The sequence below is a fragment of the Stenotrophomonas sp. STEN029 genome, assembly GCF_056760015.1.
This window is the reverse complement of sequence record NZ_JBRREC010000033.1, coordinates 1-43,554: the sequence shown is the minus strand read 5'-3', so window position 1 is coordinate 43,554 and position 43,554 is coordinate 1. Positions and strand designations below refer to the sequence as shown.

40 protein-coding genes and 1 pseudogene are annotated in these 43,554 nt (G+C 62.5%); 24 read left to right on the top strand and 17 right to left on the bottom strand.

Going from position 1 to position 43,554, the window contains the following annotated elements; all coding sequences use genetic code 11:
- Nucleotides 1–134 precede the first annotated feature (134 nt).
- The 5 genes from ACVOLI_RS09500 to ACVOLI_RS09480 form a co-directional block, all read right to left on the bottom strand.
- Nucleotides 135–1,226: an AI-2E family transporter gene (locus tag ACVOLI_RS09500; RefSeq protein WP_282271313.1), complete on the bottom strand. Its 1,092-nt coding sequence runs from the start codon at nucleotides 1,224–1,226 to the stop codon at nucleotides 135–137.
- A gap of 45 nt (nucleotides 1,227–1,271) precedes the next feature.
- Nucleotides 1,272–1,715 (bottom strand): protein sip-5, encoded by a 444-nt coding sequence (locus ACVOLI_RS09495; RefSeq protein WP_481534406.1) that lies wholly within the window; start codon nucleotides 1,713–1,715, stop codon nucleotides 1,272–1,274.
- Complete coding sequence (locus tag ACVOLI_RS09490; protein ID WP_481534405.1) at nucleotides 1,712–2,197, bottom strand: phage holin family protein; 486 nt, start codon at nucleotides 2,195–2,197, stop codon at nucleotides 1,712–1,714. The genes ACVOLI_RS09495 and ACVOLI_RS09490 overlap by 4 nt, the downstream gene beginning before the upstream one ends.
- Nucleotides 2,198–2,202: 5 nt before the next feature.
- The gene (locus ACVOLI_RS09485) at nucleotides 2,203–2,562 is read right to left on the bottom strand and encodes a hypothetical protein (protein WP_296246876.1); all 360 of its coding nucleotides are present in this window, start codon (nucleotides 2,560–2,562) and stop codon (nucleotides 2,203–2,205) included.
- Nucleotides 2,563–2,682: 120 nt separating this feature from the next.
- A complete protein-coding gene (locus tag ACVOLI_RS09480) occupies nucleotides 2,683–4,113 on the bottom strand; it encodes a Do family serine endopeptidase (RefSeq protein WP_296246877.1) in 1,431 nt (476 codons plus the stop codon).
- Nucleotides 4,114–4,574: 461 nt separating this feature from the next.
- On the opposite strand from ACVOLI_RS09480, the gene ACVOLI_RS09475 reads away from it, so the two are divergent.
- The 5 genes from ACVOLI_RS09475 to ACVOLI_RS09455 all read left to right on the top strand — a co-directional run bounded on the left by ACVOLI_RS09475 (nucleotide 4,575) and on the right by ACVOLI_RS09455 (nucleotide 10,981).
- The gene (locus tag ACVOLI_RS09475; protein ID WP_481534404.1) at nucleotides 4,575–6,728 is read left to right on the top strand and encodes an adenosylcobalamin-dependent ribonucleoside-diphosphate reductase; all 2,154 of its coding nucleotides are present in this window, start codon (nucleotides 4,575–4,577) and stop codon (nucleotides 6,726–6,728) included.
- 145 nt (nucleotides 6,729–6,873) lie between these two features.
- The gene (locus ACVOLI_RS09470; protein ID WP_481534403.1) at nucleotides 6,874–7,680 is read left to right on the top strand and encodes a histone; all 807 of its coding nucleotides are present in this window, start codon (nucleotides 6,874–6,876) and stop codon (nucleotides 7,678–7,680) included.
- 77 nt (nucleotides 7,681–7,757) lie between these two features.
- Complete coding sequence (locus tag ACVOLI_RS09465; RefSeq protein ID WP_296246884.1) at nucleotides 7,758–8,597, top strand: TSCPD domain-containing protein; 840 nt, start codon at nucleotides 7,758–7,760, stop codon at nucleotides 8,595–8,597.
- A gap of 13 nt (nucleotides 8,598–8,610) precedes the next feature.
- On the top strand, nucleotides 8,611–10,029 hold the full coding sequence (locus ACVOLI_RS09460) for a hypothetical protein (protein ID WP_481534402.1): 1,419 nt from the start codon (nucleotides 8,611–8,613) through the stop codon (nucleotides 10,027–10,029).
- Nucleotides 10,030–10,519: 490 nt separating this feature from the next.
- Nucleotides 10,520–10,981 carry a transposase gene (locus ACVOLI_RS09455; RefSeq protein ID WP_481534401.1) on the top strand — a complete coding sequence of 154 codons (462 nt, stop codon included), beginning with the start codon at nucleotides 10,520–10,522 and terminating at the stop codon, nucleotides 10,979–10,981.
- Nucleotides 10,982–11,250: 269 nt separating this feature from the next.
- Here ACVOLI_RS09455 and ACVOLI_RS09450 read toward each other — a convergent pair.
- A pseudogene (locus ACVOLI_RS09450) lies at nucleotides 11,251–11,451 on the bottom strand (transposase); the annotation flags it as partial.
- 830 nt (nucleotides 11,452–12,281) lie between these two features.
- On the opposite strand from ACVOLI_RS09450, the gene ACVOLI_RS09445 reads away from it, so the two are divergent.
- Complete coding sequence (locus ACVOLI_RS09445; protein WP_481534400.1) at nucleotides 12,282–13,121, top strand: hypothetical protein; 840 nt, start codon at nucleotides 12,282–12,284, stop codon at nucleotides 13,119–13,121.
- A 138-nt stretch (nucleotides 13,122–13,259) separates the two neighbouring features.
- Here ACVOLI_RS09445 and ACVOLI_RS09440 read toward each other — a convergent pair whose 3' ends face one another.
- A complete protein-coding gene (locus ACVOLI_RS09440) occupies nucleotides 13,260–14,000 on the bottom strand; it encodes a hypothetical protein (protein WP_481534399.1) in 741 nt (246 codons plus the stop codon).
- A 163-nt stretch (nucleotides 14,001–14,163) separates the two neighbouring features.
- Between ACVOLI_RS09440 and ACVOLI_RS09435 the strand changes: the two genes are divergently transcribed.
- The gene (locus ACVOLI_RS09435; protein ID WP_481534398.1) at nucleotides 14,164–14,382 is read left to right on the top strand and encodes a hypothetical protein; all 219 of its coding nucleotides are present in this window, start codon (nucleotides 14,164–14,166) and stop codon (nucleotides 14,380–14,382) included.
- A gap of 117 nt (nucleotides 14,383–14,499) precedes the next feature.
- Nucleotides 14,500–15,891: a type II toxin-antitoxin system HipA family toxin YjjJ gene (yjjJ, locus tag ACVOLI_RS09430; protein ID WP_481534397.1), complete on the top strand. Its 1,392-nt coding sequence runs from the start codon at nucleotides 14,500–14,502 to the stop codon at nucleotides 15,889–15,891.
- Between the two features lie 73 nt (nucleotides 15,892–15,964).
- On the opposite strand, the gene ACVOLI_RS09425 is transcribed toward yjjJ, so the two are convergent.
- Nucleotides 15,965–16,951 (bottom strand): hypothetical protein, encoded by a 987-nt coding sequence (locus tag ACVOLI_RS09425; protein WP_481534396.1) that lies wholly within the window; start codon nucleotides 16,949–16,951, stop codon nucleotides 15,965–15,967.
- A 195-nt stretch (nucleotides 16,952–17,146) separates the two neighbouring features.
- The gene (locus ACVOLI_RS09420) at nucleotides 17,147–17,593 is read right to left on the bottom strand and encodes a winged helix-turn-helix transcriptional regulator (RefSeq protein WP_481534395.1); all 447 of its coding nucleotides are present in this window, start codon (nucleotides 17,591–17,593) and stop codon (nucleotides 17,147–17,149) included.
- Between the two features lie 96 nt (nucleotides 17,594–17,689).
- On the opposite strand from ACVOLI_RS09420, the gene ACVOLI_RS09415 reads away from it, so the two are divergent.
- Nucleotides 17,690–18,928, top strand: a complete 1,239-nt coding sequence (locus ACVOLI_RS09415) for an MFS transporter (RefSeq protein ID WP_481534394.1) — start codon at nucleotides 17,690–17,692, stop codon at nucleotides 18,926–18,928.
- A 111-nt stretch (nucleotides 18,929–19,039) separates the two neighbouring features.
- Here the strand turns inward: ACVOLI_RS09415 and ACVOLI_RS09410 are convergent, their stop codons facing one another.
- Nucleotides 19,040–19,621, bottom strand: coding sequence for an ester cyclase (locus ACVOLI_RS09410; RefSeq protein ID WP_481534393.1), 582 nt, complete (start codon nucleotides 19,619–19,621; stop codon nucleotides 19,040–19,042).
- 287 nt (nucleotides 19,622–19,908) lie between these two features.
- Between ACVOLI_RS09410 and ACVOLI_RS09405 the strand changes: the two genes are divergently transcribed.
- From ACVOLI_RS09405 to ACVOLI_RS09395, 3 genes are all read left to right on the top strand, one after another.
- The gene (locus tag ACVOLI_RS09405; RefSeq protein WP_481534392.1) at nucleotides 19,909–20,583 is read left to right on the top strand and encodes a hypothetical protein; all 675 of its coding nucleotides are present in this window, start codon (nucleotides 19,909–19,911) and stop codon (nucleotides 20,581–20,583) included.
- Between the two features lie 112 nt (nucleotides 20,584–20,695).
- The gene (locus tag ACVOLI_RS09400; protein ID WP_481534391.1) at nucleotides 20,696–22,237 is read left to right on the top strand and encodes a hypothetical protein; all 1,542 of its coding nucleotides are present in this window, start codon (nucleotides 20,696–20,698) and stop codon (nucleotides 22,235–22,237) included.
- A gap of 223 nt (nucleotides 22,238–22,460) precedes the next feature.
- The gene (locus ACVOLI_RS09395; RefSeq protein ID WP_481534390.1) at nucleotides 22,461–23,675 is read left to right on the top strand and encodes a DUF2268 domain-containing putative Zn-dependent protease; all 1,215 of its coding nucleotides are present in this window, start codon (nucleotides 22,461–22,463) and stop codon (nucleotides 23,673–23,675) included.
- A 175-nt stretch (nucleotides 23,676–23,850) separates the two neighbouring features.
- Here the strand turns inward: ACVOLI_RS09395 and ACVOLI_RS09390 are convergent, their stop codons facing one another.
- Together ACVOLI_RS09390 and ACVOLI_RS09385 are read right to left on the bottom strand one after the other, a co-directional pair.
- Nucleotides 23,851–24,969, bottom strand: coding sequence for an alkene reductase (locus tag ACVOLI_RS09390; RefSeq protein ID WP_481534389.1), 1,119 nt, complete (start codon nucleotides 24,967–24,969; stop codon nucleotides 23,851–23,853).
- Between the two features lie 289 nt (nucleotides 24,970–25,258).
- Nucleotides 25,259–26,077 carry a carboxylesterase family protein gene (locus tag ACVOLI_RS09385; RefSeq protein WP_481534388.1) on the bottom strand — a complete coding sequence of 273 codons (819 nt, stop codon included), beginning with the start codon at nucleotides 26,075–26,077 and terminating at the stop codon, nucleotides 25,259–25,261.
- Between the two features lie 256 nt (nucleotides 26,078–26,333).
- Here ACVOLI_RS09385 and ACVOLI_RS09380 point away from each other — a divergent pair, with 256 nt between their 5' ends.
- The 3 genes from ACVOLI_RS09380 (at nucleotide 26,334) to ACVOLI_RS09370 (ending at nucleotide 28,603) form a co-directional block, all read left to right on the top strand.
- Nucleotides 26,334–27,476, top strand: a complete 1,143-nt coding sequence (locus ACVOLI_RS09380) for an alpha/beta fold hydrolase (RefSeq protein WP_481534387.1) — start codon at nucleotides 26,334–26,336, stop codon at nucleotides 27,474–27,476.
- A gap of 76 nt (nucleotides 27,477–27,552) precedes the next feature.
- Nucleotides 27,553–28,212: a glutathione S-transferase family protein gene (locus tag ACVOLI_RS09375; RefSeq protein ID WP_481534386.1), complete on the top strand. Its 660-nt coding sequence runs from the start codon at nucleotides 27,553–27,555 to the stop codon at nucleotides 28,210–28,212.
- Complete coding sequence (locus tag ACVOLI_RS09370) at nucleotides 28,205–28,603, top strand: hypothetical protein (protein WP_481534385.1); 399 nt, start codon at nucleotides 28,205–28,207, stop codon at nucleotides 28,601–28,603. Before ACVOLI_RS09375 ends, ACVOLI_RS09370 begins: the two co-directional genes overlap by 8 nt.
- 36 nt (nucleotides 28,604–28,639) lie before the next feature.
- Here ACVOLI_RS09370 and ACVOLI_RS09365 read toward each other — a convergent pair whose 3' ends face one another.
- Nucleotides 28,640–29,617 carry an HPP family protein gene (locus ACVOLI_RS09365; RefSeq protein ID WP_481534384.1) on the bottom strand — a complete coding sequence of 326 codons (978 nt, stop codon included), beginning with the start codon at nucleotides 29,615–29,617 and terminating at the stop codon, nucleotides 28,640–28,642.
- Nucleotides 29,618–29,764: 147 nt separating this feature from the next.
- Between ACVOLI_RS09365 and ACVOLI_RS09360 the strand changes: the two genes are divergently transcribed.
- Nucleotides 29,765–30,586 (top strand): hypothetical protein, encoded by an 822-nt coding sequence (locus tag ACVOLI_RS09360; protein ID WP_481534383.1) that lies wholly within the window; start codon nucleotides 29,765–29,767, stop codon nucleotides 30,584–30,586.
- A gap of 133 nt (nucleotides 30,587–30,719) precedes the next feature.
- On the top strand, nucleotides 30,720–31,415 hold the full coding sequence (locus ACVOLI_RS09355) for a TorF family putative porin (RefSeq protein WP_481534382.1): 696 nt from the start codon (nucleotides 30,720–30,722) through the stop codon (nucleotides 31,413–31,415).
- A 269-nt stretch (nucleotides 31,416–31,684) separates the two neighbouring features.
- Here the strand turns inward: ACVOLI_RS09355 and ACVOLI_RS09350 are convergent, their stop codons facing one another.
- Entirely contained in the window at nucleotides 31,685–31,960 is a 276-nt protein-coding gene (locus tag ACVOLI_RS09350; protein ID WP_481534381.1) for a hypothetical protein, read from the bottom strand.
- 186 nt (nucleotides 31,961–32,146) lie between these two features.
- Between ACVOLI_RS09350 and ACVOLI_RS09345 the strand changes: the two genes are divergently transcribed.
- Genes ACVOLI_RS09345 through bioD form a run of 3 tightly spaced genes read left to right on the top strand, consistent with a single transcriptional unit; the run spans nucleotide 32,147 to nucleotide 34,702 of the window.
- The gene (locus ACVOLI_RS09345) at nucleotides 32,147–32,713 is read left to right on the top strand and encodes a M23 family metallopeptidase (protein ID WP_481534380.1); all 567 of its coding nucleotides are present in this window, start codon (nucleotides 32,147–32,149) and stop codon (nucleotides 32,711–32,713) included.
- A 49-nt stretch (nucleotides 32,714–32,762) separates the two neighbouring features.
- Nucleotides 32,763–34,055, top strand: coding sequence for an adenosylmethionine--8-amino-7-oxononanoate transaminase (gene bioA, locus ACVOLI_RS09340; protein ID WP_481534379.1), 1,293 nt, complete (start codon nucleotides 32,763–32,765; stop codon nucleotides 34,053–34,055).
- Nucleotides 34,052–34,702, top strand: coding sequence for a dethiobiotin synthase (gene bioD / locus ACVOLI_RS09335; RefSeq protein WP_481534378.1), 651 nt, complete (start codon nucleotides 34,052–34,054; stop codon nucleotides 34,700–34,702). Before bioA ends, bioD begins: the two co-directional genes overlap by 4 nt.
- 235 nt (nucleotides 34,703–34,937) lie before the next feature.
- Here bioD and ACVOLI_RS09330 read toward each other — a convergent pair whose 3' ends face one another.
- A complete protein-coding gene (locus ACVOLI_RS09330) occupies nucleotides 34,938–37,289 on the bottom strand; it encodes a membrane-bound PQQ-dependent dehydrogenase, glucose/quinate/shikimate family (RefSeq protein ID WP_481534377.1) in 2,352 nt (783 codons plus the stop codon).
- A 119-nt stretch (nucleotides 37,290–37,408) separates the two neighbouring features.
- On the opposite strand from ACVOLI_RS09330, the gene ACVOLI_RS09325 reads away from it, so the two are divergent.
- The gene (locus tag ACVOLI_RS09325; protein ID WP_481534376.1) at nucleotides 37,409–38,485 is read left to right on the top strand and encodes an SPFH domain-containing protein; all 1,077 of its coding nucleotides are present in this window, start codon (nucleotides 37,409–37,411) and stop codon (nucleotides 38,483–38,485) included.
- Nucleotides 38,485–39,684 carry a TFIIB-type zinc ribbon-containing protein gene (locus ACVOLI_RS09320; RefSeq protein WP_481534375.1) on the top strand — a complete coding sequence of 400 codons (1,200 nt, stop codon included), beginning with the start codon at nucleotides 38,485–38,487 and terminating at the stop codon, nucleotides 39,682–39,684. Before ACVOLI_RS09325 ends, ACVOLI_RS09320 begins: the two co-directional genes overlap by 1 nt.
- A gap of 237 nt (nucleotides 39,685–39,921) precedes the next feature.
- Here ACVOLI_RS09320 and ACVOLI_RS09315 read toward each other — a convergent pair whose 3' ends face one another.
- Nucleotides 39,922–40,281, bottom strand: coding sequence for a DUF1428 domain-containing protein (locus ACVOLI_RS09315; protein ID WP_282268666.1), 360 nt, complete (start codon nucleotides 40,279–40,281; stop codon nucleotides 39,922–39,924).
- A gap of 608 nt (nucleotides 40,282–40,889) precedes the next feature.
- Between ACVOLI_RS09315 and ACVOLI_RS09310 the strand changes: the two genes are divergently transcribed.
- A complete protein-coding gene (locus tag ACVOLI_RS09310; protein WP_481534374.1) occupies nucleotides 40,890–41,906 on the top strand; it encodes a hypothetical protein in 1,017 nt (338 codons plus the stop codon).
- Nucleotides 41,907–42,540: 634 nt separating this feature from the next.
- On the opposite strand, the gene ACVOLI_RS09305 is transcribed toward ACVOLI_RS09310, so the two are convergent.
- The gene (locus ACVOLI_RS09305; protein ID WP_296246945.1) at nucleotides 42,541–42,930 is read right to left on the bottom strand and encodes a DUF6165 family protein; all 390 of its coding nucleotides are present in this window, start codon (nucleotides 42,928–42,930) and stop codon (nucleotides 42,541–42,543) included.
- Between the two features lie 130 nt (nucleotides 42,931–43,060).
- Here ACVOLI_RS09305 and ACVOLI_RS09300 point away from each other — a divergent pair.
- On the top strand, nucleotides 43,061–43,554 hold a 494-nt coding region (locus ACVOLI_RS09300; protein WP_481534373.1), incomplete at its 3' end, for a hypothetical protein.

Sequence of the window (43,554 nt, the reverse complement as noted above, 5' to 3'; positions counted from 1 at the left end):
GGGACCGTTTGCAGACAACGCCAGACATCAGCGCGCGCCCACTTCCCGGGTGCGCTGCGCTTACCCGGGCTACGTTGCTGATTGCGGCAGAATCATCAGCTTCGCGGCTGACGCCGCTCCGACAAAAGCGGCGCTTACTCCAGCAGCTTGGCCCAGCCGTGCATGCCATCCACGCGGCTCAGCACCAGCTTCACGCAGACCAGCAGCGGCACTGCCAGCAGCAGGCCGATCATGCCCCACAGCCAGCCGAACAGCATCAATGCCAGGATCAGCATCAGCGGCGAGATCGCCATGCGGCGGCCGAGCACGATGGGCGTGATCAGCTGCCCCTCCAGCGTATGCAGGGCCAGGTAAGCCAGCGCTGGCAGCAGGGCGGTCAGTGGATCGCGGAATTCGACGAAGCCCATCAGCAGCATCAGCACGATGCCGATCAGTGGCCCCACGTACGGGGCGAAATTCAGCAGCGCGGCCACCGTGCCCCACAGCAGGGCCTCGGGCAGGGCGATACCGAGCAGCATCAGCACGCCGGACAGGATCAGGCCAAGGCCGACGTTGATGAGGGTGATGGTCAACACGTAACGGGATATCTCGCGCTCGATCGAGCGCAGTATCTCGGCGGTGAAGCGTTTCTGCTGGCGGTTGGGCAGCAGTGCGATCACATGCCGCTGCAGGTTTTCGCCATAGATCATGAAGAACAGGGTCAGCAGCACCACCGCCAGCGCCGAGGCGGCCAGCTTGGGTGTGCGCACCAGTGCCTTGTAGGGATCGTCGAGCTGGGTGCGGATCACCTGCACCTTGCGGTTGCCTTCGCCACCGGCGGCGCGGGCGAAGCTCTCCGCCGCCAGGTTGGCCTGCTGCACCGGTTTGACGAAGTCCTGCACCTTGCGCGAGATCTGTCGCATCTGCTGCGGCGCTTCCTGCACCCATTCGGTGGCCGGGCCGGCCAACTGCACGGTCAGCGCGGCGCTGCCTGCCAAGCCTGCCGCCAGCACCAGCAGTGCGCCGAGGAAGCGTGGCAGGTGCAGTTTCTGCAGCAGGCGGATGATGGGGTTGCCGATCAGCGCGAAGAACATCGCCAGCAGCACCGGCAGGATCACTTCCTGCGCGGCCCACAGCGTGTAACCCACCGCCAGCGTCGCCAGTACCACCACGGCGACTGGCGCGCGCGGGCGTGGCGCAGGGGCTTCAGCGGGGCGGGGTGTGGCTTCGGGCAACGGGTCAGACATGCGGGCAGCGCTCCGTGAACGGAACGGCGCGCGGTGGCGCCGTGCTCAGGATTCTGACAGTTCTGTCGCCGCTTCGGCGGGGCCGGGTGGCGTGCTGTTGCTGCGCGCCGTGCTGGCTGCCGCGGCGGGCGGCGGGCTGTCCTCGTCGTCGCCTTGATCGGCATCGTCATCGGCCGCCGCCTGCCCGGCCATCACCCCGGCCGCTGCCGCAGCGGCGGCAAACGAGGCGACCGAAGCCTGCGCACTGCTGACCAGCCCGGACACCGAGCCGATCATCTGCAACCAACGGCTGCCGCTGAAGGCACCGCCGGGTTCCAGCTTGCCGGCCAGGAAGCCGCCAGCCAGGCCGACCACCACGATGCGACCGGGTGTCCATGCACTGCGCCAGCTCTGGTTGAGCTGGTCCCAGTGCTGGGTGGCTTCCTCGCCACGCACCTGCACCACGGCTTCGGCGCGGCGCACACGGCGTTGCAGGGCTTCGAAATTCACGGTGTGTTCTCCCCGGGGATCTTCACTTCGGCATCGGGGTCTTCGCCGGTTGGCTCGTCGAACAGACCCAGCCGCGACAACTGCCGGCGGGTGGCGTGCATGCCGGTGTGGTGGAAGAAGTACGACACCCGCCAGATCGCGTAGCCGGTGACGGCCAGGCTGGTGAGGGTGGGGATCAGCAGCGAGACGAACAGCGACAAGCCCATGTATTGCAGCATCGCCACCGCCGTGGCGGCCAATAGCAGCCGCGCCGAGGCGCCGAATACGATGGCCACGCCGCTCCATGCCAGGGAACGACCAAACGCGCTGCGCGCCAGGGCCAGGTCAGCAGACGCCAGCCGGCGCAGGGAGCGCAGCGTGTTGGAAGCCGAGTCCAGCGTCTGCCGGCCGGCGGCGCCAACCTGACGGATGCTTTCTTCCAGCCCGGGCGCCTGGCCCGGGGTGGAATCGTCGCCAGTGGGCGGTGTTGCGTTATCGCTCACGCCGATCAGTCGTTGCTGCGGGCGAGCTTGGCAATGATCCAGCCAGCGGCGAAGGCCACGCCGAACGAGGCCAGCGGACGCTCACGGATGAGGTCGGCGGCGCTGTCGATCAGGTCCTTGCCCTTGTCCATCAGTGCGTCGACCTGTTCCTTGGCGGCAGCACCGCCCAGCTCGGCGGCGGCCAGGCCGGACAGCGCGCTGTCGGACAGTTCGGCCTTCATGTTGGCCTTGCCCAGACGCAGTTCGTCGCCGGCGGCACCGGCAGCGCCCTTGACGGCCGAGCCAGCGGCGGAAGCGGCGGACTTCAGGTGTGCGCCAGCCTCGCCCAGGTGTTCCTTCATGTTCTCGGTATTGGTGGGGCTCATCGTGATCTCCTGGTTTCAGCGGGTGCGCCGGATGGCGCGCGGTTGCAACAGAACTCAACAAATAGCAGTTGCCGGGTGTAAACAACGTTACGCCGGCACCACAAGATGCTCACCTGGGCATCATCGCATCATCAATTGGCCGCGCTGGCTGCCACCGCGCAGGATGTTCAACACCAGCTGTGGCGGGCGTTGGCCGAAGCTGGCGCGCCAGCCGGCGAGGTCGGTGAACGCACCGCTGCTGGCCGCGAGAATCACATCGCCACCGGCCAGGCCCGATTGCGCGGCGCGGCTGCCACGCGCTACTTCGCTGACCAGCACGCCGTTGATGCCGGCCTGGCGCAGCGATTCGGGGAGGTCGGCGAAGGTGGCGCCGCTCAGGCGCGGGTCCAGCGTATCGCCGGCCACCGCACGCGGTTGTTCCTTCAAGGTGGCCTTGAGCTGCAGCGGCTTGCCGTCGCGGCGCACCTCCAGATCGACCGTGCGGCCGACCGTGGAGAGCCCTTCAAAGTTGTGCAGGGCCTGTGCGCTGTCCACGCGCTGGCCATTGATCGCGGTTACCACGTCGCCGGCCTTTACTCCGGCCGCCGCCGCGCCGGAACCGGCCAGCACGCGCGTTACCAAAGCGCCACGGGCCTCTTCCAGGCCCAGGCCCTGCGCGATCTGCGGTGTCAGGTTCTGGGTTTCCACGCCCAGCGTGCCGCGCACCACCACGCCCTTGGTGATCAGCTGCTCGACCACGTCACGGGCCAGGTTGGACGGAATCGCCAGGCCCAGGCCGATGTTGCCGGCCATGCTGCCCTGCGGGTTGTAGCTGGCGGTATTGATGCCGACCAGCTGGCCGTTGAGGTTGACCAGTGCGCCACCGGAGTTGCCGGGGTTGATCGAGGCATCGGTCTGGATGAAGTTCTGGTAGCCCAGCCCACGGATGCCGCTGCGGCCAACCGCCGAGACGATGCCGGAGGTGACGGTCTGGCTGAAGCCGAAGGGGTTGCCGATCGCCACGACGAAGTCACCCACGCGCAGCTGGTCGCTGTTGCCCAGCGGCAGCGCGGTGAGCTTTTCGGCGGGGATGCGGATCAGGGCGATGTCGGTGTCGCGGTCCGAACCGAGGAACTCGGCCTTGACCGTGCGGCCGTCGGCCAGGGTGACCTGTACGTCGTCGGCGTTCTCGACCACGTGGTGGTTGGTGAGCACGTAGCCGCGCGCTGCATCGATGATCACGCCCGAGCCCAGCGACTCGTTGATGCGCTCCTGTGGCACCTGCGGGAACAGGCGGCGGAAGAAGGGGTCGTCAAAGAAGGGATTGCGTACCCGCACGACCTGCTTGGTGTTGACGCTGACCACGGCTGGCATGGCCTGTTCCAGCATCGGCGCCAGTGACGGCACCGCTTGTCCGGCGACGGCGGCCGGCAGCGCGGCGGTGGTCGGCAACACCGTACTCAGCGAGGCGGCTTCGGCGCGGTTGTCCAGGTGGGCATTGATGGCGGTGGCAGTGAAACCACCAAAGGCGGCGGCCAGGGCCAGGGTCAGCAGGGTCGGGATGGGTCGCATTGCCGGGGGTTCCATGCGGGGGCGCCCGAGGGCGGCGCCGGGGTGGGGCGGGTTGCTGAACACGAGTGTGGCGGGGGGCAGTTAAATCGGCAATGAAACTTCTGCATTGCCGCAATCCCAAGGGCCTCAAGCTCTGCACGGAATGCAATAGAGAAGACGTACATTTTTCGTTTGACATCACCCCGTGGGTGGGTAAGCTTGGTCGGGTCATCACCCACTAGATGTTGGGTTGATGTGAAAAGCGTCCCCAAGCAGTAGGGTTTAGTGCTCGGGGTGCAAGCACCCCAACGGAAGGCGTGCAATGACCGCGACAGTGATGCAGAAAACCGGTTTTTCCCGGAATCCCCTCATCCCGCCGACAGGCGCGTAAGTACGCGCCTGCGCGTCGCTGTCTTTGCTGCCCGGCCTGTTTGGGAAAAGAAAATCGCACCGCAAGGTGCCCCAGGAGAGTTTCCACAATCATGAGTACGGTGCGTCTGGAAGTGGTCAGCAATCAAACCAAGTCGGACATGATCCCTCTGCAGCCTGCCTCGCAGGACATCTGGGAAAAGAAGTACCGCCTCACGACCAAGGCAGGCGAAGCGCTGGACGCCGATATCGACGGCACCTACCTGCGCGTGGCCCGCGCCCTGGCGGATGCCGAGGCCACCGACGACAAGCGCGCCTACTGGTATGAGCGTTTCGCCTGGGCCCTGCGCCGTGGCGCAATCCCGGCTGGCCGCATCACCTCCAATGCCGGCGCCCAGCAGCACAAGCCGGCCACCAGCACCATCAACTGCACCGTGTCGGGCACCATCACCGACTCGATGGACGGCATCCTGGAGAAGGTCCACGAAGCGGGCCTGACCCTGAAGGCCGGCTGCGGCATCGGCTACGAGTTCAGCACCCTGCGTCCGCGTGGTGCCTTCGTTGCCGGCGCTGGCGCCTACACCTCCGGGCCGATGTCCTTCATGGATATCTACGACAAGATGTGCTTCACCGTGTCCTCGGCCGGTGGCCGTCGTGGCGCGCAGATGGGCACCTTCGACGTGTCGCACCCGGACGTGAAGGACTTCATCCGCGCCAAGCGCGAGGACGGCCGCCTGCGCCAGTTCAACCTGTCGCTGCTGATCACCGACGGCTTCATGGATGCGGTGAACAACGACGCCGACTGGCAGCTGGTGTTCCCGATCAACACCAAGGAACAGGCCGAGCTGGACCCGTCCAGCGGTGAGGAAGTGGTGTGGCGCGAATGGCCGACCCACGAGAACTACATCGTCCGCGACGACGGCCTGGTGGCCTGCAAGGTGTACGGCCACATCCGTGCCCGTCACCTGTGGGACATGATCATGGTCTCCACCTATGACTACGCCGAGCCGGGTTTCATCCTGATCGACCGCGTCAACGAGATGAACAACAACTGGTGGTGCGAGAACATCCGCGCAACCAACCCCTGCGGCGAGCAGCCGCTGCCGCCGTACGGCGCCTGCCTGCTGGGCTCGGTGAACCTGACCAAGTTCGTGCGCGACCCGTTCACCGACAAGGCCTCGTTCGACTGGGACGAGTACAAGGAAGTGGTGCGCGTGTTCACCCGCATGCTCGACAACGTGGTCGAAGTGAACGGCCTGCCGCTGGAACAGCAGCGCAACGAGATCATGCGCAAGCGCCGCCACGGCATGGGCTTCCTTGGCCTGGGCAGCACCATGACCATGCTGAAGATGAAGTACGGCAGCACCGAGTCCTGCGAGTTCACCGAAGCCATCGCCCGCGACATGGCCGTGGCCGGCTGGGAAACCGGCCTGGAGCTGGCCCGTGAGAAGGGCGCCGCCCCGATCATGGAAGAGCAGTTCGACGTTACCGCCGCCATGCTGCGCCAGCGCCCGGAAATGAAGAAGGACGGCTGGAAGGTCGGCCAGAAGATTGCCGGCAAGGTGCTGCACGCCCGCTACAGCCGCTACATGCAGCGCGTGGCCACGGTGGCCCCGGAGCTGGTGGAAGAGCTGGCCACGGTCGGTTCGCGATTCACCCACCACAGCTCCATCGCCCCGACCGGCACCATCAGCCTGTCGCTGGCCAACAACGCCTCCAACGGCATCGAGCCCTCGTTCGCGCACCACTACAGCCGCAACGTGATCCGCGAAGGCAAGAAGTCCAAGGAGAAGGTGGACGTGTTCTCGTTCGAGCTGCTGGCCTACCGCCAGCTGGTCAACGACAAGGCCATGCCGTTCTCCGACGAGGCTGATGCCAAGCTGCCGGAGTACTTCATCAGCGCCGACGACATCTCGCCCAAGGAACACGTGGACGTGCAGGCCGCCGCGCAGAAGTGGGTGGACAGCTCGATCTCCAAGACCGCCAACGTACCGACCGATTACCCGTACGAGCAGTTCAAGGACATCTATCGCTACGCCCACGAGCAGGGCCTGAAGGGCTGCACCACCTTCCGTTTCAACCCGGCTGCCTTCCAGGGCGTGCTGGTCAAGGAAGCGGACCTGGAGAACACCACCTACCGCTTCGAGCTGGAAGACGGCCAGGTGGTGGAGGTCAAGGGCAACGAACAGATCGAGTACGACGGCGAGATGCACACCGCCGCCAACCTGTTCGACGCCCTGAAAGAAGGCTACTACGGCAAGTTCTGAGTGCCTTCATCGCCCTCCCGGCCGCGCGCTGGGAGGGCATGACGGTGGCTTCGCCGCCACCTTCCTGTTGCGCGCTTGTTTCACGTTGCATCGGCTTCGATATAGCATCGCCACATTACAGACCCGATGCCCTTAGGAGGGCTTTATGAGCAATGGTAATGGTGTGACCGCGACCGTAACCCAGGTTGCCGAGGACGTGAAAGAAACCGTCAAGGAAACCGTCGCCCACGCGGGTGAGAGCATCGCGGCAACCGCCAGCGACGCCGTGGTTGCAGTGAAGGCCAGTGCAAAGAAGGTCGAGGCCGGCGCCAAGAAGCAGGTGGCCAAGGTCAAGAAGGCTGTAAAGAAGGCCGAGAAGGCCGTCAAGAAGGCTGAGAAGGTTGTCGCCAAGAAGGCCAGCGCGGCCAAGAAGGAAGTGAAGAAGAAGGTTGCTTCCGTGCGCCAGAAGCTGGAAGCCGCCAAGGCCAACGCCAAGGCTGAAGCCACCGAGCTGAAGAAGAAGGGCGCCGGCAAGCGTGCGGCGACCAAGAAGGCCATCGCCAAGGTCGAGAAGAAGGCCGCCACCAAGGTCGCCTCGGCCAAGAAGACGGTGAAGGCTGCCGAGAAGAAGGTCGCCAAGGCCGTCGGCAAGAAGGCTGCTGCCGCCAAGAAGTCGGTGAAGGCTACCGAGAAGAAGATTGCCAAGGCTGTCGTCAAGAAGACCACCGCTGCCAAGAAGGCAGTGAAGAAGGTCGAAAAGAAGGCAGCCAAGAAGGTCGCCGCCGTCAAGAAGACGGTGAAGGCCACTGAAAAGAAGGTCGCCAAGAAAGTAGCCGTCAGCAAGAAGACCGCTGCCAAGAAGGTTGCCCTGACCAAGAAGACCGTGGCCAAGAAGGCCGCTACCGCAAAGAAGACGGTTGCCAAGAAGGCCACCGCAGTGAAGAAGGCCGCCAAGAAGGCGACCCGCAAGTAAGCCGCACCGCGCGCCCCGTCCTGCAAGGACGGGGTTGCTGCCAATCCGTTTAGCAACGCATAACCAGGACTCGCACCATGGCCGTCAAGATCGACAAGAAAATCAAGGGCTATTCCGTCATCACCCCGGACGACAAGGCCCGTGAAACCGCTGCGGCCAAGGCCCCGGTGGCTGCCGCCCTGGACGAGTCCCCGGCCGACAACATCGTGCACATGCACGAGCGCATCGAGCGCCCGGAAGTGCTGATCGGCAGTACCTACAAGATCAAATCGCCGCTGGTGGAACACGCCTTCTACGTGACCATCAACGACATCGTGCTCAACCAGGGCACCGAGCACGAACTGCGCCGTCCGTTCGAGATCTTCATCAACTCCAAGTCGATGGAGCATTTCCAGTGGATCGTGGCGCTGACCCGCATCATGTCCGCCGTGTTCCGCAAGGGCGGTGACGTCACCTTCATCGTTGACGAAATGAAGGCCGTGTTCGACCCGAAGGGCGGTTACTTCAAGGTCGGCGGCGTGTACATGCCGTCGCTGGTGGCCGAGCTGGGCTCCATCGTCGAAGACCACATGAAGTCGATCGGCCTGCTGCAGGACCCGGAAATGAGCGCTCACCAGCGCGCCCTGATCGCCGAAAAGCGCAAGCAGTTCGAAGAACGCTCAAAAAAAAACAGTGAAGTAAACGCAGCGCCGGCGAAAAGCGCCGCGCTCGCCCCCTCCCTTTCGCAAAGCGAAGGGGAGGGCCAGGGAGGGGTAGCCCTTGATGTTGCCGTCGCCCCCGAAGCGGCCCCCGAAAGCGCCGACAACGGCAGCTTCCCGGCCAGCGCTACCATGTGCCACAAGTGCAGCACCAAGGCGCTGGTGATCATGGACGGCTGCCAGACTTGCTTGAATTGTGGGTATAGCAAGTGCGGTTGAAATGATTTGAATATTGGTCGATAAAGGCAGGCTCAGTGATGAGTCTGCTTTTTTTTTTATCTTTTTGGGGGAAGGGATGAACGAATTCACTAGTGATAACTTTGATCGCCTTGGAGATTATGTGCGAGAGGAGCTGCCAGGGGCTCCGGCGCTTGTTAATAGGTTCTTTGAGGTGGATGGAAGCTATAGCAGGCTCCTAAGCTATGGGAATGTAAAGCCTGTCTCCATCTCGAAGGATGAAAGGAAAATTTCGCTTGATGAGCCGTTGTATGTGCGAAGGTTTGAGGTCTATTCGAAAGATGCTGCGTCGACTCTGAAATCCTTCGAGATACGGGTGGAGGCTGCATCTGGTGAAATTATTCCCTTAGTAGGTTCGGTGCTTAAACGGTCGAAGGCGGATGGGACTTCGGAAAGCTACGTGGCCTATATGGTCAAGATTTTCATAAAATCTGTGACTGTTCGAGGGAATGTTCCCTTGCGGCGACTCAAGTTGTTGCGAGTTTCGATATATGGCTACTCGCTGGAGCAGCTGGAGGATATTTCCGAAAAGGTAACGAAATCTGCTGATACTTTAAATGGTATTGAATCTTACGTTAAGTCCCATAGGAGCGAGGTTGAATCTGCAAGACAACGTGTTGCGGAGCTAGCAGAGGAGCAGCGAGTAGTAAAAGAGAGCATCGAAGAATTGGTTGTCGAGAAAGAAGAGCTTTCTGCCGCCGTTGAAGCATCGCGTATTGAGGACGCTTCGCAGACTGAGAGGCTGAATAAGGTCAAGGCGTCTCTCCAAGTGGCGGAAGAAGCGTTAAATGCAATTCGGAATAATGAAGCGCAGCTCAAAGAATCGGTTAATGGGCTTAATGTTGAAATTTCACAAAAGTCGAAAGAGCTTCAGACGCTGGTGAATGATCGAAATCTGATATCCGATGAATATAGGGACTATGTTTCGGAAGGCGCAGGCCAATCTTGGAAGTACATTGGTCTCATGGTAATTCCAATTATTGTTATTGGATTTTGTTCTTGGCAGTTGTATTCGGGAGCGAAAAACATACTTTCGTCAGATGTGAGCGATTTAAATCAGCTGATTGCGCTGTCCTTGCAGCGGATTCCGTTTGCAGCTGCTTTGGGTTTAATCGTGACAGTTTGCTGGAAGCTCACTTCTGCATTGATGGGGAGGATTATGAGGATTCATGGTGATCGTTTGGCTCTGGCTAAGTTGCTCGTTATCGCAAAAGACGTTGTCTATTCTTCGGCGACTGATCTTGGCTTGAATGATGATGATAAACTTCGTCATCGGATGCAGCTCAAACTTGAGATGCTGAAAAGTCATTTGACAGCTGAGCTGGACTCGAATTTTACCTATACCCAACGTCAGTCAGTCGGCGGGTCGTCAGCAAAAGTTAAAGCTGACGCCGTCAGTGATGTGGCTGAGTAGAATAGGAAGCGGAAGATTAGTGGGCTAAGGGACAAACGAGGTCAGTAACGTAGCCCGGAAAGCGGGGGTCAGAGTCGGGTTCCCGCTCAGGAAAACCGAAAGCCGGAGCCAATCCAGCGTCGGGTTTCAACCTTGCGAACGAGAACAGGGAGAACAGGGGTCAGAGTCAGGTTTCCGCCCTGACCCTCGTTCGTTGTGTGGTCTTGATTCTCTAGGATCAATTAGGTCAGCCGCAATAGCAGTACACTCGGGGTTTGCAATGATCGAAGAAGCCGAGCCGACGTTCGGCTTTGTGCTTTTGGCTTCGGCTGTTTTCCTCCGATGCCGACGACGCACCCAATCCCTTGGCTACGATTCGATGCAATGCCGGGCATCGTGCGATCCCGGGTGCGCTGTGCTTACCCGGGCTACGGATTGCGCGGGCTCGTCGGGTGGTTTGCTTACTGATCGCGGGGCGGGCGTTGTGCGGTGATGTGGCTACGCTGGGGCGATGGTCAACTATCGACGTAATCGTGTTGCCGGCGGCACCTACTTCTTCACCGTTGCCTTGCAGGACCGGCGCAGTGATCTGCTGGTGCGCGAGATCGATGCGCTGAAGCAGGCCTGGCGCAACGCCGCGCAGCGTGTTCCGCACCTGGTGTTGGCGGCTGCTGTGCTGCCAGAGCACCTGCACGCGGTGATCCAGATGGATGCCAGTACGGATAACTATCCACGGCTGTGGCAGGAGATCAAGAAGGGCTTCACCCGCAGGGTCTTCGCTCCGGGCCATCAGTCCCCAGGCGCGTTACTGGGAGCGAACCATCCGCGACGCCAGCCAGCTTCAAGCCTGCGTGGACTACGTGCATATCAACCCCTTGAAGCATGGCTGGGTGACAGCCGTACGCGACTGGCCACACTCCACTTTTCATCGCTACGTCCGCGAGGGGCTGCTGTCGGAAGACTGGGCTTGTAGCGAATCAGTGGCTGGTACCAGCCTTGGGGAGCCGTTGCGGTAATCCGTAGCCCGGGTAAGCGCAGCGCACCCGGGATCTGCAGTGATCGAAGAAGCCGAGCCGACGTTCGGCTTTCTGCTTTTGGCGTCGGCTGTTTTCCTTAGGTGCCGACGACGCGCCTAATCCCTTGACTACGATTTGACGCAATGCCGGGCATCGTGCGATCCCGGGTGCGCTGCGCTTACCCGGGCTACGGATTGCCTAGGCCCGGCGGCTGATTTGCCTACGGATCGCGGCGCAGGTGACACAGGCGCTTGGTATTGGACACATTAGTAGCGCCGAATTTGCTCCGCCACAGGTAGTACTAGGCCTGGCTGAAGCCGCGCCGGCGGCAAAGATCCTTGATCGGCATGCCTGCTTCAGTGTCACGCAGGACGCAAATGATCTGTCCTTCGGTAAAGCGCCTTTTCACGTCCAATGTCCTTGTCATTGAGGATTGGACCCAAACTGCTGTGCTACCTAATCTCAAGGGAGCGCTGGATGGCAAAGGAAAACTCTCTCTGCTACAAAGAGATCCCAGCTCAGGACGATCTGGCGTTACTTGGAAGTAAGTGGTTGACCATTACAAGGATAAGGGAATGAGTGATTCAAGTGTCCTCAAGGGCGTAATCCGAAGTTTGCCAATTGCTGGTGGGTTGCTTGCAGTTGGAGCCAATTCGGTCAATGAGATTTGCTGTACTACAAATGGCTGCCATCCAACTCCGCCAATAGGTGTTGGTGATGGATGAGAGATGTGCGGAGGCGCATGGGGAGGTGGTAATGATCAGCGTGATCTGGATTCGATCGCTGAGTGTTACTGTCGAGGGTGCGCGCTTGCCCCAACCGAGTTCGCAGCGTATGGCTGTGGTATTCGCTCGCTACCTCCGCTGATATTGAATGGCTGTGGTACTTCGGGAGGTCAGCTGGTGCCAGGGTTTCTGGTTGAAGCAGTACAGTTCGGGGCAATATTCACTGCTCCCTGCAATACGCGCGACCAATGCCATGAAGCTGCGGGAGAAGCCAAAGTGCGGCGCGAAACTGTGCTCAGGGATAATGAGATTTCATGCATAAACACAGGTTCCTTCTGTTTTGCGCGCGATCTACATGCCTCTTGCAAGAGGCGCAGGTCGCAGCATATCCGCAGGTTCTTCAGCGGGAAGCGATTGCAGCTTGGACACGCCTTCCGGCATTCAATGCAGCCCGAGATGAGCTTGTCGCCGGTTATGGATATCCGACCATGCCGAAGAGTGTTGATTTGAATTCAGATATCGGGGTATCGAAATGAAGAGATTCTTGGTGGTAGGCGGTCTGGGCTTGATTGCTATTTCGGCAATTACTTTGACAAGCCTCAATCATTCGCCCGCATCAAAATCAGATGGGCGCGCGGAATACAACTCCGGTGTCAGTAGTCTGGAGGAGAGCCGGCATCATCGAGATCCTGGGAAAATATTGGGTAAAGATGAATCTCGCCATGCGCGGATAGATCCTTCCTCTATCCGTAACGAAATCAGATCGAGCTCAGAGCTGGTGGCATCGGATGCACGGTTAATTGCGATTTCGATGGAAGAGCTCGAGTGGATGAAAAATCATTACTACCCTACTCAGGCTGAAATCAATTCGCTAGCGACACTTGATATCGACTCGCTCAACGGTACGGACGATCCGAAATTGCAGACGCTATTCGGGCTTGCGGCTATTCGGCAAGGGAAGCCAATGGCTAGCCTTGGCATGCTGGAAGACGCGGCTTCAAAAGGTTCAGTTTATGCATACGAAGAACTGGCGCTTGCTGAGTATGGACTTGCTAATGAAAGATTTGGCAAGTCCATCGACGGAGATAGGGTATTGCGTGCCCGGTTGGAGGTTGCAAAGATTTTAGGTGACTACAAGGCGGATGCGTTGATCAAGCAGTATCTCCCGAATTTTGACGATCGAGCGAACGCTGCCGTAGTTCAGTTGCAGACAACCGAGTTCCTTCGCCAGCTAGGCACCCATGGTCAATTGCAGGGCTATCGTACTGCTGGACCTGATCCTCGCCCCAACTTGGATCAGTGGAATGACCTAAAGAAGCTGGCGCAGGCCGGGCAGTCGACCCCAATAGAGACATTTTCTTTGGAAAAGTAAATCACGGGAGACAGGGGGCCGGAAACATGGGTCAGAGTCGGGTTTTCGCTCTGACCCTCTCTGCTTCAGGCGGGGGTGACCTGCGGATGCCGACTCTGGTCCCTTGGATCATCCGCAAGCAGGACCCAAGGTACAGGGCTATCTCCATATTTCGGTTGTGATGAAGCTGTAGTCTCTGCTGTTACAAGCTTCTATGGTTGCACTTCCGTCGTGCATGCCCAGCGACAGTGATCCCGTGCCGCAGGTGACAGCACGAGATGCCCAAAGCCATCGCTGATGGTGACCAGACTCGCCCAGACTGCAGCCAGGAAGGAAGTTGGCGTGCCAGGTAACAATGGAACCGCTGATCCCCTCCCACTCCGCGTCCGCATGTACGGCGAATCCACCTGGATCGCCACGATAGACGGAACCAGGGCCATCCATGACGATGCTCATGGTTGCATCGCAGAAGGCGCGTGAGGCGCTGGCGGAGGGGTTGCTGCTCGATCCGGTCGCTTTTGGCCGTGGGCCGCTTCCGCCGCAGGAAAGCAGCGTTTGTGTTTCCTTGGTAAGAATTGATACCCCTGTGCGGGCTGCTTGTCCTCCATATCTGGCGCAGTACCTGTCGAGTTTGGAGAGCGCATCTTCGGATTGGCGAGAAGCATCCAGCTCCAGTTTTCCGTCGGCTTCCACGGTATGTATGAGCTCCACGTAATCACCCGTATACAGGCGATACGTTCGCAATAGAATCGCCGATGTCCTTGTCAATGAGACATCGCGTGAAGTCGACTCCGACACGAGGCTGAAGGAATCCGCGTTGTGTGACTGTCCATGCTGCGCTGCGGATGCTTGGGCAATGGAGAACGCGAGGGCCAGTGAAATTCCAAATTTGAAGTTCAATCTACTCTCTCCTTGAGCTGCTGATTCGAGACTTATGAAGATGTGCCTTTGTGCCCATGCAGGTGTATTGAGCAAACATCCCAGGCTTGGTTAGGCGCGAGAGCGTCACCTTCAGGTAGGTGCGCGCCGTTGCCATGCAATCAGACCCATCTGGCTTTCCACTGTGATCAAGAACAGTGGGCGAGAACAGGCGATACAGCCGGATTCTTGCTCTGATTCCGCTTCGTTTCTGGGTAGTGAAAATCTGAAAGCCGAAAAGCCGGGGTCAGCGTCGGTTTCCGCTTTGGCCCTTGCTCGTTTCATGGTTTTGGTTCTTCAGAACCAGCCGGATCTGCCGCAACAGGCGGACGATGGGCATTCCTATCCGGATGGAGAATCGTAAAGAAATTGTCGGATAGTGATGGCGCGATGCAGTGAAATAGCTATTCATATCAACGTGTTGAAATTCTTCTCATGCGCCAGTATCGTTTCGTGAATCGTAAAGAAACGAGCTCTGATCATGGCCCGTCCTTCCTCAGCCAGCGTCCTGCAACTGCTTGATCTGCTTCAAAGCGGCGATCCGGTGCCGGCCGGCGAGTTGGTCGAGAAGCTGGCCGTTTCCCGTCCCGTCCTGTCGCGATTGGTAGCGGAAGCCGGTGATCAGGTGCGCCGTGTTGGCAAGGCGCGCGCCACGGCCTACGTAGCCACTGCGCTGGTCCGGCCCAATAGGTGGCCGCTTTACCGGATGGGCGAGGACGCGAACATGGAAGAGTTGGGCACCTTGCACGCGTTGCGTGGAGACGGCTTTCTTTTTGAACCCACGGGTGATCGCCCGAACCTGATGCGGGCAGTAGATGGCCCGGCGGGTTACTTTCCGGGGCTGCCCTGGTTTCTGGATGATGTGCGTCCGCAAGGTTTCCTCGGTCGTTCCCTGGCGCATCGTTTGGGCCGGGCATTGGGTGTGCCCCAGGACCTGAAAAGTTGGCAATCGCGCGACAACCTGCTCGGCATCCTGCATGGTGGCACCAGTGTCGGCGACCTGCTGTTGGGACAGGCTGCCATCGACCGTGCGTTGTTGGATGTGGATGCGCCTGCGGATCGTGTGGACATGGACAGCCGGCATGATGTCTATGCCATACGTGCCAAGGAAGCCCTCGATGGCGAGGAAGTTGGTTCGTCTCCAGGCGGCGAGCAGCCCAAGTTCACTGCGACTGTTGTTACCACTACTGGTCGCTACGCTGCCTTGGTCAAGTTCGCGCTGCCGTCGTTGAACCCGTTGGGCGCGCGTTGGGCAGACCTGCTCGTCTGCGAGCACCTGGCCTTATCCACGCTGCGCGAGGAAGGCTTCCCAGCATCGCGCACGCAGCTGCTGCGCAGCGATGAACATGTGTTCCTTGAAGTGGAGCGGTTTGATCGCACCGAGGACGTATTGGGCCGGCGCGGCTTCGCTTCGCTGCTGGCGTTGGATGCTGCCTTCATCGGTGAGGGATCACGCGACTGGGGTCTGGCCGGCGAGCAGCTTGTTGACGAGCGATTGGTCACTCAGGACACCGCCCAGAACATGGCGCGGCTGCATTGGTTCGGCCGGCTGATCGGTAACACCGATATGCATCTGGGTAACGTCGGCTTCCACCTCATCGACGAGGGTCCGCTAGCCCTGTGTCCTGCCTACGACATGCTGCCGATGTATATGGCGCCATCCGCACAAACCGGAAATATTCGCGCACTGGCACCGATAAACATCAATGCGCCCGGCCGGGCCGGGCAAGCGCCATTCATTGCCTGGGCCGCAGAACTGGCTGAGCAGTTCTGGCGGCGGGTAGCGGAATCGGAGGTTGCCCCGGAGATTCAGGCCGTAGCCCAGCAAAACATCGACGTAGTCAGCCGCTACGCCCAACGCTTCGGCAGCTGAAAGAAAACCGGGGTCAGAGTCGGGTATCTCGACGCGGTTCTTCGGTCACGATTCCGAAAAACCAACGCTCCGCTCAGGGCAGCACGTAAAGCACCTGTGCTGGGTAATCCGCCACCATCTTCAAGCGAGCGAATGCCGAGCCGCCGATGGCGCCTTCCACCGGGGCATCGGTCATCGATGACATGTACTCGGTGAAATTGCGGTCCGGGCGCGCCGCAAACCATGCTGGGCCGGTATCGGCGCCAGCGATGCGCACGTTGGCTACCTGGATCATCGGCATGCCGCCATCGCCTTTCAGTGCCACCGGCCAGTCCGGGTGCGCATCGCGCCACTTGCGGTACTGGCGGGCGGTGATGAAGCTGCCTGCCACGCGCGCGCCTTCGGCATGGCCCAGCGCCTTGGCGCCATCCGCACCCAGCCGGAGTTCGGCACCGGTGTCGAACAGCATGTCGAGCTGTTCGCCGTCGATCTCAACCTGGATGCGTGGCCAGTACATGTTGCGCTTCGGCAGCATCGTCAGCGGCGTGCTGCGGGCAGTGGCCGGCGGCGTCCAGCCCTGCAGCACGCTGAGCGTGCTGTTGGGGTAATCGAACTCCCACACGCGCCCGGCAAACCAGCGGCTGCCAAGGAAGCCCTCATTGAGCATGGGGCCTTCGCCGAAGCCCTCGGCGGGCACTACCGCGAGCCGACCCTGCAGGTAGCTGTCGTGTTCGGCGGGCGGAATGCTGGCGCCATCGGCGAAGGCTGGCCATTCCGCGGTCTTGAGCGGCGGCTGGCCTTCTTCCTCCACATCCGCACCGGGGCGCAGGCCCAAGCGTTGCGCGATATCGTCGCGCACCATGTTCAGACCGCCACCGGTGTCGGTGTAGAACACGATTGTCGCGCCATTGACCAGGCGCGGTGTCAGCAGGATGCGCTGGTGCTCGAAAAGGGCAGGTACCACCGTGCGCGTGGGAGCTGGCTGCGATGCAGCACTCTCGGACGCCAACGCGGTCACCGGGCAGGCCGCAGACAGCATCAACCCCAATACGAGTACGTCACGGCGGGCGAACAACGTCATGCAGCACATCCTTGTTGTCATTGGTTGCCCGATCTTCGCAGATGCATGTGCCCGGTGTCGTGTGACGGAAGTTGCACGGACTTGCAGAGCCGGGCACAGGGCCGGTTGCAGTTGAATTCAAAAGGGAGGAACAAGCACGTCGCTTCCGCCTCGCTTCGCCGGTCAGTCACCAATACCGGCCCGGGCTGTGAGGTATCAGGCCAGCTTGCGCACCCGTGTATCCGTCGCCTTCAGCGGCGCTCCATCAGCACCCTGCAAGCGCATCAACGGAACCGGCTTGCCGGTGCGGTTGTCGAGCAGTTGCGAATGCCGTTCTCCGCGTTGGTACAGGTGTTGTTCGCCCCATTGACGCAGGGCGACGAGGATGGGGAACAGGCTCTCGCCCTTGGGGGTGAGCACGTATTCCTGATACGCCGTGCCGTCCGATGCGGCATGCAGCTGCAGGATGCCTGCTTCCACCAGCTTGCGCAGGCGGTCGGTGAGGATGTTGCGGGCCACGCCCAGGCCGCGCTGGAAATCGCCGAAGCGGCCAACACCGTCGAATGCATCGCGCAGGATGAGCAGTGACCAGCGGTCGCCGACATGGTCGAGGCTGCGTGCCACGGGGCAAGGGGAATCGTGTTCTGGGCTGCGGCGAGACATGGCGGCTCCTGTGGATACGTCCATTGTAGTTGCATTTTAAAACCACTGTCCGCTAGCATCTATCTGGTTGTTATTTGCAACTGGATTGGATCGGCCGTGAATCTGCCTTTGGAAAGCTCGCTGGAACACCGCGAGGCCACCACGCAGTTGCGGGGCGATGCGCTGCCCGCAGGTCTGGTATGGCTGTTCGCGATTGCCAGCGGGCTGTGCGTGGCCAATGTGTATTACGCGCAGCCCTTGCTGGACCTGCTGGCCGCATCACTGGGTATCAGCCTGGCCGCTGTCGGTAGCGTGGTGACTGCAACCCAGATCGGCAGTGCCTTGGCCTTGCTGTTGCTTGTGCCACTAGGCGACAGGCTGGAGCGGCGCCGCCTGATGCTGGTCCAGCTGTTGGCCTTGGTGGTCGCGTTGCTGTGGGTGGCCTCGGCGCAATCGCCGTGGCTGTTGTTGCTGGGCATGCTGGCGGTAGGTCTGCTCGGTACGGCGATGACACAGGGCCTGATTGCCTATGCGGCCAGTGCTGCCGGCGACAACGAGCGTGGACGTGTAGTCGGTGCCGCGCAGGCGGGTGTGTTCATCGGCCTGCTGATGGCGCGTGTGGTCGCTGGCGGTGTTGCCGACCTGGGTGGCTGGCGCAGCGTCTACGTCGTTGCGGCGCTGGCGATGCTGCTGCTGGCCGGCGTTCTCTATCGAAGGCTTCCGCGTTTACCGGCGAGCGCAGTGGCGATGCGCTACCCGCAGTTGCTCGGCTCGATGCTGCAGTTGCTGCGACAGGACCGGGTGCTGCAGATCCGCGGAATGCTGGCATTGCTGATGTTCGCGGCATTCAACATCTTCTGGAGTGCACTGGTGCTGCCGCTGAGTGCGCCGCCTTATGGCTATTCGCACACGGCAATTGGTGCCTTCGGCCTGGTCGGCGTCATTGGTGCGTTGGGCGCGACTGGAGCAGGCCGATGGGTCGATCGCGGGCGAGGCCAGGCCGTCACCGCGATGGCGCTGCTGGTGCTGCTGCTGGCGTGGTGGCCGCTATCGTTGATGCCTGCCTCATTGTGGGCACTGGCGCTCGGCATCGTGCTGCTGGATCTGGGCGGACAGGCGCTGCACGTGAGCAACCAGAGCATGATCCTCCGCGAGCAGTCGCAGGCGCATAGCCGGTTGGTTGGGCTGTACATGTTGTTCTATGCGGTGGGTAGCGGGACCGGCGCGATTGCAACGACCGCCATGTACGCGCAGGCAGGTTGGAGTGGTGTATCCATGCTGGGCGCGGCGACTTGTGGCGTTGCTGGAGTGTTCTGGCTCGCAACTCGGCGCTACATGCCCCAGCAGCCGCGGTAGCGAACAGCATCACTCGATAGGTGGATGAAGTGGCCCGGGCACGTGACGCCGCCCCGAGCCACAAGCGAAGCTTCAGTGTGTAAACCGCTATGTTGGTGAGTGGTATCAACCTCAGTTGCCAACACCAATCTGCTTCATGAAAGCGGCGTTGTCCCAGTACAGGAACTCCTCCGTCATCTGTCCCTCCTCGTTCCAATGTCCAATGGTGACCATCGGCAGCCGGTAGGTCTTATTGGTCGGCTGGATCACGGTGCCATCGGCAAGCACCATGGGTTTACTGAAAGTGCCTTCGATGAAGCCCGCAACCGCCGTCCACTCGGCATTCGCTGAGCCGAAACGCACCGGATGCTCGGTAATCCGGTTGTCGGGCGCGAAGGTCCACATGAAGTCCAGTTCCTTGATGTGGTCAGGCAAACCGGTGGTGGTGTGGCCGTCGGGATAGTGCACGACGATGTCCTTGGCATGGCTCAGGTGCAGGTCATCCCATTGCTGCTTCGTGTAGACGCGGAAATCCAGGTCATCAAAGGTCGCAAGGTTCCTGGCCAGGGCTGACGGCATTCCCTGTACGGCGGGAGTTGCTTCGCCCACCTTGCTGGCCGGCCAACTGTCGATCGGTTGCCCGGCTGCAGATGCGACGCCAACCGTGGTGAGTGCTACGGAAGCAGCGAAAGCGACGCGTTTCATGGCATTCATTGAACGGCTCCTGCAAGGTGTGCGCTGAGGTGACGACGTTCGTGGTGTTCCAGCCTTTGCCGCAAAAGCCAGCCGCCCGGCTGGAAGCGGAGGAAGCATGAGCCGCCGCTGGTTCGAGGTGTGTGAAGCCAGTGCGGGGGCGAATTCAGGTCTTTCGCTTCTCCCGGTATCGCTGTGCTTGCGGGCGCACGCAGTCAATTCCCTGACCCAGAAGCTACAATCGGCCGATTCCCATTGCATGACCGGGAACTACATGGATGCAACGTACTGATTACCCGGGGTGGAACATGAAAGTCCGTATTTTTGGAGTGTCGCTACTTGTAGGTCTGCTGCTGGGCTGCAAGCAAATGCCGGCAGGTGAGGCGGAGGGTGTCGCCAGCGCAGTTCCGGCGGCCGAGTTACCGGCCAAGGCAAGCGCGGATCCGGTCGCCGAGATCGAGGACACCGAATCCTCGCCCTATGAAGAGGGCGACCCGGAGGGCGATGCGCCCACGCCAGCCGCGTTCGACCACGAGCCCAGCTGTGAGGAAGATCCACTGGCGACGTATTTCTTCACCCTGGTGGGCGGCAACACCGTGGACAATTGCGGCCGTGCTGATCCCAAGGTCACCGCCGCATTCGACGAGCTGCTGAAAGAGGCGGCTGAGGGCGACATCGCCGATCCGCATGTCCCACCGCAGCGCGACCGGCTGCTCAGTGGCCCCAGCGCACCGGGCGTGCCCAAGATGTTGGGAGGCGAAACATGGTGGTTCTACACGGCCTGCCAGGCGCACCAGTGCGACACGCAGCAGCTGGCGATGCTTTACCAGCCCCAGCACGCCAGGATGGTTGGCCGTCTGGTATCGCGCTGCAAGGTATGGTGGTTGGGCAATCCGACGGCTGAGCAGCGTGCGCTTATCGATGAAACCAAGCCGGTGGATCCTGCGCTGCTAAGTGATGAACCCTGCGACGAAGAGCTTTGAGCTCGGCTGCGGTAGCGGCGCTGAAGTCCGATAGCAGGGTTGATTGACTGAGCCGGATGTTGAAGACGCTCTGGACTGTGCGACAGTCCAGAGCTACATAGGGAGATGTGGAATGACCGGGATTCGTCTTCGCCACTTATCTGGCTTCTGCGCGGCGATTGCACTTGCTGCAGTTGCATTGCCCGCACTGGCGATTGGACAACAGCCAGCCTCAATGCCGGCTGCACTGGCGCCGCCTCCAACGCACCCCGACGAATCGGCAGCACGCCAGACTGCCCAGCGCTATCAACAGCTGCTTCCGCTGTACCGCTGGCGTTTGCTGACTGCTGTGGACAAGGATGGAATGCCGCGAGCCTGGTTCGGTGAGGGGGCAGATGCACCGCAGCTGCAATTCGGTGTCGAGGATAAAAGCCCATCAGCGGAACCGTCTCTGCTGCTGCATAGCGAGCTGTGCAAGCGGCAGGTGGATGGCGAGGTGGTGCTGCGGCGCTATCAGGTGCAAGGCGCTGATCCGCAGCGCGAGGTGGCCTGGCAGTTGAACCTGCGCAGGCAGCCGCATGAGCGCACGCCTGCATTGACCTGTCAAAAGCCGGCGTACACCGCTGAGCTGCGCCTGCTGCAGATGTTGTCCGGCGGGCATGCGCTGCGCATGCGCGTTGAGCCGGCGAAGAAGGATCGGCCGCAACTGGAGCTTGGCGACGCATTTGGTGGCGTACTGCGTTTCGAAGGAACGGCGCTCGTGCAGGGCGCGCGCTACGGTCTGCAGGGGGCGGAACGACTGCTGCAGATCAAGGAGGCATCGGCTACATGCGCGAACAGCTGGCTGCCTGGTAATCGTTGCCTGCTGTTCCGCGAGGTGGCGTTGGATGGTCGGGGGAACGCTGCACCTGATTGGAACAGCGATGTCCTGGCGGTTGACGGCTATAGGCATCTCGCCGGGACTGACGTGATGTTGCTGGTCCGGCGCTATGGAAGCACTGGTGACGACCTTGCAGTGCCGATGAGTTATCGCACGGAACGCCAGTTGTGGGAGCGTGGCGCTGCGGCAGGACCGGACATGATGGCGAGCGTCGCAGGCGTGCGCGCGGATGCGGTGCTGGAGCCTGAGCAGGCAACGTTCTACCCGAAGTTGTTGGCGCGATTCATCGGCCGTGATCGCGGTCTCGCAGGTACTGAGTTCGCCCATCTGTATTACGGCGCATGGTTGCAGCGCAACCTCGGGCCGAAACCGGCCGAAGGCGATTCGCCATTCACCGGGGCCGACGAGCTGGCAGCGGCCGAGGGCTATCTCGAACTGCGCAGGCAGCTTGCTGCGTTGGACGGGGCGGGCGGCTCAGCTGGTGCGCGCCTGCAGCTTTACCAGGACTTTCTGGGGCGGTATCCCTTGCATTTGAATGCGCTTGAGAGTCTTGCTGGCGATGACGCGGCTGTGCGCTTCGGGTTTGACGGACTGTTGCAGGCCATCATGGCAAGTGGCGACGGCAACAGTTGCCAATCGCCGTGGATCGTAACGTCGTCTGCTGATATCGGCGTGGTGTTCCGGCATCTGGCGCTGGATCGGGATTACGCGATGGATCGGAAGGAGGACGAAGCTTGCCTACGGGTTGGCTCCGGGAAGGATGGGAAGTACTTCCTCGTGCTGGGCTCGCAGTAGCAACGGCTTTTGTAGGAGCGGCGTAAGCCGCGAAGCTGATACTCCGAGACGAAGCGGGCTTGATCGTTCTACAGCAACTCCCTTGTTGGAGAGTTGGCGAGCTTCGCGGCTTACGCAGCTCCCGCAAAGCAGGATCAGGTCGCGCTCTCGGATGGAGGTGGAGCGATCAGATGGAAAGCGACTTCAATGTTGGTAATGGCCAGGCACAGGTAAACGAAGCAATATGAAATTCTTCTTGATTCTTGCGCTGCTGCTGGCATCCGGCATCAGCACTTCCTTGCTCGCTCCTGTTGGTGTTGCGCATGCCGCGCTGCCACAGGCCGCAGCCGTGTCGCCGTTGGTTGTGGCGGCTGCAGACGCCGGTCTGTTCGCTGATGACAGGGAGAAAGGAAAGGACGCGCTCTATGCGGTAGCGTTCTTCCTCGTGGTCTTCATCCTGACTGGTTGGCTGGTAACGCACCTGTCGCGCGAAAAGAGGTCTGCGAAAGTGGCGCCATTGCCGCGTGTGCCGGTGCGCATGCATTGGTATGACGGCACCCAGCTGCCAATCGCGGATTGGGACCGTATCAGCGAGGACGCGCCGACGGGATTGGATGCCGACGCCACGCATATCCACCGCACCTCGGCGGCCAAGGAGTGGCTGGAAGCGCTCAACCAGCGGCTAGGGGAGCATTACCGCATCACCGAGTCCGCCGACTTCCTTCTGCTGTCGAACCTGATGGACAGGCCAGGCGAGGTATTCCTCGCAACCTGCCAGCGCCTGCTGGCGCGGATCAATCGCAGCCTTGGCGATCTTGCAGTCGCGCCCGGCCTTGGCAAGCATGTGGTGATGGTGTTCGCCGACCAGGAAGACTATTACGCCTACGTATCGCATTACTACCCGGATGGCGGCGAGTACGCGATGTCCTCGGGCATGTTCATCAAGGCAGGATATGGGCACTTCGTGATGCCGTTGGAGATCCTTGATTCGATGGAGCCGGTGATCGCCCATGAGCTTACTCACTGCCTGCTGCAACACCTGCCGATTCCGGCGTGGTTGAACGAGGGCCTGGCGGTGAACACCGAGCACACCTTGTATCCACAGCTGGCCGCACCCGGCGCACAGATGTACTTTCCGCACGAGATCGCTGCGCAACACGCGGCTTACTGGAACGAAGAAAGCATCCAGTCATTCTGGTCCGGGAAGTCATTCCTGGCTGCGGATGATGGCAACCGGCTCTCCTACGATCTGGCCAAGAAGATCACCGCGTTAGCGGCGGGTGATGAGCGTGCATTCCGCAAGTTCGTGGCCGCCGCGCAGATGAGCGACGGCGGTTTGGCGGCGGAGCAGCACCTGGGTTATCCGATCCAGAACCTGCTGGAGGCGGTACTGGGTGAAGGCGAGTGGACGCCGCGGCCGGAGTCGTGGAAACAAGGTGTGGAGCGGGGGCAGTTCTAGCTTGGCTGGGTAACGGGCCAAGCAATCGCACGAGGCGATGCACGCCTTGTAGGAGCGACGTGAGTCGCGAAGCTGGGTATCGGTGCGCGGTCCTTGGCCATGCACTTGCACGGACCGGCCGGCTTTGGGATTTCCAGCTTCGCGGCTTACGCCGCTCCCACAATCAAGGGGCGGATCAGGCTGCGGCGTTGTATGGCGGGTAGTCGATGTAGCCCTTGCCGCTGCCGCCGTAGAAGGTGGTTGGATCGGCCTTGGCAAGCGGATAGCCGTTGCGCAGGCGCTCGACCAGATCGGGATTGCTGATGAACGGCACACCGAAACCGGCCATGTCGATCAGATCCTCATCAATCAGTGCCTGCGCCGATTCGCGGTCCAGTCCGCCGGCCAGGATCAAACGGGTCTCCTGCAGCTTGCTGCGTATCGTCCTGAGCAGGTTGTTGAAGCCTGCCTGGCCCGGCGCGCTGCTTGAATAGCCGGCCTGGTTCATCAGATGCAAGAAGCCCAGCTTGCGTTCGCCGATGGCCGCCGCAAGCGCGGTGTAGGTCTCATCGATCTCCGGGTAGGCGGGCATGTCAAAGAGGTTGCCGTACGGCGAGAGACGAATGCCGGTGCGCTCAGGACCAATGCGCGCGACGATGGCGTCGATCACCTCCAGCGTGAAGCGGATGCGGTTCTCCAGCGTGTCAGCGGAGTACTGATCACTGCGATCATTGACCAGCGGGTTGAGGAACTGCTCATGCAGGTAGCCATTGGCGCCGTGGATCTCGACGCCGTCAAAGCCCGCATCAATCGCGTTCTGTGCAGCCTGGGCAAAGTCGTTGACCACGCGTGCAACCTCCGCGGTGCTCAGCTGGCGCGGCGCCGGCGCATCGACCATGCCTGGCTGGCCTTCTTCGTTGTAGCCGAAGGCCTTGGAGTTCGCCGGCTGCTTGCTGCTGGCGCTGACCGGTGCGCGGCCATCGGCCTGGATCGACGGGTGCGACATGCGACCGACGTGCCACAGCTGCGCGACGATCCTGCCACCGAGCGCATGCACCGAGTTGGTGGTCAGGCGCCAGCCTTCGATCTGCTCGGGAGTGTAGATGCCGGGGTTGAACAGGTAGCCCTGGCCTTCGCGCGAGATTGGCGTGCCTTCGCTGACGATCAGTCCGGCGCTGGCGCGCTGGGCGTAATAGAGGGCAACGCGCTCGTCAGCGATATCGTTGGGTGCGCGTGCGCGGGTCATGGGCGCCATGGCGATGCGGTTGGAGAGCTTGGTGCCGATGAGGCCGTAGGGCTCGAAGAGCTTGGTCATTGAAGTGTTCCAAGTGGATCCAGACGGGGAGGGCAGTGCCTGTCGCGACAGCGGGAAGCCGCTGTCGCAGCATGTATTGCGGAATACATGGGCCCTGTCTGGGGTGTCACAACCGGACGCGGTGGAAAGCAGAGTTGCGGTTTGTGCAACATCTGGCCGCGAGCGTGGCCGGTGTTGCAGGAACGGGGAAGCCCCGAGACCGCTGGCGGCTGGCGCCGCAATCGCTGATTCCACCTGCGTGGAAAGATCGCCGGCTTCGCGGCTTACGCCGCTCCTGCAAGGGTGGCGGTCAACGACGATGTTGCAGGAACAGCCAATCGCGCCACCACTTGCCAGGGTGGATATCGGCCGGCGGTGCGTGCGGCAATGCGTCGTACTCCCGCAGTTGTACCTGCTCGCCGCCAGCTGCGCGGATGGCGGCGACAAAGCGCCTGTCAGCGGTGATCGGGTTCTCGTCATCGGCAGTGCCGTGCATGGCCAGCACCGGCAGGTTCCTGAAAGTGGCGGCATCGGCATTCGTTGGTGCAATGCCGGAGATCGGCACGATGGCGGCGAGCAGGTCTGGCTGCAAGGTGGGCGCCAGCCACGCCGCCGACCCGCCCATCGAGAATCCAAGCGCATAGATCCGCGTGGTGTCGACGGGATTGTCGGCGGCGATCCTGTTCGCCAGTTCGAGCGCGGCGCTGAGCACCAGAGAGGCTTCCGCATGCTGATCCGCTGACGCAGGGCCGTAGTTCGCGCTGCGCTCAGCGAACTGCGGTACCAGCACGTAGGCGGGGTAGTGCTGCCGTACTTCAGGCATCGCCCAGCTCCTGGCCAAACGGTCGAGCTGGCTGCTGTTGTCCGTGCCTATGCCGCCAGAGCCGTGGAACTGGATGACCAATGGGTAGGTCACGCCGGCTTTGGCTGCCGTAGGGCGCAACAGTCGATAGGGGATGACCACTCCGCCAGCCGAGGTGAAACTGCCGGTTTCGAACTGGCGAATATCAACCGACGCGAACACCTCCTTGCCCAGCGGCGCTACACCGACGACCTGCTCGGCAGCGGCGCTGCCAAGCGTGCACGCAGCGAGCAGGCCGAAGGCGAATGCCAGGTGACAGTTGCGCATGTTTGATCGTCCCGGTTTGAGTGCGGGTGATTGTAGGGCCGGGCTTTCATGCAGCGCCGCGAGATTAACTCATGGCAGCCATGAGTCAGGCGGGGTGTTGTGGGAGCGGCGTGAACCGCGAAGCTGGGAATCCAGGCTTTCCGGGCATGCCTGTATACGGCGATGCTGGGATTCCCAGCTTCGCGGCTCACGCCGCTCCCACAGTCGCTGCATTGAGCTAGCATCAGCGCAATCGGGCAGCCAGGGACTGGAACGCATGCGAAACGCGGTGACACGCTGGCTGTTGCTGGCTACTTTGCTGTACTCCGGTTGCGCGCCTGGGTTGGCCGCGCCCGGCAAGCTGCTGGAGGCGGTTGCCACCGACGGCGCTCCCGCTGGCGCCAAGGCCTGGCGTATCCGCTACGAGACCACCGATGTCGATGGCGATCCCACCCAATCCACCGGCGTGCTGGTTGCGCCTGACGGGCCAAGCCCGGTTCAAGGGCGCGACATCGTGGCATGGGCGCACGGCACCGTGGGCATCGATTCGGCGTGCACGCCGATTCGTACCCTGGACCAGATCCCTGGGCTGGCCGACATGCTGGCGCGGGGATGGGTGGTGGTCGCCAGTGACTACCCGGGACTCGGCACGCGCGGGCCGCATGCCTATCTGGCGGGCGACGCCGCCGCGGCAGCGGTGCTGGACTCGGTGCGCGCCGCGACGGCGCTGCCAGCCGCCGGTGCCAGCCGCAGCTTCGCGGTCTGGGGGCATTCGCAGGGCGGGCACGCGGCGCTGTTCAGCGCGCAACGTGCACGCAGCTATGCGCCCGACCTGCAGTTGCAGGGCGTGGTTGCAGTGTCGCCGCCTACGGATCTGGCAGCCAACATGCAGCATGCCGACACCACGGTTCGCGGACTGTTGACCGCGTTCACCGCGCGCAGCTGGTCCAGGGTCTACGGCGCCGATCTGTCCACCATTGCCAATGCAACAACCCGCGGCGTGATCGAGCGAGCCACCAGCGGCTGCGAAGGCGATCCGTTCTCGGCCGCGGCACTGGTGCGTTTGTTGCGCTTGCGCGCGCGCCTCGGCAGCCTTGATCTGGGCGGTCGTGCGCCCTGGGATGGTTTGATGGCACGCAATTCGATCACGGCGTTGGCTGCCGGTTCGGCGCCGCTGTTGCTGGTGCAATCCGACGCCGACGGCCTGGTCGCGACGCCGGTCACCTGGCGCTTCTTCGAGCAGAGCTGCAAGCGTGGCGCAGCGGTGAACTACCTGCGTCTGCCAGATACCGGCCATGCCACCACGGCAATTGCCTCGGCGGATCGCGCCATTGCCTGGATCGCCGAACGCTTCAGCGGGCGACCAGCTGGCAGCGATTGTGGGCTGGCGATGAGCGCTGGTACGGACGCTGGTGGATGAAGCGGCCTTCATGCAATGAACAGCCCGCCCTGGCAGCAGCGTATTCCGCTGTGGTTCCAATCACGGAGACTTCGTCATGTCGCTTGTGCTCTACGGTCATCCATTCTCCTCGTATACGCAGAAGGTGCTGATTGCGCTTTATGAGAACGCCATCGACTTCGAGTTCCGCCAGCTCGGCCCCGACACGCCTGAGCACATCGGCCAGTGGCTGCAGCATTGGCCGCTGGGCAAGTTTCCGTTGCTGCTCGACGGCGAGCGCAGTGTCGTGGAAACCAGCATCATCATCGAATACCTCCAGCTGAAACACGGCGGCGTGGTGCGACTGCTGCCCGAAGAACCAATCCAGGCGCTGGACGTGCGCTTTCATGATCGTTTCTTCGACCTGCATGTGATGAGCCCGGTGCAGCATGCAGTGAACGGCGCGCTCAGTGGCGACGATGGCAGGCGCGACGAAGCCCGCGCCTTCAGCGTGCAGAAGCTGGAGCTTGCCTATGCCTGGTTGGAAAGCCAAATGCCGGGCCGCCGATGGGCCTGTGGTGAGGTCTTCTCGATGGCCGATTGTGCAGCGGCGCCTGCGTTGTTCTACGCCGACTGGACACACCGCGTCAGCGATGCATATCCCCTGCTGCTGGATTACCGGCAACGCCTGCTGCAGCGGCCCTCCTTCGCGCGAGCGGTGGATGAAGCGCGCGGCTACCGTCACCTGTTCCCCCTGGGCGCGCCCGATCGTGATTGACGGCCCGCAGCGCGCCTGGTGGTCGCGTTACCCGTGGTCGCCTGTGATCCGCATTGTCGCGTTCGTCACGCCCTTGCTGGCGCTGCTGTTGTACGCGCGCATCGCCGCCGCGCATGCGTCCTCCCAACAGCATCGCGGCGATACCGGCTTGGGCATCGCCCTGCTGTTGGGCGCTGTTGCATTGCTGATGCTGGTGGGATTCTTCGTCGACGCAGTGCTGCAGCTGGTACGCGGGCGCCACTGGAACTGGATCACCGATGCGCTGATCCTGGGGCTGTTGTTGATGCCCTTCGGCTGGGTGGCCTGCAACTGGTTCGGCGTGCATGAGTCGCTCGCCTGCCGGGTGCCGATCAGCCTGTTTGGTGCCGTACTGGCGTTGCTTTCGCTGTAATGGCGGACGGCGCGTGCTTTCAGCCGGGTTGCAGGATCAGCGGCTACCGAGCTTTGCCCAGCGCCCACCTTCATGCAGAGACACCTCGAAGCGGGCCCATTGCCGCAACTCCGCAGCGGTTGCATGACCGATGTCGCCAATGCCATCGCCCGCCACCACCGCAAATACCAGGCGATCAGCAGAAGGGCCGGAAAGCGCTGGCGTTACCGATACCCGTCGCACGCTCCAGGCGCGCCCCAGGCGGCCGTTGCTGTAACAGCGGCCGGGTTCGATCAGGTCCGGGTGCAGCGCATCACGCTCCGCATTCTGTTTGGCAAGCTCCAGCAGCTCGGTGAGGCTTTCGTCGGTGATGTCGACGAAGGAGTTGAGCTGGCCAATGGCCGCGTGAAAGTCTTCCTGGGTCAAGTCGACATGGCGCTGTGCCGAGGGCACTGCTATGGCCTGCTGGCGACGACGATGCAGCTGCACCGGGTAGCGGCGCCAGGCGAAGCAGGCGTTGAACGCGATGCCGGCCAACAGGATGGCGGCGACGTTGATTGCCACCGGGGTGAGCAGGTAGTTGTAGCCCAATGCGTGCACGTCGCTACCGCCAATCACCGCGGCCAGCGCAGTGGCGCCGCCGGGTGGATGGATGCAACGCAGGTAGTGCATCGCACCGACGGCCAGGCCGACCGCGAGTGCGCCCGTCCAGGCTTGATCGGGGAACATCAGCTGGCAGCTGACGCCGATGAAGGCGGATACCAGATGACCGGCAATCACCGCCCACGGCTGCGACAAGGCACCATGTGGCACGGCAAACACCAGTACCGCGCTCGCCCCCATCGAGGCCAGCATGATCGCGCCGCCTGCGTGGTTGAAGCCTGCGGGGAAGCACCAATGGGTGAGCTGGTAGACCACCGTGATGCCGATCAGCGCGCCCAGTGCGGAAATCCACTTTTCTCCGTGGCTGGTCTGGTTGCGCTCGATGCTCAACCAGCTGCGGAATGGGTGCAGGGGCTTGCTGCTGGACTTCATGACGGTTGTTGGATTCAGGGGAGGCTATTTTGCCGCGTTTCCCGCGCTGTACATGAGTCCGGATCGGCTCATTGGCCGTTGGCTGATGCGGATTGGTTTGGTTCTCATGCCGCGTCTGCATGCGCCGACACGCTGAAGGGGTAGGATGTGAAGCGCTCCCCCTCTGTTGCCTGCGTGATGATTCCCGGACCATTGATCTCCTGGCCGTTCCTGCTGATGGTGTTCGTGTTGCCGCTGCTGGGCGGCTTGGTGGCGATTGGTTTGCTTGTGCGGGCCTGGTACTTCCATCGCCACGGCCAGGGCGGCTGGGGCGCGTTCTTCAACTGGAAGGTGCGCCTGTGCACCGCGTTTGTAGTGCTGGTGGCGGCCTGGGTAGGGGTGCTGATCTACAAGACCACCGAGTTCAAGCGCGAGTTCGCCATCGAGAGCTGGCAGCGCGGCAGCCGTGCACAGTTCGTGCTGGACCGTGATTTTCAGTATGGCGAATTCACCGTCCCCAAGGGAACGCTGGTCAATCGCCGCGATGTCTTCGACAACGGCGAGCCGCAACGGCCATTGGGATTGCGTGGCCTGGATGCGCTGCAGTTCCCCGAGCCAGTGCAGCTGGCGGGTCTGTGGGTCGATGTCCTGGAAACATCTCCCGGGCGCATGCGCTTGACTGCCGATCAGCGCATCAGCCCGGTCTATCATTCCGATCCGGAGAGTGGTGACTGGGTGGTCGATCCTTCGCGTCCGTTCATCGACTGCGAGGCCGGTGAGGTCGCCTGGTTCAATACACCGTTGATCGACTATGACATCCAGGCCGAGTTCACGACCGGTGAGCCGGATGGTGCAGCCGCGCGCTTCAAACCCAGCCAATGGCAGTTCACCCATTGTGAGCGCGACTGGGGGCCGCTGGAGATCAAACCGGCCTTCGCCGAGCCGATGCCGGCCGGCGCGACGCCACAGGTTTTCGCGCGACAGAACTGATCTTCTGCAGCAGGGAGACAGGTTTTACACAGATTTGATGCGGACCTTGGGGCGTCGCCATCGTCGGTTTATGGAAGCAGCGTGAACAATTCCGCATCGCCGCGCAGCTCGCGCGGCCGCTTCCGGAAATCCCATGAAACGCTCACGTTCTTCGTTGTACTTTGCTGCCTTCATCGCACTCACCGCCAGCGCGGATGCATTGGCCATCGACACCAGCGGCAGCGCTGCCCTGACCAGCGACTATGTCTGGCGCGGTTCCACCCAGAGCCAGGGTGACGCCGCTGTGCAGGCCGGTTTCCGCGTTGCCGGCGATAGTGGCTTCTACGCCTCGGCCTGGGGATCCAACGTGGAGTTCGCACCGGAAACACATGCCAGCAGCGAGTTGGACTTCGTCGTTGGTTGGAACGGGAAGCTGGCCGATGACTGGGCATTGGACGCCAATCTGCTGCATTACCGGTATCCGGCAACGACCGTCGACCTGAACTGGACCGAGCTCAATACCACGCTGACCTGGAAGGACAATTACTGGTTGTCGCTGGGTTGGTCGCCGCAGGCGCTGGGCACCAACCAGGATGGTCTGTACACCCAGTTGGGCGCACGAATGCCGCTGTCTCCGCAACTGCGTCTTGAGGCCACCGCTGGTTGGTACCAGTTGCAGGATGCGGTGGGCGGTGGCTACGCCCACGGACAGGTCAGTGCGATCTGGGCAGTGGCAGCGCCGATCGAGCTGCGGTTGAGTGGGCACTTCACCGACCAGCAGGCACGTGATCTGTTTGGCGATCAGGCCGCTGGCACACGTTGGGAAGCTGCCGTGCAGGCGTCGTTCTGACAGGGCCCGGCTTTGTGGGAGAGCGCGCCGTTTTTGTAGGAGCGGCGTAAGCCGCGAAGCCGGGAACTGCTGGCAGCCAGTTGCCCAGCGATCTGATGGTGTGTGAGCTTCGCGACTTACGTCGCTCCCACAAGAAGGCGGGGTGCCCTTGTGGGAGCGGCATCAGCCGCGAAGCTGGCATCAATGAGCAGCCATATCGATTGCGATCTGGTGGTCCATCAGTTTCGCGACTCACGTCGCTCCTACAAAACGGCGTTGGTGCCGATCCGTCAGCGGCTTTCGGCGGGTGCCTGCGCTTTGATGCTGCTTCTACCTTGCTTCCTGTTACCGGCGAAGGTCAGTGACAGGTGGATGAGGGCGATAAGTGCGATGACCATGGCCGATTCACCATGACTGGCCAGGAACGCCATAAGCAACCCAATGAATCCAAAGATGGAAAGGGCATCGAACAGCAAGCGACTGAAGCACCAGGCAGCAACCAGGATCAGCAGATACAGCGCCGCTGGCAGTGCTGGCGTCCGGGCCATGAAGTAGAGAATTTCCATCTCGGGGATGCATGCTTGTTGGGTTGTTGGAGGCGAATTCTAGGTACGTCGCATGTGCTGGATATGCGCCCAATGTGAAGCGAATTTGAAGTGCTGAATGCCTGCGCCTGGCGTTGAAAAAGTTCTGGAAATCCGTCGCTGGCTGCGGTTAGCTTTTGCCACTCCGTAGACATTCAACAGACGACCTTGAACTCTTCCGATCAAACCAACTGGCCGCGAACAGTGCGCATCGTCTTGTTGCTTACAGTGCTGACGCTTGCCGGCGGCTGGCTATGGCAGCAGCCCTTCACCGTGGTCGCCCGCGAAGGCTGGAAGCTCTCCCGCCTGCCAGCGCCAACGGCGATAGCCGTGCCGGTGCAGGGCATCAAGCCACGGCAGATTGCCGATACTTTCGGCGCACCACGCGGGCGCGACCGCAAGCACCATGGCGTGGACATCTTCGCCAAACGCGGCACGCCGGTTGTCGCCGCCACCCAGGGCGTGGTGGCAGCTGTGCGCGACAGCGGCCTGGGCGGGCGTCAGGTGTGGGTGATCGGGCCGGCCGGGCAAAGGCACTACTACGCGCACCTGCAGGATTGGACGCCAGGGCTGGCCTACGGGCGCATCGTGCAGGCTGGGGATGTGCTGGGCTTCGTGGGTGACAGCGGCAATGCGCGCGGTACGCCGCCGCATCTGCACTACGGCATCTATGGCGGCGATGGCCCGTTCAACCCGTTGCCGCTGATGCATGCAGGCCAGCCGCGCAAGCGGTAAGGTACGCCCCCTGCAAGCCGCCTTCCCGCGGCGTGAGCTGTACTGAACGATGCTGATTGATCAATTCGACCGTGAACACCTGTGGCACCCCTACAGCGCCCTGGGCAGCCCGGTGCCGGTGCTCAAGGTGGCCCGCGCCGATGGCGTGCTGCTGCAGCTGGAAGATGGTACCCGGCTGATAGACGGCATGGCCTCGTGGTGGTGCGCCATCCATGGTTACAACCATCCGCAGCTGAACCAGGCGGTGGTTGACCAGCTGGGCCGCATGTCGCACGTGATGTTCGGCGGGCTTACCCACGAGCCGGCCATCGCGCTGGGCAAGCAGCTGCTGCAGATCGCGCCCAAGGGCTTGGACGCGATCTTCTACGCGGACTCCGGCTCGGTGTCGGTGGAAGTGGCGCTGAAGATGGCGATCCAGTACCAGGCTGCGCGCGGCAAGCCGGGCAAGTGCAATATCGCCACCACGCGCTCGGGCTATCACGGTGATACCTGGAACGCGATGTCGGTATGCGATCCTGTTACCGGCATGCATGGCTTGTTTGGCACTTCACTGCCGACACGCCGTTTCGTGCCTGCGCCGCAGACGCGTTTCGGCGAGGAATGGGATCCGGCCGATATTGCAGCGCTCGCACAGCTGTTTGCTGAAAGCGCCGATGAACTGGCTGCCTTCATCATCGAGCCGGTGGTGCAGGGCGCAGGTGGCATGCGCTTCTACCATCCGCAGTACCTGCGTGAGCTGGAACGGCTATGCCGCGAACACGATGTATTGCTGATCTGCGATGAGATCGCCACCGGTTTCGGTCGCAGTGGGCGCTTGTTTGCCTGCGAGCATGCGGGCATCAGCCCTGACATCCTGTGCATCGGCAAGGCACTGACCGGTGGTTACATGACCCTGGCGGCGACACTGTGCACGCGCGAGGTTGCCGACGTGATCGCCAGCGGCGAGCCGGGCGTGTTCATGCACGGGCCGACCTTCATGGCCAATCCGCTGGCCTGCGCGGTGGCGCTGGCCTCGGTGCAGCTGCTGCTGTCGCAGGATTGGCAGGGCAGGGTGGCGGCGATCGAGCAACATCTTGAACAACGCCTGGCACCCGCGCGCGCCTTGCCGCAGGTGGTCGATGTGCGCGTGCTTGGGGCCATCGGCGTGATCGAACTGAAGACGTCGGTGCGTCTGGAACGCATCCAGCAACGGATGCTGGATCACGGCATCTGGATCCGGCCGTTTGGCCGGCTGGTCTATGTGATGCCGCCGTTTGTAATCGGCGATGCGCAGCTGCAGCAGCTGTGCGATGGCATGGTCGCGCTGGTGGCCAGCCTGCAGGAAGAGGATATGTGCGCATGAGCGGCAAGATTGTGTTTGTCAGTGGTATCGATACCGAGATCGGCAAGACGGTTGTCACCGGCTGGCTCGCGCAGCAATGGGCGGCGCAGGGCGAGGAGGTGATCACCCAGAAGCTGGTACAGACCGGCTGTGTGGCCGCCTCTGATGACATCCTGCTGCATCGGCGCATCATGGGCACCGGATTGTTTGAAGAGGACCGCGACGGCACCACGATGCCGGCGTTGTTTGCCTATCCGGCATCGCCGCATCTGGCCGCGCGTCTGGAGCAGAGGACGTTGGATCTTTCTGCAATTGAAAGCGCTACGGCGCGTTTGTGTGAGCGCTACGAGACGGTGCTGATCGAGGGTGCCGGCGGTTTGATGGTACCGATGACCGAGCAGCTGCTGACGATTGACTACGTCGCACAGAAGGGCTGGCCGGTGTTGCTGGTGACCTCCGGGCGCCTGGGTTCGATCAACCACACCTTGCTGTCGTTGGAAGCGCTGGCGGCGCGTGGCATCGCCTTGCATGGCGTGGCCTGGAACAGCCGCGATGACAGCAGTGATGAAGTGATTGCGGCGGATAGCCGTGGCTTCATTCGTGACTGGGTATTGAAGCGGTTTCCGGGTGCGGTCTGGTATGACGTGCCGCGGATTGATCTGGGCTGATTGGGTTCCTCGCGAAAGGCACCCCTCCCCAACCCTCCCCTGCGCGTTGCGCAAGGGAGGGAGCAGATGGTGCAGGGCTGATTGGGTTCCTCGCGAAAAGCACCCCTGCGCGTTGCGCAAGGGAGGGGGCTGATCATGCAGGCTTGAGGCTGTTGCTTGCGCCCCCTCCCTTTGCCGAAGGCAAGGGGAGGGTTGGGGAGGGGTGCTTCTGCTCCTGCTTCACTCGCAGAAGCCCCTACTTCTTCAACTTGTACGCCAGCACATAGTCGCCAGCCTTGGTCCCTGTCGAACCATGACCACCCGCCACCAGCAGCACCATCTGCTCGCCCTGGCTGTTGAGGTAAGTCATCGGCGTGGCCTGCCCACCGGCCGGAATACGCACATCCCACAGCACCTTGCCGCTGGCCAGGTCGTAGGCGCGGAAGTTGTCGTCGGTGGCCGCGCTCATGAAGGCCACGCCGCTTGCGGTCAGCATCGGTCCGCCAATGCCGGGCACGCCGATGCGTATCGGCAAGGGCAGCGGTGACAGATCGCGGATGGTGCCGTTGCGGTGCTGGTAGGCGATCCTGCCGGTACGCAGGTCAGCGGCGGCAATCGTGCCCCACGGCGGCACCTGGCAGGGAACACCAATGGGAGACATGAAAGGCGTCATTTCCACGGCGTAATCGGCGCCTTTGTTCTCGTTCAAGCCATGCTCGCCCTTGTTCATTTCGCGGCCGCTGGTTTCATGCTTGGGCACCAGCTTCGAGACGAAGGCCAGGTAGGTGGGCATGCCGAACATCACCTGCCGCTGCGGATCCACCGCCACGCTGCCCCAGTTGAAGGTGCCGAAGTTGCCCGGATAGATCAGGCTGCCCTGCAGCGTCGGCGGTGTGTAGCGGCCTTCGTAGCGCAGCTGCCGGTACTGGATGCGGCACAGCATCTGGTCGATCAGGCTCGCGCCCCACATATCGGCTTCGCGCAGCGGTTTGGGCTCGAAGCTCGGCGCGGACGCAGGTTGCGTGGGTGCGGCGAATTGGCCGGGTATGTCCACGTACTGCGGTGCGGTGCGCTGGCTGATCGGCAGCAGGGGCTTGCCGTCGCGGCGGTCCAGTACGTAGACGTCACCTTGTTTGGTGGGTTGCACCAGCGCTGGTACGCGGCCCTGCGGTAGATCCAGATCCAGCAGCACCGGTTGCGCCGGGGTGTCCATGTCCCACAGATCGTGGTGCACGAACTGCTGCACCCAACGCACCTGGCCACTGGCAATATCCAGTGCCACCACCGATGAGGCGTAGGTTTCCTCGGCGGGGCTGCGGTACATGCCGAGCTGGTCCGGGGTGCGGTTGCCCATCGGGAAGTAAGCCAGCCCCAGTGCTTCATCAGCGCTGGCCACCGACCAGCTGTTGGGCGAACTGGGCGTGTAGACCTGGTTGGGATTGTTCGGGTCCAGTGGCGCGGTCTGGGTGGGGTTGCCCGAGTCCCAGTTCCACAACAGCTGGCCGCTGTGCACGTCGTAGGCGCGGATCACCCCGGACGGCGAGTTGATCGCATAGTCGTCGTTGACCGCACCGGCGATGATCACCTTGCCACCTGCTATCAGCGGCGGCGAGGTGGAATAGTAGTAACCGGCCTGCTTGAACGGCATGTTGTGCAGCAGGTCGAGCACGCCGTTGTTGCCGAAGTCGCTGCAGTGCTCGCCAGTCTGCGCGTCCAGCGCATGCAGCTTGGCATCGGCACTGGGCAGGAACACGCGGCTGCTGCAGGTGTGCACGCCGGTTGCTGCGCTTGTTGCGGCGGGGGCGGCGGTTTCGGTGTAGTACGACAGCCCGCGGCAGGTCTGGTGCTGGCGCTGCGGTTCCATGCCAGCACCCGGGTCGAACTTCCACAGCACCTTGCCGCTGTCCGCATCCAGCGCGAACGCCAGGCTGTGTGGCGTGCACAGATACAGCGTGTTGCCGATCTTCAGCGGGGTGACTTCGTAGGTGGTCTCGCCCACGTCCTGCGGCAGGCGCACATCACCGGTCTGCATCTGCCAGGCCAGCTGCAGCTGACCGACATTGGCCGGGGTGATCTGCGCCAGCGGCGAGTAACGTTGACCGTAACCGCTGCGGCCGTAGGCCTGCCATTCGCCCTCCGGCTGCTGGGTGTTGCCCAGGGCCGGATTTGCGTTGACGATGTCCATCGGCAGGCGGCCATCGATCTCATGCAGGTGACGCGGGATGCCAGCGAAGGCAACCGCGGCCACGCCCAGCGAGGCCAGCAGCACCGGCCAGCCCGCCGGGCCGGTATAGCCGCGCGGGCTGGAGCGGCGCGAGGCGGGCAAGGCCATCAGCAAGCCGAGCAGGGCGGGCAGGCCGACGCGGGTGGCCAGCGGCCACCAGTACAGGCCGGCCTCCCACAGCGACCAGCCCAGCAGCACCAGCAGCCAGCCGGCGTACAGCCAGGTCGGCCAGCGCCGGTGTCGCCACAGCCCCCAGGCGACGGCCAACAACAGCAGTCCGCTCAGCAGGTAGAACGGGCTGCCGTGCAGCGCCAGCAGCCAGGCGCCCCCCACTGCCAGGGCCAGCCCGAACAGCGTGGTCAACAACAGGGTCAGAACACGCATGACGTCCCCGCAGCTCCGGAAGATGCGGCCATGCTGCGCCACGGCATGTCTGCGCGGCGTCATGCGCACTCTTAACATTCCCGCCGTAGAATCGGAGCCTTGCCGACCAGGGACTGAGCATGAGCATTCTGGACTTCATCAGAAAGGAACTGATCGAGATCATCGAGTGGACCGATGACTCGCGTGACACGCTGTCGTACCGCTGGCCGGATGACGACCGCCAGATCAAGAACGGCGCACAACTGATCGTGCGCGAGTCGCAGATGGTGCAGTTCGTCGCTGCCGGCCAGTACGCCGATCTGTTCGGCCCGGGCAAGCACACGCTGAGCACCCAGAACATTCCGGTGCTGTCGACCATCCTGGGTTGGAAGTACGGCTTCGAATCGCCGTTCAAATGCGATGTCTACTACCTCAACACGCGCCTGTTCACCGGCAACAAGTGGGGCACCTCCAACCCGGTGATGATGCGCGACGCCGATTTCGGCGTGGTCCGCCTGCGCGCGTTTGGTACCTACGATTTCCGTATCGTCGACCCGCCGAAGTTCCTCAAGGAAGTGGCCGGTACCGACCAGAATTTCCGCCTGGATGAGTTCGCCGACACCATGCGTTCGCGCATCGTCAGCGTGTTCACCGAGGCGCTGGCCAAGGCCGGCGTGCCGGCGCTGGATGTGGCCTCGCGTTACTCCGAGCTGGGTGAGGCCTTGCTGCCGATCATCAACCCGGCGATGACCGACAAGTACGGCATCGAGATCACCAGCTTCATCCTGGAAAACGTGTCGGTGCCGCCGGAAGTGGAGCAGGCGATCGACAAGCGCTCCAGCATGGGCGTGATCGGCAACCTCAACGACTACGTGAAGTACCAGATGGGCCACGGCATGGGCGAGGGCGGCGAAGGTGCAGCCGCCGCTGCGGTGCCGGCACAGATGGCGATGGGCTTCGGCATGGCGCAGGAGATGATGCGCAACATGCAGACCGGTGCGCCGGTGGTGCCGGGTGCTGCTGCGCCGCCGCCGTTGCCGGCTGCCGGTGATGCCGTGGCGCTGGACGTGCTCACCCCCGAACAGGCTGCACAGGCCTTGTCGGTATCGGTCGAGGACGTGATGGCGTCGATCGCTTCAGGTGACCTGAAGGCACGCAAGATCGGCAATGCCACCCGCATCGCCCGCTCGGCACTGGAAGAGTTCCTGCGCGGCTGATGAACAACGCAACAGTTGGCAAACATCCCTGCCCGGAATGCGGCGGGGATCTGCAATGGAATGCCGGCAAGCAAGCCCTGGCCTGTCCCTACTGCGGCACCATCGTGCCGCTGTCGGAGGCAGCGATGGGCGTGGGCGATGGCAGTACCGGCGTGGTCGAGCAGGACCTGCTGGCGGCACTGAAGCGGCTGCAGGACGAGGCGAACCAGCCGCCACCGTTGCCGCCACAGCCGCAGGGCGGTGTGGTCGGCATGCTGCAGAGCATGGCCGCCACCCCGGCCGAGCAACGCGGCTATGGCGCGCAGCCGCGCGAGGTGCAATGCCAGAGTTGTCATGCGATCTCGGTCTTCGTCGACCGCAAGGTGGCCGACCGCTGCGAGTTCTGCGGTTCGCCATCGATCATCGACCATGAGTCGCTGGGCGATGCGATCACCCCGCAGAGCGTGCTGCCGTTCAAGATCAGCGACGGCCAGGTCCGCGACATCATCCGCAAGTGGTATGGCACGCGCTGGTTCGCGCCGAGCAAGCTCAAGCGCGCGGCGCTGACCGATACGCTCAAGGGCATGTACCTGCCGTACTGGACGTTCGACGCGCAGGTCGCCGCGCGTTGGACTGCCGAGGCGGGGTATTACTACTACGTCACCGTCAGCTACCGCGATTCCAAGGGCAATACGCAGACCCGCCAGGAACGGCGTGTGCGCTGGGAACCGGCATCTGGTTCGCTGCAGCATTTCTTCGACGATGAGCTGGTGCCGGGCACGGTAGGCGTGCATCCGGAACTGCTGGGCAAGATCGGCCAGTTTCCGACCACCACCGATTTGAAGCCGTATTCACCCGAGTTCGTGCGCGGCTGGACGGTGGAGCGTTACCAGGTGGATCTGCGCCAGGCCGCGCGGCAGGGTGAGGAACAGATGCAGACGCAGACCCGCTACCTGTGTTCCGAGCAGGTGCCGGGCGACACCCAGCGCAACCTGCAGGTGCAGGCCACGTACAGCAAGCGCACCTTCAAGCACATCCTGGTGCCGGTGTGGCTGGTCAGCTACACCTATGGCTCGCGCAGCTACCAGATATTGGCCAACGGCTATACCGGGCAACTGGCGGGTGAGCGTCCGTATAGCGCGTGGAAGATATTCTTCGCGGTGCTCGCGGGTGTGCTCGCCTTGCTGGTGCTGATGTACGTGTTGGGGATGGCGCAGTAACGGCGCGGCCGTAGCTGTCGTCGGGCATATAGCCCGGGCCGTTGCTTTTGTGGGAGCGGCGTAAGCCGCGAAGCAGACATCGCTGAAGCAACCAGCGTTTATGCCATCTGATGATGTGCCTGCTTCGCGGCTTACACCGCTCCCACAAACGTGTAGCGATCGCGTTCGACCATTCCTGCAGATCCGGCGTGTCCGGCCAGCGGTTGCGCTTACCCGTAGTTGCAAAGCTGCACCAGCCTAATCGCCCAGATGCAGCACCGGCATGAAGCCGCCATAGACCAAGCGCTTGCCGTCGAACGGCATCGGATTGGTGGCTGGGTCCATGCGTGGGTCTTCCATCATTTTCTGCATGCCGGCATCGCGGGTGGCCTTGTCCGGCCATTCGATCCACGAGAACACCACCGCTTCATCGTCCCTGGCCTGCACGGCGCGGTAGAAGTCGGTCAGGGTCCCGTGTGGCACGTCGTCGGACCAGCATTCGGTCACCCGCAAGGCACCGAACTCGATGAACAGGGCATCGGCAATATGCGCGTGTTCGATGAACCGGGCTTTGTTGGCCAGCGGCACGGCGGCCAGGAAACCATCTACGTAAGACATGTCGGGCCTCGCAGGGTGGGCGGCGTGGGGCCGCCTTCGGTGGAACCGCGGTAAAGGGCAACATCGATTCTGCGCCGGACAATGTTTCGGTCCTGCAAAAACTCCGTTGCGAGCCGTCCTTGCACGCAGCGGAAGCACGGTTATGTGGCCTGGCGCACAACGGATCGGCGACGAACCGCCAACGGCATTGATATTGATCAGGGTCGGCTGGCGTTGGCCTGCCGACAATGGCCTTGCTTCGGGTAAGGCAGGGAACATGAACCAGCTTCAGGAAGTCGATTCGCGAGCCAGCCCGGCTCCGTGCCACCGCATCCGTACCAGCAGGCGTGGTGACAGGGGGCGAGGGGGCAAGAGAGGGGTCAATGAATGCCCGTCGCTGCCGTTATGGGGAAGCACCCCGTTCAAAGCCTGCACCGGCACGCTGCTGGCGCCAGAAAGCCCCCGGTGTGAAAGACCTTGCTTCACCGGCGCCGCACCCGTGGTCTCGGTGAGCGCTGGGCGGCTGGATGAGGCGGCCTGCTTGTCTGGCAGCCGCGCAGGAACGGCTGCCAGGTACTTACCCGAAAGATCGCATACCGCCAGCGTTGGCTGGCACCAGGAGAGTAGTGATGCAGTTTGTTTCCCGTAATGCACTGGCCGCCGCGCTGGCTGCACTGTGCCTGCCGGCCGTGGCCTGGGCCCAGGATGCAGCGCCCGCCACCAAGGTGTCGGCGCAGATCTTCGTCAACGCCAGCCAGCTGGATCGTGATGGCGTGGTCACCGACGATGAAGGCCTGGCGCTGGATCTGAAGCGCACCTTCATCACCGTCGATCACCGCTTCAACCAGCACTGGACGGCGCAGGTGACCACCGACGTGCAGTGGCTGCGCAACAGCGACCCCACCGACGTGTGGCTGCGCCATGCCTACCTGCAGCGCAGCTTCGGCAAAGGCAACTGGCTGCGGCTGGGCAATGCGCCGCTGCCGTGGATCCAGCAGGAGTCGGCACGTGATGGCTACCGCTACGTCGATGGCGCCTTGATCACCCGCAGCAAGATGGGCAATGCCGCCGACTACGGCGTGCACGGCCAGTACACCCGCGGCGATTTCACCTATGCCGCCTCGGTGGTCACCGGTGGTGGTTACCAGAAGCCGCGCCTGGGCAATCGCCCGGACGTGGAGGCGCGGGTAGGTTGGGCGCCGGCCAAGGGAGTTGAGCTGGCGCTGGGCGGCTACCGTGGCACCCGTGCGCTGGATGCGGGTGACATGCCGCGGCAACACACCGCGCAGCGCTGGAACGCGATGGCCAGCTGGGTCGGCGAACGTGGCCGGATCGGCGCGCAGTACTTCCGTGCCGAGGACTGGACCCGGGTGGTCAAGCCGGGCAGCGACGACCAGCGCGGCTGGTCGGTGTGGGGCAGTTACCAGTTGAGCCCGCAGTACGCAGTGTTCACCCGCCACGAAGAAACCCGGATGAGCCTGGACATCGATCCGCGTACCCGCGAGCGGTATCACATGGTCGGTGTGGAATGGAAACCGAACAAGCACCTGCGTCTGGCGGCGGTGGGCAAGCAGCTGAAGCAGGAGACAGCGAAGAAGTCGCTGGAAAGCCATGAAGCCGGCTTGTGGGCGCAGATAGCGTTCTAAGCGTGCTGCGCTGAGCCTCTGGCGAGGCTGGCGTTCCTCCTCCCCTTTGGCGTAGCCAAGGGGGAGGTTGGGAGGGGGTTGGCTTTTGCTTGAGGCTTTGCGGTTGCTGCGAAGAGCACCCCTCCCCAACCCTCCCCTTCGCTGCGCGAAAGGGAGGGGGCTTGGCTGCTTGCGTGGCCGGGAGCGCTTGGCTCCTCTCCTTTGGCGAAGCCAAGGGGGAGGTTGGGAGGGGGTTGGCTTTTACTTGAGGCTTTGCGGTTGTTGCGAAGAGCACCCCTCCCCAACCCTCCCCTTCGCTGCGCGAAAGGGAGGGGGCGTGGCTGCTTGCGTGGCCGGGAGCGCTTGGCTCCTCCCATTTGGCGTAGCCAAGGGGGAGGTTGGGAGGGGGTTGGCTTTTGCTTGAGGCTTTGCGGTTGCCGCCAAGAGCACCCCTCCCCAACCCTCCCCTTCGCTGCGCGAAAGGGAGGGGGCAGGGCTGCTTGCGTGGCCGGCAGCGCTTGGCTCCTCCCCTTTGGCGTAGCCAAGGGGGAGGTTGGGAGGGGGTTGGTTTTTGCTTGAGGCTTTTAGGTTGCCGCTGAGAGCACCCCTCCCCAACCCTCCCCTTCGCTGCGCGAAAGGGAGGGGGGCAGGGCGCTTACTCGCCCTGGTACTGCTTCTCTTCAACCAGCGCCGAACCAGCAACGCGGTTGATCTCGTTCTTGACCACGATGCGCTCGCCATTGGTGCCGTACACGCCGCGCGCCAGGGTGATGAACTCCGCACCGAAATCCTGCGCCGCTTCCTTCTCGCGCAGGCGGTCCTGGATCTCCCACATGCGCTCGTTGATGGCCTTGAGCTGGTCCTTGAGCGCGCTCAGCGACGGGCGCGCTTCCTGCTGCGACAGCCACAGCGGCCACAGGCCCTGCAGCTCGGTGCGCACGTTGGCCAGCTTGGCGGTATCCGTGATGCGCTCGGCCTTGATCTCGAGGATGGTGATCTTGTCGATCAGTTCGCCAATCGATACCGGGGTGAGTAGGGTCTGCACGTTGTGGCCGCCGTTGATTCGTGTAATGCGGCAATGATAGCGCCCCGCCAAAGGTTGCCAATGAACCGGTATTGGCGTTCGGGCAGCGGCGATGCGCACAATGCGGGCCCATCCCGATCAGGACTTGCCGATGCTGCTGCGTTCTTTCGCCACCGTTGTATTGATGCTGGGCGCTGCCGGCGCACACGGCGCCGAGGGCCTGCAGGGCGCCTGGCAACTGCAGTCCGGGGAGTTCATCAACCCGGAAGGGAAGGTCGTGGATTACGCCAGCCAGAAGCTGGCCGGCACCAAGATATTGGCCGATGGCCGTTTTGCCTTCACCACCACCAGCGATGGCAAGTTCTGGGCCGGCGGTTCAGGCACGTATCACAGCGCTGACGGGCAATACGTGGAAACGCCGTTGATGGCGTCATATCCGTTGGAGAACGGCGGCAGCTACAGCTTCCGCTACACCCTGGAAGGCGATGTGTGGACGCTGGAGCGCTGGGACGGCGAGCGCCGGGTTGAGCGTGAAGTGTGGAAGCGCGCGCTGAGTGAGCGTCAGGTTTGTAGGAGCGGCGTGAACCCCCCAACCCGGGGTGCAAGACAACCCCGCCAAGGCACGAAATGGGTATTAGTAAACAT

Excerpts from the sequence above, each read along its gene's own strand:
- ACVOLI_RS09500 (WP_282271313.1), bottom strand. The coding sequence starts at position 1,226 with ATGTCTGACCCGTTGCCCGAAGCCACACCCCGCCCCGCTGAAGCCCCT.
- ACVOLI_RS09485 (WP_296246876.1), bottom strand. The coding sequence starts at position 2,562 with ATGAGCCCCACCAATACCGAGAACATGAAGGAACACCTGGGCGAGGCT.
- ACVOLI_RS09480 (WP_296246877.1), bottom strand. The coding sequence starts at position 4,113 with ATGCGACCCATCCCGACCCTGCTGACCCTGGCCCTGGCCGCCGCCTTT.
- ACVOLI_RS09475 (WP_481534404.1), top strand. The coding sequence starts at position 4,575 with ATGAGTACGGTGCGTCTGGAAGTGGTCAGCAATCAAACCAAGTCGGAC.
- ACVOLI_RS09470 (WP_481534403.1), top strand. The coding sequence starts at position 6,874 with ATGAGCAATGGTAATGGTGTGACCGCGACCGTAACCCAGGTTGCCGAG.
- ACVOLI_RS09465 (WP_296246884.1), top strand. The coding sequence starts at position 7,758 with ATGGCCGTCAAGATCGACAAGAAAATCAAGGGCTATTCCGTCATCACC.
- ACVOLI_RS09455 (WP_481534401.1), top strand. The coding sequence starts at position 10,520 with ATGGTCAACTATCGACGTAATCGTGTTGCCGGCGGCACCTACTTCTTC.
- ACVOLI_RS09445 (WP_481534400.1), top strand. The coding sequence starts at position 12,282 with ATGAAGAGATTCTTGGTGGTAGGCGGTCTGGGCTTGATTGCTATTTCG.
- yjjJ (WP_481534397.1), top strand. The coding sequence starts at position 14,500 with ATGGCCCGTCCTTCCTCAGCCAGCGTCCTGCAACTGCTTGATCTGCTT.
- ACVOLI_RS09425 (WP_481534396.1), bottom strand. The coding sequence starts at position 16,951 with ATGACGTTGTTCGCCCGCCGTGACGTACTCGTATTGGGGTTGATGCTG.
- ACVOLI_RS09420 (WP_481534395.1), bottom strand. The coding sequence starts at position 17,593 with ATGTCTCGCCGCAGCCCAGAACACGATTCCCCTTGCCCCGTGGCACGC.
- ACVOLI_RS09410 (WP_481534393.1), bottom strand. The coding sequence starts at position 19,621 with ATGAATGCCATGAAACGCGTCGCTTTCGCTGCTTCCGTAGCACTCACC.
- ACVOLI_RS09405 (WP_481534392.1), top strand. The coding sequence starts at position 19,909 with ATGAAAGTCCGTATTTTTGGAGTGTCGCTACTTGTAGGTCTGCTGCTG.
- ACVOLI_RS09400 (WP_481534391.1), top strand. The coding sequence starts at position 20,696 with ATGACCGGGATTCGTCTTCGCCACTTATCTGGCTTCTGCGCGGCGATT.
- ACVOLI_RS09395 (WP_481534390.1), top strand. The coding sequence starts at position 22,461 with ATGAAATTCTTCTTGATTCTTGCGCTGCTGCTGGCATCCGGCATCAGC.
- ACVOLI_RS09390 (WP_481534389.1), bottom strand. The coding sequence starts at position 24,969 with ATGACCAAGCTCTTCGAGCCCTACGGCCTCATCGGCACCAAGCTCTCC.
- ACVOLI_RS09385 (WP_481534388.1), bottom strand. The coding sequence starts at position 26,077 with ATGCGCAACTGTCACCTGGCATTCGCCTTCGGCCTGCTCGCTGCGTGC.
- ACVOLI_RS09380 (WP_481534387.1), top strand. The coding sequence starts at position 26,334 with ATGCGAAACGCGGTGACACGCTGGCTGTTGCTGGCTACTTTGCTGTAC.
- ACVOLI_RS09375 (WP_481534386.1), top strand. The coding sequence starts at position 27,553 with ATGTCGCTTGTGCTCTACGGTCATCCATTCTCCTCGTATACGCAGAAG.
- ACVOLI_RS09365 (WP_481534384.1), bottom strand. The coding sequence starts at position 29,617 with ATGAAGTCCAGCAGCAAGCCCCTGCACCCATTCCGCAGCTGGTTGAGC.
- ACVOLI_RS09355 (WP_481534382.1), top strand. The coding sequence starts at position 30,720 with ATGAAACGCTCACGTTCTTCGTTGTACTTTGCTGCCTTCATCGCACTC.
- ACVOLI_RS09350 (WP_481534381.1), bottom strand. The coding sequence starts at position 31,960 with ATGGAAATTCTCTACTTCATGGCCCGGACGCCAGCACTGCCAGCGGCG.
- bioA (WP_481534379.1), top strand. The coding sequence starts at position 32,763 with ATGCTGATTGATCAATTCGACCGTGAACACCTGTGGCACCCCTACAGC.
- bioD (WP_481534378.1), top strand. The coding sequence starts at position 34,052 with ATGAGCGGCAAGATTGTGTTTGTCAGTGGTATCGATACCGAGATCGGC.
- ACVOLI_RS09330 (WP_481534377.1), bottom strand. The coding sequence starts at position 37,289 with ATGCGTGTTCTGACCCTGTTGTTGACCACGCTGTTCGGGCTGGCCCTG.
- ACVOLI_RS09325 (WP_481534376.1), top strand. The coding sequence starts at position 37,409 with ATGAGCATTCTGGACTTCATCAGAAAGGAACTGATCGAGATCATCGAG.
- ACVOLI_RS09320 (WP_481534375.1), top strand. The coding sequence starts at position 38,485 with ATGAACAACGCAACAGTTGGCAAACATCCCTGCCCGGAATGCGGCGGG.
- ACVOLI_RS09315 (WP_282268666.1), bottom strand. The coding sequence starts at position 40,281 with ATGTCTTACGTAGATGGTTTCCTGGCCGCCGTGCCGCTGGCCAACAAA.
- ACVOLI_RS09310 (WP_481534374.1), top strand. The coding sequence starts at position 40,890 with ATGCAGTTTGTTTCCCGTAATGCACTGGCCGCCGCGCTGGCTGCACTG.